This window comes from Rhodococcus sp. NPDC004095 (assembly GCF_053604015.1).
Genome location: NZ_JBSGGS010000002.1, coordinates 1 through 56936, shown reverse-complemented (window position 1 = coordinate 56936; position 56936 = coordinate 1). Strand labels below are relative to the sequence as shown.

At 69.4% G+C, this 56936-nt stretch carries 54 protein-coding genes and 5 pseudogenes (1 of these 59 running past the window's edge); 21 read left to right on the top strand and 38 right to left on the bottom strand.

Annotated features, from left to right (window positions below):
* Nucleotides 1-659, top strand: the end of a protein-coding gene (locus ACWEPG_RS03490; protein ID WP_450115012.1) for a putative nucleotidyltransferase substrate binding domain-containing protein. The gene continues 748 nt to the left of window position 1, outside the view; 659 of the gene's 1407 nt are visible here — the last part of the coding sequence; its start codon lies off the left edge, out of view; its stop codon occupies nt 657-659.
* Nucleotides 656-1513, top strand: coding sequence for a Fic family protein (locus tag ACWEPG_RS03485; protein WP_452593910.1), 858 nt, complete (start codon nt 656-658; stop codon nt 1511-1513). The genes ACWEPG_RS03490 and ACWEPG_RS03485 overlap by 4 nt, the downstream gene beginning before the upstream one ends.
* Here the strand turns inward: ACWEPG_RS03485 and ACWEPG_RS03480 are convergent.
* Complete coding sequence (locus ACWEPG_RS03480) at nt 1491-2255, bottom strand: DUF6920 family protein (RefSeq protein WP_452593909.1); 765 nt, start codon at nt 2253-2255, stop codon at nt 1491-1493. The two genes, ACWEPG_RS03485 and ACWEPG_RS03480, sit on opposite strands and share 23 nt — an antisense overlap.
* A 55-nt stretch (nt 2256-2310) precedes the next feature.
* Between ACWEPG_RS03480 and ACWEPG_RS03475 the strand changes: the two genes are divergently transcribed.
* The 6 genes and pseudogenes from ACWEPG_RS03475 (at nt 2311) to ACWEPG_RS03450 (ending at nt 7425) form a co-directional block, all read left to right on the top strand.
* Nucleotides 2311-3012 (top strand): TetR/AcrR family transcriptional regulator, encoded by a 702-nt coding sequence (locus tag ACWEPG_RS03475; protein ID WP_450115015.1) that lies wholly within the window; start codon nt 2311-2313, stop codon nt 3010-3012.
* Nucleotides 3013-3015: 3 nt separating this feature from the next.
* On the top strand, nt 3016-3432 hold the full coding sequence (locus tag ACWEPG_RS03470) for an HIT family protein (protein WP_450115016.1): 417 nt from the start codon (nt 3016-3018) through the stop codon (nt 3430-3432).
* 185 nt (nt 3433-3617) lie between these two features.
* A pseudogene (locus ACWEPG_RS03465) lies at nt 3618-3765 on the top strand (transposase); the annotation flags it as partial.
* Between the two features lie 300 nt (nt 3766-4065).
* Nucleotides 4066-4605 carry an arsenate reductase/protein-tyrosine-phosphatase family protein gene (locus ACWEPG_RS03460; RefSeq protein ID WP_450115017.1) on the top strand — a complete coding sequence of 180 codons (540 nt, stop codon included), beginning with the start codon at nt 4066-4068 and terminating at the stop codon, nt 4603-4605.
* A 243-nt stretch (nt 4606-4848) separates the two neighbouring features.
* Complete coding sequence (locus tag ACWEPG_RS03455; protein ID WP_450115069.1) at nt 4849-5601, top strand: alpha/beta fold hydrolase; 753 nt, start codon at nt 4849-4851, stop codon at nt 5599-5601.
* Nucleotides 5602-6894: 1293 nt separating this feature from the next.
* Nucleotides 6895-7425: a DinB family protein gene (locus ACWEPG_RS03450; RefSeq protein ID WP_450115018.1), complete on the top strand. Its 531-nt coding sequence runs from the start codon at nt 6895-6897 to the stop codon at nt 7423-7425.
* A 56-nt stretch (nt 7426-7481) separates the two neighbouring features.
* On the opposite strand, the gene ACWEPG_RS03445 is transcribed toward ACWEPG_RS03450, so the two are convergent.
* Nucleotides 7482-7625 (bottom strand): hypothetical protein, encoded by a 144-nt coding sequence (locus ACWEPG_RS03445; RefSeq protein WP_450115019.1) that lies wholly within the window; start codon nt 7623-7625, stop codon nt 7482-7484.
* A gap of 88 nt (nt 7626-7713) precedes the next feature.
* Nucleotides 7714-8877: a serine/threonine-protein kinase gene (locus ACWEPG_RS03440; RefSeq protein ID WP_450115020.1), complete on the bottom strand. Its 1164-nt coding sequence runs from the start codon at nt 8875-8877 to the stop codon at nt 7714-7716.
* A gap of 502 nt (nt 8878-9379) precedes the next feature.
* On the opposite strand from ACWEPG_RS03440, the pseudogene ACWEPG_RS03435 reads away from it, so the two are divergent.
* The 3 genes and pseudogenes from ACWEPG_RS03435 to ACWEPG_RS03425 form a co-directional block, all read left to right on the top strand.
* Nucleotides 9380-9748 (top strand): annotated as a pseudogene (locus ACWEPG_RS03435) (phosphate transport system regulatory protein PhoU); the annotation flags it as partial.
* Between the two features lie 231 nt (nt 9749-9979).
* Nucleotides 9980-10597: pseudogene (locus ACWEPG_RS03430) on the top strand (response regulator transcription factor); the annotation flags it as partial.
* Between the two features lie 169 nt (nt 10598-10766).
* Nucleotides 10767-11369 carry a GNAT family N-acetyltransferase gene (locus tag ACWEPG_RS03425; RefSeq protein WP_452593908.1) on the top strand — a complete coding sequence of 201 codons (603 nt, stop codon included), beginning with the start codon at nt 10767-10769 and terminating at the stop codon, nt 11367-11369.
* 192 nt (nt 11370-11561) lie between these two features.
* Here ACWEPG_RS03425 and ACWEPG_RS03420 read toward each other — a convergent pair.
* The 3 genes and pseudogenes from ACWEPG_RS03420 to ACWEPG_RS03410 all read right to left on the bottom strand — a co-directional run.
* Nucleotides 11562-12628: pseudogene (locus ACWEPG_RS03420) on the bottom strand (carboxylate-amine ligase); the annotation flags it as partial.
* A gap of 362 nt (nt 12629-12990) precedes the next feature.
* Nucleotides 12991-13845, bottom strand: coding sequence for a mycofactocin-coupled SDR family oxidoreductase (locus tag ACWEPG_RS03415; protein WP_452593907.1), 855 nt, complete (start codon nt 13843-13845; stop codon nt 12991-12993).
* An 82-nt stretch (nt 13846-13927) separates the two neighbouring features.
* Nucleotides 13928-14755, bottom strand: a complete 828-nt coding sequence (locus ACWEPG_RS03410; RefSeq protein ID WP_450115023.1) for a mycofactocin-coupled SDR family oxidoreductase — start codon at nt 14753-14755, stop codon at nt 13928-13930.
* A 150-nt stretch (nt 14756-14905) separates the two neighbouring features.
* Between ACWEPG_RS03410 and ACWEPG_RS03405 the strand changes: the two genes are divergently transcribed.
* On the top strand, nt 14906-15511 hold the full coding sequence (locus ACWEPG_RS03405; protein ID WP_450115024.1) for an acyl-CoA-like ligand-binding transcription factor: 606 nt from the start codon (nt 14906-14908) through the stop codon (nt 15509-15511).
* Nucleotides 15512-15708: 197 nt separating this feature from the next.
* Here ACWEPG_RS03405 and ACWEPG_RS03400 read toward each other — a convergent pair whose 3' ends face one another.
* The 4 genes from ACWEPG_RS03400 to ACWEPG_RS03385 form a co-directional block, all read right to left on the bottom strand.
* Nucleotides 15709-16791 (bottom strand): lipid II:glycine glycyltransferase FemX, encoded by a 1083-nt coding sequence (locus tag ACWEPG_RS03400; protein ID WP_452593906.1) that lies wholly within the window; start codon nt 16789-16791, stop codon nt 15709-15711.
* Nucleotides 16792-17023: 232 nt separating this feature from the next.
* Nucleotides 17024-17161, bottom strand: a complete 138-nt coding sequence (locus tag ACWEPG_RS03395; protein WP_452593905.1) for a hypothetical protein — start codon at nt 17159-17161, stop codon at nt 17024-17026.
* Nucleotides 17158-17367 carry a hypothetical protein gene (locus tag ACWEPG_RS03390; RefSeq protein ID WP_452593904.1) on the bottom strand — a complete coding sequence of 70 codons (210 nt, stop codon included), beginning with the start codon at nt 17365-17367 and terminating at the stop codon, nt 17158-17160. Before ACWEPG_RS03390 ends, ACWEPG_RS03395 begins: the two co-directional genes overlap by 4 nt.
* A gap of 437 nt (nt 17368-17804) precedes the next feature.
* Nucleotides 17805-19214, bottom strand: coding sequence for a WS/DGAT/MGAT family O-acyltransferase (locus ACWEPG_RS03385; RefSeq protein ID WP_452593903.1), 1410 nt, complete (start codon nt 19212-19214; stop codon nt 17805-17807).
* Between the two features lie 1280 nt (nt 19215-20494).
* On the opposite strand from ACWEPG_RS03385, the gene ACWEPG_RS03380 reads away from it, so the two are divergent.
* Entirely contained in the window at nt 20495-20800 is a 306-nt protein-coding gene (locus tag ACWEPG_RS03380) for an antibiotic biosynthesis monooxygenase (protein ID WP_452593902.1), read from the top strand.
* 381 nt (nt 20801-21181) lie between these two features.
* Here ACWEPG_RS03380 and ACWEPG_RS03375 read toward each other — a convergent pair whose 3' ends face one another.
* The 3 genes from ACWEPG_RS03375 to ACWEPG_RS03365 all read right to left on the bottom strand — a co-directional run bounded on the left by ACWEPG_RS03375 (nt 21182) and on the right by ACWEPG_RS03365 (nt 23832).
* Nucleotides 21182-21331 (bottom strand): hypothetical protein, encoded by a 150-nt coding sequence (locus ACWEPG_RS03375; protein WP_452593901.1) that lies wholly within the window; start codon nt 21329-21331, stop codon nt 21182-21184.
* Between the two features lie 49 nt (nt 21332-21380).
* Complete coding sequence (locus ACWEPG_RS03370; RefSeq protein ID WP_452593900.1) at nt 21381-22187, bottom strand: hypothetical protein; 807 nt, start codon at nt 22185-22187, stop codon at nt 21381-21383.
* 259 nt (nt 22188-22446) lie between these two features.
* Complete coding sequence (locus tag ACWEPG_RS03365) at nt 22447-23832, bottom strand: MFS transporter (RefSeq protein WP_450115034.1); 1386 nt, start codon at nt 23830-23832, stop codon at nt 22447-22449.
* A 257-nt stretch (nt 23833-24089) separates the two neighbouring features.
* Here ACWEPG_RS03365 and ACWEPG_RS03360 point away from each other — a divergent pair, with 257 nt between their 5' ends.
* From ACWEPG_RS03360 to ACWEPG_RS03345, 4 genes are all read left to right on the top strand, one after another.
* On the top strand, nt 24090-24791 hold the full coding sequence (locus tag ACWEPG_RS03360) for an IclR family transcriptional regulator (RefSeq protein ID WP_452593899.1): 702 nt from the start codon (nt 24090-24092) through the stop codon (nt 24789-24791).
* A gap of 240 nt (nt 24792-25031) precedes the next feature.
* A complete protein-coding gene (gene mhpA, locus ACWEPG_RS03355; RefSeq protein WP_452593898.1) occupies nt 25032-26765 on the top strand; it encodes a bifunctional 3-(3-hydroxy-phenyl)propionate/3-hydroxycinnamic acid hydroxylase MhpA in 1734 nt (577 codons plus the stop codon).
* Nucleotides 26766-26786: 21 nt separating this feature from the next.
* The gene (locus ACWEPG_RS03350; protein ID WP_452593897.1) at nt 26787-27656 is read left to right on the top strand and encodes an alpha/beta fold hydrolase; all 870 of its coding nucleotides are present in this window, start codon (nt 26787-26789) and stop codon (nt 27654-27656) included.
* An 8-nt stretch (nt 27657-27664) separates the two neighbouring features.
* Nucleotides 27665-28606 carry a 3-carboxyethylcatechol 2,3-dioxygenase gene (locus tag ACWEPG_RS03345; RefSeq protein ID WP_452593896.1) on the top strand — a complete coding sequence of 314 codons (942 nt, stop codon included), beginning with the start codon at nt 27665-27667 and terminating at the stop codon, nt 28604-28606.
* Here ACWEPG_RS03345 and ACWEPG_RS03340 read toward each other — a convergent pair.
* A complete protein-coding gene (locus ACWEPG_RS03340; RefSeq protein ID WP_450115039.1) occupies nt 28584-29846 on the bottom strand; it encodes a lipase family protein in 1263 nt (420 codons plus the stop codon). The two genes, ACWEPG_RS03345 and ACWEPG_RS03340, sit on opposite strands and share 23 nt — an antisense overlap.
* Before the next feature lie 401 nt (nt 29847-30247).
* Here ACWEPG_RS03340 and ACWEPG_RS03335 point away from each other — a divergent pair, with 401 nt between their 5' ends.
* Nucleotides 30248-30493, top strand: coding sequence for a WhiB family transcriptional regulator (locus tag ACWEPG_RS03335; RefSeq protein ID WP_450134692.1), 246 nt, complete (start codon nt 30248-30250; stop codon nt 30491-30493).
* 34 nt (nt 30494-30527) lie between these two features.
* Here the strand turns inward: ACWEPG_RS03335 and ACWEPG_RS03330 are convergent, their stop codons facing one another.
* Genes ACWEPG_RS03330 through ACWEPG_RS03320 form a run of 3 tightly spaced genes read right to left on the bottom strand, consistent with a single transcriptional unit; the run spans nt 30528 to nt 33123 of the window.
* Nucleotides 30528-31160 carry a hypothetical protein gene (locus tag ACWEPG_RS03330; protein ID WP_450115070.1) on the bottom strand — a complete coding sequence of 211 codons (633 nt, stop codon included), beginning with the start codon at nt 31158-31160 and terminating at the stop codon, nt 30528-30530.
* Entirely contained in the window at nt 31147-32427 is a 1281-nt protein-coding gene (gene hisS / locus ACWEPG_RS03325) for a histidine--tRNA ligase (protein WP_450115041.1), read from the bottom strand. Before hisS ends, ACWEPG_RS03330 begins: the two co-directional genes overlap by 14 nt.
* Before the next feature lie 21 nt (nt 32428-32448).
* Nucleotides 32449-33123 (bottom strand): MBL fold metallo-hydrolase, encoded by a 675-nt coding sequence (locus tag ACWEPG_RS03320; protein WP_450115042.1) that lies wholly within the window; start codon nt 33121-33123, stop codon nt 32449-32451.
* A gap of 163 nt (nt 33124-33286) precedes the next feature.
* On the opposite strand from ACWEPG_RS03320, the gene ACWEPG_RS03315 reads away from it, so the two are divergent.
* A complete protein-coding gene (locus ACWEPG_RS03315; RefSeq protein WP_452593895.1) occupies nt 33287-34168 on the top strand; it encodes a peptidylprolyl isomerase in 882 nt (293 codons plus the stop codon).
* 11 nt (nt 34169-34179) lie between these two features.
* Nucleotides 34180-34965, top strand: coding sequence for a peptidylprolyl isomerase (locus ACWEPG_RS03310; RefSeq protein WP_452594065.1), 786 nt, complete (start codon nt 34180-34182; stop codon nt 34963-34965).
* Between the two features lie 61 nt (nt 34966-35026).
* Here the strand turns inward: ACWEPG_RS03310 and ACWEPG_RS03305 are convergent, their stop codons facing one another.
* The 6 genes from ACWEPG_RS03305 to ACWEPG_RS03280 all read right to left on the bottom strand — a co-directional run bounded on the left by ACWEPG_RS03305 (nt 35027) and on the right by ACWEPG_RS03280 (nt 41886).
* A complete protein-coding gene (locus tag ACWEPG_RS03305) occupies nt 35027-35830 on the bottom strand; it encodes an enoyl-CoA hydratase/isomerase family protein (RefSeq protein ID WP_452593894.1) in 804 nt (267 codons plus the stop codon).
* Entirely contained in the window at nt 35827-37365 is a 1539-nt protein-coding gene (locus tag ACWEPG_RS03300; protein WP_452593893.1) for an AMP-binding protein, read from the bottom strand. Before ACWEPG_RS03300 ends, ACWEPG_RS03305 begins: the two co-directional genes overlap by 4 nt.
* Nucleotides 37366-37391: 26 nt before the next feature.
* The gene (locus ACWEPG_RS03295; protein WP_452593892.1) at nt 37392-38744 is read right to left on the bottom strand and encodes an MFS transporter; all 1353 of its coding nucleotides are present in this window, start codon (nt 38742-38744) and stop codon (nt 37392-37394) included.
* Between the two features lie 44 nt (nt 38745-38788).
* Complete coding sequence (locus tag ACWEPG_RS03290; protein ID WP_452593891.1) at nt 38789-40018, bottom strand: acyl-CoA dehydrogenase family protein; 1230 nt, start codon at nt 40016-40018, stop codon at nt 38789-38791.
* A gap of 27 nt (nt 40019-40045) precedes the next feature.
* Nucleotides 40046-41107 (bottom strand): phosphotransferase family protein, encoded by a 1062-nt coding sequence (locus ACWEPG_RS03285; RefSeq protein WP_452593890.1) that lies wholly within the window; start codon nt 41105-41107, stop codon nt 40046-40048.
* A gap of 188 nt (nt 41108-41295) precedes the next feature.
* On the bottom strand, nt 41296-41886 hold the full coding sequence (locus tag ACWEPG_RS03280; protein WP_452593889.1) for a TetR/AcrR family transcriptional regulator: 591 nt from the start codon (nt 41884-41886) through the stop codon (nt 41296-41298).
* 121 nt (nt 41887-42007) lie between these two features.
* Here ACWEPG_RS03280 and ACWEPG_RS03275 point away from each other — a divergent pair, with 121 nt between their 5' ends.
* Complete coding sequence (locus tag ACWEPG_RS03275; protein WP_452593888.1) at nt 42008-42865, top strand: crotonase/enoyl-CoA hydratase family protein; 858 nt, start codon at nt 42008-42010, stop codon at nt 42863-42865.
* Nucleotides 42866-42869: 4 nt separating this feature from the next.
* On the opposite strand, the gene ACWEPG_RS03270 is transcribed toward ACWEPG_RS03275, so the two are convergent.
* From ACWEPG_RS03270 to ACWEPG_RS03200, 15 genes and pseudogenes are all read right to left on the bottom strand, one after another.
* Entirely contained in the window at nt 42870-45191 is a 2322-nt protein-coding gene (locus ACWEPG_RS03270) for a RelA/SpoT family protein (RefSeq protein WP_452593887.1), read from the bottom strand.
* Between the two features lie 50 nt (nt 45192-45241).
* Nucleotides 45242-45811, bottom strand: a complete 570-nt coding sequence (locus ACWEPG_RS03265; RefSeq protein WP_450115052.1) for an adenine phosphoribosyltransferase — start codon at nt 45809-45811, stop codon at nt 45242-45244.
* A complete protein-coding gene (locus ACWEPG_RS03260; RefSeq protein ID WP_452593886.1) occupies nt 45808-47532 on the bottom strand; it encodes an ABC transporter substrate-binding protein in 1725 nt (574 codons plus the stop codon). The genes ACWEPG_RS03265 and ACWEPG_RS03260 overlap by 4 nt, the downstream gene beginning before the upstream one ends.
* Nucleotides 47533-47536: 4 nt before the next feature.
* Entirely contained in the window at nt 47537-48724 is a 1188-nt protein-coding gene (gene secF, locus ACWEPG_RS03255; protein ID WP_452593885.1) for a protein translocase subunit SecF, read from the bottom strand.
* 2 nt (nt 48725-48726) lie between these two features.
* Nucleotides 48727-50421, bottom strand: a complete 1695-nt coding sequence (secD, locus tag ACWEPG_RS03250) for a protein translocase subunit SecD (protein WP_450134680.1) — start codon at nt 50419-50421, stop codon at nt 48727-48729.
* Nucleotides 50422-50536: 115 nt separating this feature from the next.
* Entirely contained in the window at nt 50537-50890 is a 354-nt protein-coding gene (gene yajC, locus ACWEPG_RS03245; RefSeq protein WP_452593884.1) for a preprotein translocase subunit YajC, read from the bottom strand.
* 73 nt (nt 50891-50963) lie between these two features.
* Nucleotides 50964-52064: a Holliday junction branch migration DNA helicase RuvB gene (gene ruvB, locus ACWEPG_RS03240; RefSeq protein WP_452593883.1), complete on the bottom strand. Its 1101-nt coding sequence runs from the start codon at nt 52062-52064 to the stop codon at nt 50964-50966.
* Complete coding sequence (gene ruvA, locus ACWEPG_RS03235) at nt 52061-52660, bottom strand: Holliday junction branch migration protein RuvA (protein ID WP_452593882.1); 600 nt, start codon at nt 52658-52660, stop codon at nt 52061-52063. The genes ruvB and ruvA overlap by 4 nt, the downstream gene beginning before the upstream one ends.
* Entirely contained in the window at nt 52657-53241 is a 585-nt protein-coding gene (gene ruvC, locus ACWEPG_RS03230) for a crossover junction endodeoxyribonuclease RuvC (protein WP_450115059.1), read from the bottom strand. Before ruvC ends, ruvA begins: the two co-directional genes overlap by 4 nt.
* A 95-nt stretch (nt 53242-53336) precedes the next feature.
* Entirely contained in the window at nt 53337-53711 is a 375-nt protein-coding gene (locus ACWEPG_RS03225) for a hypothetical protein (protein ID WP_452593881.1), read from the bottom strand.
* 49 nt (nt 53712-53760) lie between these two features.
* On the bottom strand, nt 53761-54513 hold the full coding sequence (locus ACWEPG_RS03220) for a YebC/PmpR family DNA-binding transcriptional regulator (RefSeq protein WP_450115061.1): 753 nt from the start codon (nt 54511-54513) through the stop codon (nt 53761-53763).
* A gap of 83 nt (nt 54514-54596) precedes the next feature.
* On the bottom strand, nt 54597-55250 hold the full coding sequence (gene pdxT / locus ACWEPG_RS03215) for a pyridoxal 5'-phosphate synthase glutaminase subunit PdxT (protein WP_452593880.1): 654 nt from the start codon (nt 55248-55250) through the stop codon (nt 54597-54599).
* Between the two features lie 80 nt (nt 55251-55330).
* Entirely contained in the window at nt 55331-55684 is a 354-nt protein-coding gene (locus ACWEPG_RS03210; protein WP_452593879.1) for a YbaY family lipoprotein, read from the bottom strand.
* Nucleotides 55685-55928: 244 nt separating this feature from the next.
* The gene (locus ACWEPG_RS03205) at nt 55929-56744 is read right to left on the bottom strand and encodes an acyl-CoA thioesterase (RefSeq protein WP_450115064.1); all 816 of its coding nucleotides are present in this window, start codon (nt 56742-56744) and stop codon (nt 55929-55931) included.
* Nucleotides 56745-56831: 87 nt separating this feature from the next.
* A pseudogene (locus ACWEPG_RS03200) lies at nt 56832-56936 on the bottom strand (pyridoxal 5'-phosphate synthase lyase subunit PdxS); the annotation flags it as partial.

The following is a 56936-nucleotide window of genomic DNA, read 5'->3' as shown; positions in this document are numbered from 1 at the left end:
TCGACCGGTGCTCACTGCGTGCCGACGACAAGGGTGCGCTGGCGTCGCGTCCGCGGTTCGCCCGTTCGCGCGACCAGTGGCACGCCGCGATCGACGGCTGGCTGGCCGACCCGTGGTCCGATCAGGCGCTGGTGATGCTGGCGATGCTCGTCGACAGTCGCGTGGTCCACGGCGACCCGGATCTCGATCTGGCGCGGCACACTGCCGCGGCCCTGCGGTCGCGTCCGGACGCGCTGGCCCTGCTGCTGCGCGAGGCCGTCGAGGAGAAGGCCGCACTCACATCGCGGCGGTGGAGCCTCACTCGGCGCGTGGAGTCGGTTGACGTCAAGGCACAGGGTCTGGCCCCGATCGTGAACATTGCCAGGTGGGCGGGCACCGCCGCGGGGCTGGATGCCGAGGCCACCCCGGTGCGTCTTCGGGCCGGGGTGGCGGCCGGACTGCTGCCGGAGGACGACGGCCGCGTTCTAGGGGAGGCGTTCGACGCGCTCACCCAGATCCGGCTGCGGCACCAGTGCGAACGGATCGAGCGGGGTGAGCCGCCCACGGACGTCGTCGATCCCGACGCCCTGAGTCCGTTGCAGCGCAGCCTGCTCGCCGGCGCGGTCCGCGAGATCGCCGGGGTGCAGCGCAAACTGGCGTACGCGGGACCGCCGGCATGATCGCCGCCTCCACCGCGTGGCCGGACCTGTTCGCCGCGCTCCCTCCCGAGCACGCCCATGGCGTCGACCAGACCGTCGCCGCCGAACTCCTGGAGGGCTGGCGCCCGGACCGGAGGGACGTCGCCGATCTGGTCGCCCTGGCCGCCGGGGACCTGGATCACGCGCGGTTCCTCGAACTTCGCCGCTTACAGGCGTCTGCCCTGCCGGTGACCACCCGCAGGCGCCGGTTCGCGCTGCCCCAGCCCTACCTGCTGACCGGGACACCGGTGCTGCGCAACAACTTCGGGTTGCGCGACGCCACCCAGCTGCGGGATGTCGAGTTCGCGGCAACCGCGGCCCGGCTGCTGGAGGCGCATCTGCAGGGTGCTCCCCCGGTCCGCCGGATCGACGCCGACCACGTCCACGCCCTGCATCGCCACGTCTTCGGTGACGTGTTCGCGTGGGCCGGCCAGACCCGCATCGTGGACCTGGTGAAGAACGGGGACGGTTTCGCTCCGGTCGGCGCCATCACCCGGTACCTGCGGGAAGTGGAGATCGCGGTCGCGACGGTGGACTGGCCGCGCGTGGACCACGGCCGTCTCTCCTATGCGCTCGCCGCGGTGTACGTCACCTACAACCACGCACACCCGTTCCGGGAGGGCAATGGGCGTACCGGCACTCTGCTGCTGCACCAACTGTGCGCGGCGACCGGGTTCCGGCTCGACCTCTCCGGCGTCGCCCCCGCGGAATGGGTGGCCGCGTCCCGTGATTCGGCCCCGTTCCGCCGCACCGGCGCGCCCAGCCCCCGGCCGATGATCCCGCTGCTGCGCCGCGCCCTGACGGCTCGACAGGTCAGCGGAACCTCACGTCGGTGACTCGGGCGCGGAAGAACTCGCCTTCGTCCTGACGGTCGGTCCCCCACCACCATCCGACCCGGAACCGCGAGGCGACGGTGACGCCGGCATATTCGGTCTCCACCTCGACGGCCACCCCGAACGGGTACCGCCCGTACCCCACCCCGCTCGGGGTGCCCCAGCGCTGCATCGTGGCGCCGCGCAGCCGACCGTCGGTGTCGATGTCGACATCGACCATGTCCTCGTGGCCGTCGGTCATCCAGGTCATGTGCGCGCCCCGCTCGTCTTCCGTCCAGCTCGCGCCGATACAGGCCGTCGGCACCAGGACCGACTCGATCGCGAGCCGCCCCGCGGCGCTGCGGGTGATCCGGTCGTCGCTCTCCGACATCACCGGGATCACTCCACCCAGCCGCCAGTGCATCTCCCCCACCCCGTCGGCGTACCGGTCGTAGCCGGGCACCGGGAGGCCCATCATCCGGGCGGTCGCCGCCCACACGAAGCCCACGCCGGGCCGCAGGATCTGGGTCGCGGTGAAGGGCCGCCAGGATCCAAGCTTGATCTCGCCCCGCATCGTGAAGCAGGCCACCTTCGCGAGCGGGACCGCGTCGGCGATCGACCGTCCGAGCCACCGCCGCACGGGATCGGGCAGCCCCTCGAGCCGCGCCGGGTCGAACGTCCCGTCCGCCGACGGTCCCTGCGCCAGCGCCTGCCACTGACGGGTGACGGCACGCGCGGAACGTGGCATGGACGGAAACTCGGTCATCGCACCTCCAAAGTCGGTTCACGGTATCCCGGCGTGGCACTGGCAGGATGGAGGCGTGACCAATGCCGGACCCGGACGCCCCCGCCTGAGCAAACAACGCCGACCGGGCCGTACCGCGGCGGCCGAGATCCTCGACGCGGCGGCGGAACTGTTCACCACCAAGGGTTTCGCGTCCACATCGACCCGGCAGATCGCGGATGCCGTCGGCATGCGACAGGCGTCCCTCTACCACCACTTCGCCACCAAGGACGACATTCTCGTCGCGCTGCTCGAGGGCACCGTCTCGGACGCCCTGGATGTGGCGAACCGGCTGGCCGACCGCCCCGAACCAGCCGCTGTCCGGCTGTACGCGCTGCTGCTGTTCGACGCCGGGCAACTGCTGTCGGGCCGGTGGAATCTCGGCGCGCTGTATCTGCTCCCGGAATTGCGCACCGAACGCTTCACCCGCTTCCGGGAGGAGCGGCGAAAGCTACGGACCCGGTACGCCCACCTGTCCCGCCTCGTCCTCACCGATCTCGCTCCACACGAATCCGGAATTCCTGCGCCCGGCGACGACGACGCGCGGTGCGGCCTGCCGTTCCGCATCGTCGAGACGGTGATCAACGAACGCAGCGACGCCGAAACCGCCGCCACAGCGGGTGAGCTCGTCACCGCGACCACCGTCGCGGCGGCCGGCCTGCGGGTACTCGGCTGGGCCGCGGTCGACGACCTTCACCCGCAGGCCGAGGCGTTGCTCGAGCGGTGCCGGGAGGAGTGAACGATGCCGGCCGACTGTGTGTTCTGCGACATCGTCGCCGGGCGGGTCGACGCGCACATCGTGCACGAGGACTCGGACACGGTCGGGTTCCTCGACCGCCGGCCCCTGATCAAGGGGCATGTGCTGCTGGTTCCACGGAATCACGTCCACGTCCTCGCCGACCTGCCTGCAGATCTCGTGCCACCGGTCTTCACCGTCGCGCAGCGCCTCTCCGCGGCGATGGTCACCGGCCTGGGTGCGCAGGGATCCTTCGTCGCGATGAACAACGTGGTGTCCCAGTCGGTCCCGCACCTGCACGTGCACGTCGTCCCCCGCACCAAGGGCGACGGCCTGCGTGGCTTCTTCTGGCCGAGAACCAAGTACGCCGACGACTCCGAGGCGGCCGGCTACGCCGCGCGCATCCGCTCCGCCCTCGGTTGACGCGGGCCGCTACGAACCGCAGACCTCCAGCATCCTGACGCTCAGCTCGACGAGGCGGCAGGTGTGATGCCGCCACAGCACCGTGTCGAACACCGCTGCGCCGTTCGGGCGTTGCGCACCTGCGCGCGGCAGGCGCTGTTTCTCGAGGCCCAGGCAGCCGATCCGGAGACCGAGCTCGGGGAGCCGTCCCGGCCAGCAGCGGGCAGGCCGTCCGCCACCGCCTCAATCGCAGCGGCGACCGGCAACGCAACCGGGCACTGCACACCATCGTGCTCTCCCCTCAGTCACGACCCACGGACCAAGGCCTACGCCGACCACCGCACCAACGGAGGTGTGCGGCGGCGTCCCATGCTGCCCTCGATCGCTTCAGAGCAGGCACCCAGCTCGAACCGCTTGACAGAGATAGAAGCATCCTGGTGATCGGCCTCGGGATCAAGGCCACGCAGCACGGGCATCGGGTCGCGTTCGCCACCGCGTCGACTGGCCGCCGCACTGACGCGCGGGCCGGAGGTTGCCGGCCGGGGAGCGGGTGACGAACACTTCGGGTCGTCTCGGTGAATGTCCGGTGATTCACCTGATACTGACCACTTCGCGGCGTGCGACGCCCCGAATGCCGTGGCTACAGTGCCCGCCATGCACGTCTTGTTCCTCTGCAACGGCAACGTGTGCCGCTCGGCGATCGCCGAGCGGCTGACGGTGGCCATCGCCGAGCAGCGCGGACTGGCCGGCCTTACCGCAGAGAGCGCGGGCACCCGGGCGTTGGTCGGCTTCCCGATGGAACCGGTCGCCGCTGAGGTGCTCCGCGGACTCGGCGGCGATCCCACTGGCTTTGTCGCCCGCCGGCTGCGGCCCGAATTGATCGACCGTGCCGATCTCGTGCTCGCAATGACCGAGCACCTACGGGACGAGTCGGTGCGGCTTGTGCCGGAGGCAGGGCCCCGCACCTTCACCCTGCTCGAGGCGCACCGCGTCGTGTGGTTGACAGGGGCGCACACCGTGGGTGAACTCCACGCGCACCGGGACCGCTCCAGGCCCCGCCGCGAGTCGATCAGTGATCCGGTCGGGCTCGGCGGTGAGGTGCTCGAACGGATCGCCGAGCAGATCGCGGCAGCATTGCTGGATCTGCTCCCCGCCCTCGGTGAAGCCACCCGTCCCGGTGCGGTGGTTGCGTGAGCCGTCCGGGGCCCCGAAGAGTTCCGCGAACCGAACTACGCCGACACAACCATCGCGGGGCGCGAGGACATGCCATGCCTGGTACACGGTGCGCCCGGGCCTGAGGGCCGCCCCTGCCCCGCCGACCAATTCGCCCGAGCCCTGTCGGCCCCCGCACCGGCCGAGCAGAACAGCCCACCCGCCCGCGCGCTGTACACGAAGCTGGACATCGACGTCGACGAGGTACTGCGAGAGGGATTGACGATGATCACCGTCCTGACCTGCCGAGGCATCGCGGAGCCTCTCGAGGCCAACATGCTCACCAACACCACCACCCTGCTCGATCCCACCCGATTCACGACCAGGGAGGTGCCGTGGGAGGCGAGCTACGGGCCCTATCCCGAGCCGGGAGGCTCCTCGTTCGACAAGGCCCTGGCCGACGGCCGGGCGCTGCTGCTCGACATGATCGCCGACGATCCCAACCCCGTTGTACTGCTGGGATACTCCGGCGGCGCTGCACTCGCCGGAAACGTCGCCGCCGAGATTGCCCGGGGCCTGCATCCCGACCTGGTGGTGCGCGGCGTCGGCCTGATCGCCGACCCGCTGCGGCCCGAGTCCGCCGGACTGCCCGGCTGGGGGATCGCCGGCCGACGCTCGATCGGTGGCGCGATGCCGGTCTGGCAGATCGCCGATCCCCGCGATGTCATCTGCTGCTGCCCCGCCAACTCGCCCCTGCGCACCCTCGCCGACCAGTCCGCGGCGTTTTCGCTGGCGGATCCGCGGGCCTGGGTGGTGGACCTGCTCGACCGGCTGCGCACCCGACGATGGCAGGCGGTGCTGATCGAGTGGTGGCACCCCTGGACGGTCTGGCGCCAGTATTCCAACGCCATCGACGACGTCGAGGGCTACCTGTACCGCGGCGACCACACCGGCTACGCGACGCGCCCAATGCCCGGCACCGACCGCACCTACTGCACGGTCCTCGCCGATCGCGTCAACGACAACGCCGCCTGGTAATCGATGCCCCCGACGGGACGCATGTTCCGGCCGAAAAGTGGGCGACGACCGCATGGCGGGGTGGCCACGATCAGCGACTACCGGTAACGGCGGTTACGTCGTCTCCCCGGGTCGATGGCGCGGTGGGCGACGCCGTGGGCTCGCGTCGGAGACAGGTCGTACGCCGCGGCGAGCACGCCCCTCGTCCGGCCGCCGCGGGCGCGACCGCACGAGACGGACGCCTGTCGACACCGACACACGACAGCATGGAGTCCGCATGCGACCCATGCGAAGCAGACGAAATAGCGCTCACACGAGCGTCATCCGAGTCTCGTGAGCCAGACCAGGCCGGCGAACGCGCGAAGCCGGAGAGGAGAACCGGCGTGGCCTTGCCGGCGCCCTCGGTCTGTTCAATCGGAACCCTCGCAACCGCGATGAGGAATCCGCCCGTACCAACAGAACCGCGTACACATTCATGAAGCGCACGGAATCAGCGGACGATGCGCCAACACAACTGGGTACCCATAGAGCCGACAGTGAATATTGCGAAATCTCTACTGGCAGAAGCGGTTTCCGGAGCCATAGAATCGCGAGCTGCCGACCCTCGGACCGCTTGAGCGGGGCCACCATCTCCAGCGCCGCATTGGTGCGCGGCGAGCCTGGCCGCGGCGAAATCATGTGCCCACCAACTACGGAACCCGGTCAGGTCGACGCCTTCGAGGGCCCACGATTTGCCGTACACGACATGGAGATCCTCGACCACGACGGCCGGGGCGCTCATCGGACACCCCCGAGGTGGTCTCCGGCGTAATCGGTGGACGGGTGGGTGGTCATCGGAGGGTCCTCGGAAGAAGGTGCTCCCTCCCGGTGGTGGGTGGGAGTCCGCTACCTCAGACGAACCAACCGCGAGTTGGACGCACCTGCCGCCGAATCAGGTCGGTCGAACGCGGGCGAGCCGGCCCACCAGGTGCCGGGGGTCGCGGCCCACCCCGCGCAGCGACGCGGACGACAGCGACCGTTGCCCACTCTGAGCCCAAGTAGCCGAGCCCCGCAGTGGGTGGTGTGGACAGTCCTCTGCAGGGCGGTGAACACGGCCGTACACGGGGTTTGCCCGCAGTCACGGCCGCTTGGTAGCGGCCGGTGTCGAACACCGGTGCCGTCGGCGCGGTCTCGAGCAGGCGCCCGATTGGTGTGGACCGATCCCGCGCCCCGACCTGAACACAGCCCCTCGCGTCGGGTGCCGCCGACTCCATCCCACGGCGGACAATGAGTCGAACGGCAGTGGACCGCAGCGTCGCAGGGTGAGGATGCGTCATGCCCGAGGGTCAACCGGTGGATCGGGGCGCGATCATCGCGGACTTCGAACGGGCCCGGCGTTCGCTGCATGCACTCCTGGGCCGTGCGTCCGCGGAGGATTTCGATCGCCGCTCGAACGGCACCCGCTGGACCAACGAGCAGCTGCTGTTCCACATGGTCTTCGGCTACATGGTCGTGCGCCGGCTACTCCCGCTGATCCGGGTCTTCTCTCGGTTGCCCGACGGTGCGAGCCGCCGGTTCGCGCGCGCACTCGACGCCGCCACCCCGGTGTTCGACGAGGTCAACTACCGAGGCTCCGCCCTCGCGGCCCGCGTCTACGACCGCCGCCGGATGGGCAGTCACTTCGACCGCATCATCGCCTCCCTCCATCGCCACCTCGCGCAGGAGACCGACGCCGACCTGCACAGCGGCATGCACTTTCCGGTCCGCTGGGATCCGTTCTTCACCGACTACATGACCGTCGAGCAGCTCTACCGCTACCCCGGCCGGCACTTCGACTTCCACCGCGGCCAGCTCACCCTCGACTGAACCCCGGGCGACCCGCTGCTCCGTTCATCCACTGTTCGTTTCGCAGCGCGAGGAGATCACGTCGCCGGGATCAGATGGGCGTCGCCGAACTCGTTGGGCGTCCCGCGCGGGGTCAGGGCCGCGATGTAGTGCTGCGGGCCGTGGTCGTTCAGCGAGAACCGGAACGGAAGACCCCGCAGCAGCCGGAACTTGCTCGCCACGAAGCCCAGCGAGCTATGCGGGCTGGAGTTCGAGCGCCGGGCGCGCATCCGCCTCCGTGGTGGTGTCGAACGGGCGGGGGTGTGTCGCTCAGTTACCGCTCTTGTTGCCCTTCTCGTTGCTCTTTCCGGTGCCCCCGTTGCCGTTGTGGTTTCCGTGGTTTCCGTTGCCCGGAGCCGACTCGGTCTGCGGGGGAACGTTCGTCACCGGGGGCCCGACCGGCGCGACGACGGTGCTGGTGACCGGTGGAGGAGTCGGGCTGACCGAGGCGGGGCCGACGGTGCTCCCGTCGTCACGAATGGAGACGACGAGTGCCACGAGCGCGACGGCCACCAGCAGAGCCGCGACGGCGGCGATCACGCCCATTCGCCGCGATCGTCGAACCGGAGCGGGCAATGCCGCCGGCGCGGGTGCTGCGGGGGTGAACGCCCGCGTCGGCGGTGGAGCCGTCGGGTGCGGGGCCTGCAGTGCGGTGGCCATGGCGTGTGCGTCGGGAAAGCGGCGGTGCGGGTCGCGGGTCATCGCGCGGTCGATCACCGCGAGGAGGCCGGGGTCGACGTCCGGCCGCAGAGTGGCCAGCGGCGGGTACTGCCCGCTCATGATGGCGTGGACCAGCGACGCGATCGTCTCACCCGTGAACGGGCGTCGCCCCGACAGCGCTTCGTAGCCGACGACGCCGACGGCGTAGAGATCGTCCGCGACGGTCGCGGGATTGCCGGCGATGCGGTCGGGACCGAGGTAGGCGACGGTGCCGAGGACCAGGCCCGTCGTGGTGTGGTCCGTGTCGGCGCTCTTGGCGATGCCGAAGTCGGTGACCTTCACGGTGCCCGCGGCGTCGAACAGGACGTTCCCGGGTTTGATGTCGCGGTGCACGATGCCCAACGCGTGGGCCGCACCGAGCGCGGCCAGGATCTGGGCGAGGATCGCGCGCACCCGCGGTCCGGGCAGGGGACCGGCGGAAATGTCGTCGGCGAGCGACCGACCGGGCAGGCGTTCCATCACGATGTAGGGGACACCGGCATCCTCGCCGCTGTCGTGGACGGCGACGACGTTCGGGTGATTGAGGGTCGCGGCCAACCGGGCCTCCGACTCGAAACGCCGACGGGTGCCCGGAACCGATGCCAACTCCGCACGGAGCACCTTCACCGCCACCGGACGGCCGAGTCGCCGGTCCCACCCCTCGTGGACGTCCGCCATCCCGCCGCGACCGAGCACTCCCCGCAACTCGTACCGACCCGCGAGAACCACCGACATACGTCTCACGCTAGACGGCACGAAGGACCGCCCGACCTCCCCCCGGGGGGGTGACCTCCGAGACTCTCCCACCCGCGTTTCGGGCTCCGACCGTGTCGAAGAGATTGTCCACTCGCACTGCGGTTTTCGGGTGCAGGTGTGGCGGCGGATGGCTGGCGCCCGCTGAACCTGCCCGTGAGGAGGCCACCGGCGGCCGGGCCACACGGGGATCCACCGCAACGCCGACTCGGGCGTCCCGGTCCTGCGGTGGTGCCACACCCGCCCGACTCGCCACCCGCTGGTCGACGACCACTGCCGGGTCGAGCCCAGCGTTCCCTCGGCCACCGGGGCGGCATGACCGAAACCGACCGCAGACGACACGCTCACCGACCGCGGCACGGCGAGTACCGACCCCTCACGCCGCGCCGCGCTCGACCGGGCTCCATCGGCACCGGGGACGCGGCCTCCCGGTGACCACTCGCGGCGAGCACGAAGCCGGCCGGGGAGGGCGATCGCGGTGGCGGTGTCGGATCTGAGCCGGATGGGCGGGCTGGCGCAACACGTGGCCGAGAGCGTGCGCCGCCGACACCCCGACCACGTCACCTCCGGGGAGGCGGAGGAACTGCTCGCCCGGATGGGGCGGGCGGCCGGTGAGATGGCCACAGTCGGCGAACAGGTCCTGCGCACGCGTGATCCCGTGCTGGCCTCCGAGCTCGGCAGGCGTGACGACGAGCGGAGCGACCTGCGAGGGACCCCCGAGATGTTCCGACCCGCGGCCGCCGCACCCTCGTCGGCAGCACCCGCCGCGAGCCGGATTGCGCGGCATTGCCTTGGGCCGCTTGGCGCGCGTACATTGAGATTCGCGGATCGAACGAGTAATCGGGAACGGTGAAAAACTCGAGAAGCAGAGATCCGGCCGAGAATGTGAAAGCATTTTCGGCCGAACCCCTGTCCGGGCATGTCCCGCCACTTCATCGGCAAGCAGAGCGATGGTCAACAGCCGGGCCGCCGACGCCTGGACTCATTCCCCCGAGTCGGTGCCGCGCCCGCTCGACCCACCCCATCAGCCGGCGGGGTCCGCAGACTCGCTCGACGAGCTGAAGGCCCGCGAGGACCCGCTGCCATGGGGGTGGCGGTCAGGCAGCAGGGCGATCACGGTCGAGCAGCCCGGTTACTCGAACAGTGCCTGCGGCTGACCCGGCTGGCGGACGAACCCCTCACCGCGGCCGTCGCCCTGGAGGCACTGGCATGGATCGCCGCCGAACAGGACAAGGCGCAAGGCGCCGCGGTCCTGCTGGGCGCCGCCGAGGCGCTGGGCCGGTCCGCCGGCAGCTCCCCCGTGCTGTTCCACAACCTGCTCGCCCACCACGAGAACTGCGAGCGGCAGGCCCGCCGGGCACTCGGTGAGCGAGCGTTCGAGGCCGCCCGACGCGAGGGTGCGGCCCTGGGATTCGAGCAAGCCGTCGCCCACTCCCTCGGCGAGCACCCCGCGGCCGCGGCACCACCCGCCGGTCACACGAGCCTGACCAACCGGGAACGGCAGGTCGCCGACCTCGTCGCCGAGGGCCTGACCGACAAGGCGATCGCCACCCGGCTCGTGATATCCCAACGAACCGCGCAGGGCCACGTGCAACGCATCCTCACCAAACTCGGGTTCACCTCACGAGCCCAGATCGCGGCCTGGGTCGTCGAGCACGCGCAGGACGAGCGTGCCCGAGGATCGCCCGCACACTCCAGCTGAACCGCACTCGGTCCGATTGGGACTGAACACGCCGGGGCGTCGGCGACGGAGGAATCGTTCGGGCGGTTCTCATCGAGATCGGCCACCAGAGCGGCGAGCCGGTCGGCGGTGCCGCTGTGTCGTTCGGTCGGTGGGTCGCCGACGACCGTCGGCACTGATCTTCGCGGCAGTGGACAACATCGTGCCGACCTCCCGGGGAACGCAACCATGTTCGTTCTGGTGCGTCACGCGGCCCAACCCGACAGATCCGCCCTGGTCCAGCCGAGGCGGGGCGAGGAAAATAGGGACGATGGTCGACATCTATGAGGTACCCGCAGGAGAGCCACGCCTGACGTCATTCCTCCAGGCGCAGCACACCACCCAGATTGCCCGGCGCGGCGAGTTGGTCGACGCACGCGACCGCCCGGCCCTGATCGCATCGACCGACGACGAGACGGTCGGGGTGCTGATCTACGACATCGACGGCACGAACTGCGAAATCGTCAACATGCGCGCATCCGGCCAATGGGGCGGCGTCGGCACGGCACTCATCGAACGCATCGTCGAAGTCGCCCGTGCACAAGGCTGTTCCCGACTGTGGTTGGTCACGACGAACGACAACCTCGACTCGATGCAGTTCTACCAGCGGCGCGGCTTCCACCTGTCGGCCGTTCGATGCGGCGCAGCGGACGAGGCGAGACGGACCCTGGAGCCGGACATCCCCGACGTGGGTTACTACAAGATCCCGATTCGGGATGAAATCGAGTTCGAGCGCGACCTCGAGCCCGCGTAGGCGAGCCCGCCCCACTCCCCGGGCTCGATCGAGCCCGAGCGGGCCGCCGTGCGCAAGTCATTCCTAGTGGGGTGATCCGTCCGGAGCGGCCGCCTCGCCGGAGCAATCCGCCGTCCCGGGGTCGTGTATCGGCCGGTAGCAGTACAGCAACGTCCCATCGGGGTCATCGGCCGCCGCCGACGATGTCATCAGGCCCGTTGTCTCGGCCCGCAGCAGGTCGACCACGTCGGTCAGTCGGCCACGCCTGCGCAGGAATCGACGCTGTCGTGATGCCGAGCTCCCGCCGCGGATGGCCGCCGCTGCCAACTCGGATACGGTGTCCCAGTCCCCGGCTTCGTCGAGTTCGGGGCGCAGCATGTGAGCGAACTGCTCGACCAGCTCCCGGGCCGGTCGCGGCACCGCTGCTGCCACGTCCACCAGGTCCCCCTCGAGTCCGGACCGTGCAGCGCGCCACAGCGCGGCCCGCGCCAGCGTGGGCGATATTTCGAGAGGAGGGACGCCCGCCCGGAGGCCGTGCACTTCATGTTCGACGAGGGCCCGGAACAGGCCGGCGATCAGGACGATGGTGTCGACGTCCGGACAGCTGTCGCACACCCGCAGTTCCAGCGTGGGCACCCGCGCCGAGGGGCGGACGTCGAAATACACCATTCCGTGGGCGATCAAGGCATCGTATTCGGCGGCGGATTTCACGGCGGACGGAAACGGCCCGGCACTGGGCCAGCGAAGCCACACCAACGTCCGAACGCTGGCGTAACCGGTGTCCGAGCCATCGGACCAGAACGGTGAACTCGCGCTCAGCGCCAGGAAGAGCGGAAGAAATGGTGCGACGCGGTTGGCCACTCGAACAGCTTCGTCGCGCACCGGCGCATCGACGTGAACCTGGGTGCCGCAGATGAGTTGCTCTCGGGCCAGCAACTGGTAGTCCGCCAGCATCCGCCGGTAACGGGGAGTTTCGGTGACCAGCATCTCAGCAGGAACCGAAAGCGGTACCGCGCCCGCGGCGACGACGCCGATATCGAGGCGGTCGGCGGCCCCGACGAGGAGTTGTCGATGGTGCACCAGGTCCTCCCGCAGGTCCTGAAGGCCTGCGAAGACACCGCTGTTCACCTCGACCACGCACCGCTGGAGCTCCTCGACGTAGTCGTTCTCAGGCAGGGTGGCGAGCAGTTCCGGGGCGCGCGGGTCAGGCGCCGGGTAGTGGCGTCGATAAGATGGAACTCTTCTTCAACACCCACCTTGCGCAGACCGCTGCCGGGCACTTGTGTCAGCGTAGTAGCAGGTAGAGGCCACAACAACCCCTGCCTCGGATCGAACGGGCGGAACGTCTTGTCCACCGCAGGCTTCGGGATCCGAATTCGGGATCGACCCGCCCTGGATCCGGTGGAGACTTCGTTCAGGCCACCTCGAGGGCGGGGGTGGCGGTGGGGCGCTCCGTCCCGACGCGGCAAATGGGGCCTGGGCCGGGCACCGACAACCGCTCCCCCATCGGAATCAACACTGCCTCAACGGGTTACCGAAACATCCGGGACGAGGTGTCGTTCTCACGCCACAGTCGGCCCCGGTACCCCTGGGCTTCCGTCGTGCCGGGCGGGCGGCCACCGCTCGCCCGGCACCCCCCGATCTACTTGACCGGTGCGGGGTTCACGCCGGTGAGCAGCAGGTGGCCCGCGTCGACCGGGATGGTCACCCCGGTGACGGAGGCAGCCAGATCCGAGTTGAGGTACAGCGCGGTGTCCGCGATGACCTGCGGCGGCATGAATGTCGTGCCCTTGAGGGCGTGGAAGTGGTAACCGCCCTCGAGCATGTCAGCCTCGGTGCCTCCCTCGTGGCCGGCGAACATGTCCCACGCGCCCTGGTGGTCGGTCATCGGGGTCTTGATCGCGCCCGGATTGATCGAGTTGCAGCGAACGCCATACGGCGCGAGCTCAAGCGCGATGTTCTTCATCAGCCCGATAACGCCGTGCTTGGCCGCGACGTAGTGGGCGTAGTTCATCCCCGGTTCGAGTCCGTTGACCGACGACGTGATGATGATCGACCCGCTCTGCCGTTCGATCATGTGCGGGGCAACGGCCTTCGCGGACTTCCAGACGCCGGTGAGGTTGACACCGATCATCTCGTCCCACGCGTCCTCGGTCAGTTCCCAGAACGGCCCCTGCGTCCAGATTCCGGCGTTGGCAATCAGGATGTCGATCTTGCCGAGCTCGGCGATCGTCCGCGCGACGGCGTCGTCGAGCTCGGACTGTTCACGGACGTCGACCTCGAAGGACAAAGCCCGCCGGCCGAGTGCCTCCACCTCGGCGACGGTCTCGGCCATGTCGGTGGTGTCGGCCATCTTGTAGGGCACCGACCCCATCTGCCGCGCGATGTCGACGATGACGACGTCCGCGCCCTCGCGGGCCGAGGTCACCGCGTGCGCACGCCCCTGTCCGCGCGCGCCGCCGGTGACGAATGCGACTTTTCCGTCCAGCATTCCCATTGATTCGTCCTCCAGTTCTCGTGGAACATGTGGTGGTGAAACAACTTCGGTGGAACCGATGTCGACAGTGCGACCGCGGTCGTCAGAGCTGCCCGCCTGCGTCCACGGTGTGCGTGGTGCCGGTGACGTACCGTCCGCTCTCCCCGACCAGGTAGAGCACGGCGTTGGAGATGTCGATCGCTTCGAGCGCGGGCACCGGCAGCGCGTTGAGGGTCAGCGCGGCCTCCTCGAAGTCGCCGCGGGTCGGCTTCGCGAGATCGGGCCGGAACAACTCGTAGGTGGCGTCGTTGAGGATCATGTCGGTGGCGACGGTGGTGGGGTGGATGGTGTTCACCCTGATCTTCTGCGGCGCGAGTTCCTGCGCCAGGACCCGCATGAAGCCGACCAGGCCGGCCTTCGCCGCCGAGTAGTGCGCGGTGTTCGCGTTGGCCTTCAACGCCGCCAGCGAGCTGGTGATCACCACAGACCCGCCGCGGCCGCCGGCGATGATGTGCGGCACCGCGGCCGCGCACGTCTTCCACACGCCGGTGAGGTTGATGTCGATCATCGTCGACCACGTCTGCTCGGGCATCTCGAGGGTGGGGGCGGGCACCGAGATACCGGCGTTGGCAAGCACGATGTCGAGTCGGCCCAGCTCGGCCACCCCGGCGTCGACGGCCTCCTTCAACGCCGCCAGATCGCGGACGTCGGCCTCACGGGTGACGATCCGACGCCCGAGCGCCTTGACCTGGCGTTCGGTCTCGGCGAGGTCGTCGGGTGTCGCAGTCGGATAGGGCACGGTCTCCACCTGCCGGCAGATGTCGACCGCGATGACGTCGGCACCCTCCTGCGCCAGGTGCACCGCGTGACTGCGCCCCTGACCGCGCGCGGCGCCGGTGACGAAGACGACCTGGCCATCGAGTTGTCCCATGACAGTTGACCTTTCGGCACATGCAGCGCCGACCTTCCGCAGCACTGCGTCGTGCCCCGAGGTTATGACAGTCAATGACAAAAGGGAATGGTTCCGACATCACCGAGTGGAACGACACCGACTCGTTACCCGACCTGGAAGCATGGGCACGTGACCAGCACAGGGGGCCGCGTGGACCGCGGAGGCAGACCGGCCGCGACGAGTGCACACGAACTCGCCGCCGTCGCACAGCGACTGTTCGTCGAGCGGGGATTCGAGCAGACCAGCGTCGAGGACATCGCGCGGGCGGCAGGGATCAGCAGCCGAACCTTCTTCCGGTACTTCCCGACCAAGGGGGACGTCCTGTGGGTCGAGTCGGAGGGCGAGATCGGCCTGCTCCGCGAGCTGCTCGCCGCCGGGTCGCCGACCGAGCGGTACGAGACCGTGATCGTGCGGGCGGTGGTCGACGCGCTCGCGACCTTTCCGGAGGATCAGATCGAGTGGGCCCGGCACCGAGCTCAGCTCGTGCTGACGGAACCCGCGGTGCAGGCACAGGCGTCACAGCATCATGCCCGCTGGCGCGCCGCGGCCGTCGAATACGCCGGCGCTCGGACCGGACAACCCGCCGACGCACTGTTTCCCATGGCGGTCGGGCACGCGGCCCTCGCCGCGACGCTCACCGCCCACGAGTACTGGATCGCCCACCCGGACACCGACCTGGCCGACAACCTCGAACGCGCCCTTCGCCTGCTCCTCCCGGCCGAGCCGTCCACCTGAGCGTCCAGGGTCGGAACGACTCCGGACACCGCACCGAGCGCGCGGGCGGCCGTCGCCGAGCGCGGGAAGCACCGTCCCCTGACCCTACTGATCCCCGCCGGAGCGCGGCAGCAGCACCCGGAACACCGCTCCCCCGCTGTCGGGTGACTCGACCGTCACGGTGCCGCTGTGCGCGGCGACGAGGGCCGTACCTCCCATCAGTAGAAGAGGGTGCGGCGCAGCACCATCGACAAGCGCTCGCACTCACGTTCGTACCCCGCCGCCCAGATCCGGCTCCGCCACCCGCTCAGGGGAAGGTCCCAGGCGCCGACGTGGTCGGTGACGTCCCTTTTGAAGCTGCGTTTGAACTTGCCATTGCCGTAGAAGTAGCGCTCCGGGTTGTCGACCTCCGCCGACGGCGGCGTCCCGCACAGGTCGTACTCGAGTGCGCCGCTCTGTTTGGCCCAGCGGATGACCGCCCACTGCAGTGCGTGACCGATGCCCTGTGAGCCCAGCCCCTTGGCGGCGGAGTCTCCCGGCGACGTGCGGACCGACCCCTTGTGCAGGCCGATCGCCCTGGTGCCCAACCTCATCTCGAAGGACGCCGTGGCGACGCGCCCGTCGATCCGGGCGAAGAACATCTGCCCGTTCCCGCTCGCGGCATACCGCTGGTAGGTGAACCGGCAGTACTCGCGACTGCGCACCCCGAGCCGGCCGCCCCCGGTCTCGGCGAGCAGGTCGTAAAGGATGTCGCAGTTCTCGTCGGTGGCCGGCACCCGCTCGACCACCACGCCGTCGCGGGTCGCGCGTTTGATCGCGCGGCGCGCGCCGTTGCTGAAGCCGGCGAGAATCTGGTCCTCGGTGCCGTGCAGGTCCACGATCACGGTGTGCCGGCTGGGCGTGTATCTCCCGGCGAACCGGTAGCCCGCGGCACGCAGCTGCCGGGTCGTCTCCTCGTCGGCCTCGACCCGGGGGTCGATTCGCAGCACGAAGGCGCCCTGCGCTGCCGCATAGGCCGCCAGCGCCCGCGCCTTGGGCAGCACCTCGCCGACGGTGACCCCGGACGGCCCGCACGGCACGATCCACAACCGACCGAGCAGCGGAACCTTCTTGACGTGCACGGTCACCGCGTCGTCGCCGACGAACAGGTACCGGATCGTGTAGCCGATGGATTGCTTGGCCCTCGCATTGCCGAGGCCGCGCCAGACGTTCCCGCCGTCCGCGGCGCGTGTGACAAACTCGTCCCACGCCGCCACCTCGACGGCGTCCGCCTCGCGCACCACACCAACCCAAACCGGCACTGCCGCTCCCTTCGTGCGGCCCGCCGACCCCGATGAGGGCCGGACCCGGCGGGCCTTCGCCGTTCCGCGAGAGGGCGACAACGACACAAAGCAATGCTGAACCGCTACCGGGCACTCGAGAGCGCTGGACCAGCGGGTTTGCCGAGCGGGCGTCCATCCGGAGTCGGGGATCGCGGTGGTGACCACCGAGTGGTCGACTACGCGATCTCGGTCAGCCCTGGCGGTGGGGGGCCTACTGGTTCTGGCCCCACGGGTCAGGCGGGGCCGCCTGCGGCGAGGTGGCGCGCACGCGGGCGACGTCGGACTCGAGGGGCATCTCGTCGGTGACCTTGGTGATCGGCACCCCGACGGCGTGGGCGGGTATGGTCACCCACCCGTCGTCCTCGCCGCCGATTCCGCCGGCGGCGAGGACGCGTGGTCTTCCTGTTCGTGTGAGCGCATGATGTGTTCGCCGAGGCGGAGCGGCCTGCGGCGGGGGCCGCGGCGGTCGCGGCGGCGGAGGGTCGCCTGGGCCGCCGCCGTACCTCCGATCCCGGCGGTCAGGACCAGCAGCAACTGCGCGACGTTGGTGTTCACGCCAACTTCCTCTCGGGCGATTCGTGCGGGGCGGGTGCCGGATCGTCCGCGTACATGGCTTCGATGCGGGCCTTGATCTCCTCGGTGCTCATCGAGCCGCCGCGCGCGGTGGTGTGGCGGGCGAGTGCCGGTGCCGTCGATACGGTTATGGATGGGGGATCCTGTCGTTTGTGTCCGGTGACTCCGGTTGCGCCGGAGCCGCTTTCGCTTGTCTCTGTCGGGTCATGTGTGGGCTTCGGGGGTGAGGCAGGCGACGGTGAGCACCGCCGCCGCAACGCCGAGGGAAACGGATCCGCTCGACACGACGGCCGTGCCGCCGGTGGCCGCGGTCGCGGCCACCGCCCCCGTGAGGGAGGCTGCCGACGCGGCCCGGGATCGCGCGCGGCCGGTGCCGGTGCCGGCCCCGTCGGGTCTGTGGCTGTGCGTCGCGGCGTCCACTACAGGCCGACGGCGCGTTCGAGGGCGCCGAGTTCGTCGTCGAGGTGATCGAGCATCGGCGCCAGGTGGGGCAGGCTGCGGCGGCAACCGGTGAGCCCGAACGCGATCTCGTCGTCGGTGCTGGTGCAGGTGATGTTCAATGCCTGCCCGTTGACCGGGATCGACAGCGGGTACAGTGCGGTCATCCGCGCGCCGTTCCAGTACAGCGGCGCGCCCGGTCCCGGCACGTTGGAGATCATCACGTTCGCGGGCCGCAGGGGCCCGCCGAGCCCGAACATGCTGAGCGCCAACGGGATGGTGCCGAGCGCACTCGCGGCCAGCACCTGGGTGCGGCTCATCGCGGCCATCGCATCCTTGCCCTCGGTCATGGCCGCGCGTACCGCCTCGAGCCGCCGTGCCGGATCGTCGAGATGGGTGCCGAGGTTGCACGAGAGCATCCCGATCCGGTTGCCCGCCAACACTTCCCGATTCTCGCCACGGAGCGACACCGGCACCATGGCGATCAGCGGGTGCTCGGGCAGCGCACCGAGCGCGCCCATGAACGTGCGCAACGCACCCGAACACATCGCCAGGACCACATCGTTGACAGTCGCGTCGGCATGCTTGGCGACCAGCCGCAGCCGTTCGAGCGGCCAGGACCGGGCCGCGAACCGCCGCGCCCCGCCGATCGGGACGTTGAGCATCGACCGCGGCGCGGCCAACGTCAGCGCACCGCCGCGGCCGTGCAGCGCCCGGTCCACGGTGCCCGCGAGTGAAGGAAGCAGGCCGGCCACCTCCCGGGCGGCGCCGCTCACCGCGCCGACGGCGGCCCCCGACAGGTCGAGCGGATTCCAGCCGCCCGAGTCCTGACCGGTGCCCGGCGCCGGGGCGAGCGTCAGGTGCCGGCGCCGCTCCAGCAGCTCCCACGGCGCGGGCATCTCCCGCGCATCCGGGTCCTCGCTGAGCGCGCTGCGCAGCAGCCTCATCGCCGACACCCCGTCGGCGAGGGCGTGGTGGATCTTCATGTACACCGCGACGCGGCCGTCCGCGAGGCCCTCGATCAGGTGCACCTCCCACAGCGGCCGGCTGCGGTCGAGCAGACCGGCGTGCAGCCGGGCGACCAGGTCCATCAGCTCGGTCACACCGCCGGGCGCAGGCAGCGCGCTGTGGCGGACATGATGACCGAGGTCGACCTCGGTGTCGGTCACCCAGCCCCACTGCCCCAACGAGGTCACCGACCGCGCGGCCCGCTTGCGCAGCAACGCCGACACCTCGCCCCGCGCGAGCGCCGCATCGAGCATCGCACGCACATCCCGCGCGTCGGCACCCTCCGGCGGCTCGAACACCGCCAAGCCCCCCACGTGCATCGGATGGTCACGGGACTCGCCGAGCAGGAACATCGAATCGGTCGGCGACATCGGTAACAGCAAAACTTCGGCCCTTCCAGTAAGTCCGCGCAGGACCGCGAGCGGTCCGGCTCCCCGACGGAGCTCTGTGTGCAGGCGTCTTCAAATGTGTCCGGCGGTCACACCAACATGTGAGGCAAATCACGATCGGGTGCCGCTCGGGTCTTTTCTACATCACAAATATGACCGACACCACCCGGACAATCGTTCAATTACTTAAGGCGGCAAGAGATTTCGGCACCCGATGTCATATCACCGGACCGCGTGCCCGAACCCGGGTCGACCGACGTCTCCCCTGGTGACCGAGCGTTTCCCCGCCCCCACCCCGCGTCTGCACCGGCGACCACCGTTCGGTCTCCGGTGTGGGCGAGCGGTACCGACACGGTCTCCACCGGAACCTGGTGCGGCGGTTCGGCGTGCGGACTGTTGAGCGTCGCCCGGAATGACGACCACGGGGCGCCCACTGTCACCGCCGATGCAGACGGGCGCCGGGACGACGGTCGGCAGGTTCGCCGAACAGCCGGGACCTGGTGGGGCAATCGGAGCGAAGCGCAGATTCGAGCTCCGATGGCCCCTCTCCGCGTCGAACCACTCGACGCGTCCCGTCGGCATCGCAGATCTCCTCCCACATCGAACCGGGGCCGGCATTCCGGATCCGGGGACCACCCGTCCGCCCACGTTCGATCCTCCGGTGTGCCAGCGGATCCCGGACCCGCTTGGTCATCCGACCAATGACATCCCGCCCGGCACCCGGATGATCGGGCCACCGCCGTCGGGGCCGGGGCGAGGGAAACCGATTAGCGAGACAGTGACTGCCCGGGTGCGCCGGATCACGAGCGGAGGCAACTGCTCCGGGCCTGGGAGCCGCGGACCGACCGCCCAGGGGGTCGGAGCCCGACGAGATGGAATGCCATGAGGGTGACTCGAGAGAACGTGTTGCCCGGCAAGGTATCTGCGGCCGGGCGGCACGGGACGGCATCAGTCGCCCGGATCCCGCAGCCGCACGAGATCGACCGGTGGGGCGGTCGACGAACTCGAACTCGGCCAGACCGACGACCCCCGAGAACTCGTGCGCGGGGATCGACGCACTGATTCCCCCTGGCCGCCGAGACCGGCGTGGCCACCATCCGCGTCGACCCGCTGATCCTCGAGGACGACGCCGCCCGACATCGCCTCGCGCTGGGCACGAGCGGATCCGGCCCCTCCGTGAGCGGGCCGCGGACATCTTCGGCGGCACCACCGAGGTCGAGGAGTGGGACATCGCCGTCCTGCACCGGGACCACCGCTCCCACGAAGGCGCGTGCGTGCGAGCCATCCGGGTGAAGGTCGAGCCGGATCAGGCCGACCGGGCCATCGACATCTACAAGGTCGCCGCGCTTCCGATGATGGAGGATCTCGAGGGGTTCTGCAGCGCCAGCCTGCTGGTCGACCGCGCGACCGGCCGTGCGGTGTCCTCGGAGACGTTCGACAGCCACGAGGCCATGGACCGGAACCGGGAGAAGGCGGCCGCGAACCGGGTCGTCGGCATCCAGGAGGCCGGCGCAGAGGTGCTCGAGGTGTACGAGTTCGAGCTCGCGCTCGCGCATCTGCGCGTACCCGAGCTGGCATGACCGGGAGGTGCTCGAGGTGTGCGAGCCCACCCCGCGAGGTCGACGCCCGCGGTGACGATCGCCGGGCTCCCGAACATATCCCAGCCGGACCCGGACCCGGACACGGACACGGACACGGACACGGACACGGACCCGAGGGTCGTACGAACCGTAGCGCCGGGGCCCTCCCGCCGTCCTCGGTGAGGGTGGGGCGTGCGATCCGCTCACAGGCGGGATTCGCTCGCTTCCGTCGACGCGTACGCGCTGTGCTGAGAATCAGGGAGAGAAGCCATGCCTGCAGCAGTCGCTCACTCTCCTCCGGCGTCAACGAAGCGCCTGCACGCGTTCGGTCATCTCCCCAGACTGGCACGCTTCAAACCTGGTGAACCTTCCGGTTACCGTCTAGATGAGGCGCCAGACGTACGCATAGGGCTGCGGGAACCTGGTGATCCGGAACGCCCGGATGATGATGTCGGCCTTTCCGGGCGGCACGGTCGTCCAGACGACCTGCTCGACGTTGTTCAGGCGGTCAAATCTCGTGGACGCGCCCATGTTTCCGTGACGCTCGGCGCCGTTCGCCGCTCGTACGATCAGGTCGAGATCATTCCGGAGCGCGGCCCCTGGGGGGGTCACTCCACACCGGGTTCGGCCGCCCCAGCGGGTAGAGCCTGGCCACCCGCCCGGTGAAAGCCGGGTGGACGTTGGCGGTGGAGCCGCGGTCGAAACCGGTGTCCGCCACGGCGATGACCTCGCCGGCGCCCTGATAGGTCGTGCTGTTCACGACGGTGTTCGCGTGGATGATCTGGCGTGACCGATCGTTGAACAGCTGTCGCTGAGGGATCTCCTCGATGTGGTGCACCTGGTCCAGTGCGGCGATCCTGTCGAGTTGACCTTCCTCGACCGTGAGCCTCACCTTGCGCCGTCCCGCGTGCAGTGCCGTCGGGTCGAGCCTGGTGGCCGCCGAGAGCTGTTCCAGGACAGCGGTGGACGTGCTGTCCGCGTCGTCGTGCAGCACGACGTCGACCGTGCGGGGCTTTCGCGAGGGTCCATGTGCCATGCCGGTCGGCACGATCGAGGCGGACGGGTCGGCCGGAGCCGTCCGCAACGAGGGATTGATCTTGAATCCGCGCAGGTATACCCCCGCCCAGGTGACAAACGGCAACGCGCGAATCGGTGCCAGATCCGTTGGCTGGAAGCCGCACAGGTAGGTGTCGTCCGGTACGTACTCGTGGATGACGACTCCCAGGTCCGCCAACTGGTCCTTCTCGTCGTCCGACAACGGCGCGCGCGTCTGGACCAGGACGTAGTTGGACCGAGTGGCGTCCGCGACTTCCGGCGCCGCCGCCATCAACGCGACCGACTGCATCACCGGGTCCAGGGATACGCCGTTGATCGTTATCCGTGTCATCGCACACTCACCCTTCCTCGGCCGGATCAGTCGTGTTGTGAAATCCGAAACAGCGGTGTGGGAGCGCCACGCCGGTGATGTGTGACGGACACAATCGCGTGCACTCGTCACCAAAGACATCGTGCTCGCCGAAGGGCGAGATGGGCACGAGTGGTGGACTACTCGTCTTTTTGGGTCAAGACTGCCTTCGACAAACCCGCGTGATTGTCGTGGCGGGCACCGAGGCCAGGTGCTCGGTCGGGATCGGTGTGTTCCAGGTCTACGCGTACGAGGCCGTCCGGGTCGGGCCCCGATCTCCGGGATCCTGATCGTCGCTCATCGCGTCCGGGGTTTCCGGGTTCTCGCTGCGTCCGCGGTAGGTGCGGTCGAGGGCGAACATGAACACGCCGGCGACGACGAGGACGCCACCGAAGAGGTAGTAGAGCTTCTCCGGCGTCCATCCACCGCGGAGCAGGTAGCCGGTGAGGATCGGGGCGACGATGGAGACGAGCCGGCCGACTCCGATCATCAGCCCGACACCGGTGCCGCGGACGGCTGCCGGGTACACCGACGGGCTGATCGCGTAGTAGCCGGCGACACCGCCGTTGGCGGCCATTCCGACGAGGACACACAGCGCCATACCGAGCGCCACGATCTCGAATCCGGTTGCGTAGGCGGCGAACACGACCGCCCCACCGAACATCAGCATCGTGTTGACGATCCGGGGCCGCACCACCATGGTCAGCGCGGCGAACACGAGCGCACCGATCACACCACCGATGTTGATCAGCACACCGGCCACGGTGCCGGTGCCCGCGTCACCGGTGACATCGGTGAGCAGCTTCGGAGTCCAGGTGTTCGCGAAGTAGAACGCCGCCATCAGGCAGGAGTAGCCGAGCCACAGCATCGCGGTGCGCCGGCCCATGATGCCGGTGAAAAGTCCGCCGCGGACACTGCGCACCTGCTCGGCGGCCACCGGTTCCGGAAGGCGGGCGGACGTCTCGTACCCGAGCTTCGTGGCGATCGCGTTGTACTTCTCGAGTGCGTTCTTCGGTCGCTTCTCGATCAGGAACTCGGTGGACTCGGGCAGCGACCGGATCACCACGAGCAGCAGGATCGCGGTGACGACCGTGCCGAACACGAACGCGGACCGCCAACCCCACTGCGTGATCAGCACACCCGAGATCGCGCCGCCGAGCGCAACACCCGCGGGCAGGCCGGCACCGTAGATGCCGAGCGCGAGACCGCGCCGCTTGTCGCTGCTGTTCTCCGAGACGAGGATGTTCAGACCGGCGACGATGCCACCGATACCGAGTCCGGCGAATGCCCGGAAGGCGATCAGCTGTTCGGGGCCGGACGCGACCGCCGACAATCCCATGCCGAGGGTGACGAGGCCGAGGCACGCGATCGTCATCGTCCGCCGGCCGAGCCGGTCGCCGAGCGGCGAGAGGGCGAACGCCCCGACTGCCATACCGATCAGTCCGGCGCTGAGCAGGTACCCGACCTGGACGGAGTCGAGGCCCCAGTCCTTGCTCAGGTGCGGCGCGACGAACGCCATGATGAGGATCTCGAATCCGTCGACCATGCACAGCAGGAAGCAGATCACGATCGTCCGGATCTGAAAGGGGCGCATCGGTTGGGTACGAATCGCCTCGCGAATGTCCATCTTGTCGGGCCTTTCGGGCGGGGTCGATCCCCGGCATCGTGGGCGCGCGACGGCAATCGTCACGTCGGCACGGCTGGTGCGGAGATCGAGGGCGACGCAGTCGGACCACCGTCCGTGGCTGCGCTGAGAGGGGTGATCGCGAGGGACGGCGGGGCTCCGGAACACTCGCGGCGGAGCCCAGAGTGACAGCGCTCACGACCGATGTCAATTGTCGGCTCGTGTGAGCGACGGTCACCCGCTGCGACTTAAGGTGAGTTGTGGCCACTCCGGAGACGAACACCCTGTCGACCCGCGCCGCGGGCACCCAAACCCTCGCCCGCGGCCTGAGCGCACTGGAATTGGTCGCGTATTCCCCTGGGGGACTGACGATTCAGGACGTTGCGGATCGACTCGGCGTGCACCGCAGCATCGCGACCCGGCTGCTCTCGACCATCGCCGACCACCGGCTGATCAACCGCGGCCCCGACGGGCGGTACCGCGCCGCCGGTGGTCTCGCCGCGCTCGCCCGCGAGGTGTACTCGGGACTGCGGGAGCAGGCGACACCGTTGATGCAGGACCTGGCGAACCGACTCGGCGCGAGCGTCGCGCTGTTCGTCGCCGAGGCGGACGACGCCGTCGCGGTCACCGTCACCGAACCCGCGAACTCGACGGTTCGGGTGTCGTTCCGGCAGGGCGGCCGGCACCCCGTCGGCCGCGGAGCGGCGGGATACGCCCTGCTCGCAGCGCTGCCGCCACGTCCCGACGAGGACACCCGGGTGACCGAGGGCCGGCGCACCGGCTACGTGGTGAGTTTCGGCGAGGTCGAGGCGGGCTACTGGGGTCTCGGCGTCCCGTTGAGGCGCCCGGCGAACGAACCCGCGGCCTGCCTGACCTTGATCAGCGCCTCGAAGGACCTCATCGACAGTTCCGTGGACGCCACACTCGCGGCAGCGGCGGAACTCAGCCGATACGCCATGTGACCTGGAGTTTCATCCGGACTCACACCTCCCGACACGAGACCCGCCCCGGCACCGCGCCGAGGCGGGTCTCGTCGTTTCACCGACCCCAGCCTTGACACCCGCGATGCGACCGTGCTCACATAGTGACCACAGGCGTGCAACTAACGATCATAAGTGTGCACATAACGAACATCTAGCGACGTGCGTCGCGGGTCACGGGGCGACCTCGGCGCATTCCGCGCAGTACCAGAGCAGGGAGCGATGAACACCACCGAAGACAGTGACGTCGTCATCGTCGGCGCCGGACCCGTCGGGCTCATGCTCGCGAACATCCTGGGCATGTACGGCCGGTCGGTGACCGTGCTCGAAGCCCTCGACCAGCTGATCGACTACCCGCGCGGCGTCGGCCTCGACGACGAGTCGTTCCGCACGATCCAGACCGTCGGCCTCGTCGACGCAGTCCGCCCGCACACCAACCCGCAGCACATCATGCGGCTGGTCAACGGGGCGGGGAAGGTCATCTTGGTCAACAATCCGCAGACCGAAGAGTTCGGCTGGGAGCGTAAGCACGGCTTCATCCAGCCCGAGGTCGACCGCGCCCTGTACGAGGGCCTGAGCCGTTACGACAACGTGCGCGTCCTCTTCGGCCACCGGGTCGAGGAGGTCGAAGAGGACGCCACGTCGGTCACCGCCGTGGCCCGGACGGTCGGCGCCGACGGCGAGGTGCACGAACGACGTTTCCGCGCGGAGTACCTCGTCGGCTGCGAAGGCGGCAAGTCCCCCACCCGCAAACGCCTCGGCGTGACATTCGAGGGCGAATCACCCTCCACCCGTTGGCTTGTCGTCGACGTGAACAACGACCCGCTGGGCACACCCAACGTCTTCCTCGGAGCCGACCCGAAGCGCCCGTACGTCTCGATCGGGCTCCCGCACGGGGTGCGCCGCTGGGAGTTCATGCTCCACGACGACGAGTCCGAGGACCAGGTCACCGATCCGGGGTACGTCAATTCCCTTCTTGCGGAGCATGTTCCGGATCCGACGAGCCTGGACTTCATCCGCAGGCGGGTGTTCACCCACCACGGCCGGGTCGCATCCCACTTCCGCAAGGGCCGCCAGATCATCGCCGGTGACGCCGCGCACCTGATGCCGGTGTGGATGGGTCAGGGCTGGAACTCCGGCATGCGCGACGCGACCAACCTCGGCTGGAAGCTCGCCACGGTGCTCTCCGGTCAGGCCGGGGACGCCCTGCTCGACACCTTCACGGACGAGCGCAAGGACCACGCCAAGGCGATGGTCGACCTGTCCCTGACGTTCGGCAGGTTCATCAAGATCACCAACCCGTTCGCGGCGGCCGCACGTGACGCGGCGTCCACCGCGTTGAATCTCTTCCCGCAGGTCAAGAGCTACTTCGCGGACATGCGATTCAAGCCGATGCCGCGCTACACCCGCGGCGTCCTCGCCGACCCGACCACGCAGGCAGGCGGACGGGCCGCCGGCAAACTCACCAGCAAGCTGATTCCGGTGCGTACCGCGAACACCAAGGTCTCGCCCGTAGGCGTCCAGTTCCCGCAGCCGCGGGTCCACGCGAACGGGCAGGAGAACGTTCTGCTCGACGACGCGATCGGGAACTGGTGGTCGGTGATCGTCTGGGGCAACGACCCGACCGACATGCTCCCGCGGGCCTCGCTGGACAAGCTCGAGGCGCTCGGCGCCCGCCTGGTCGCCGTGGTCCCCGAGACCCAGCGAGTCTGGGCGCAGAACCGGATGGACCCGCGCGTGCTGGTGCTCGGCGACCACACCGGTCGGCTGAAGAAGTGGTTCGACGACCGTCCCACACCGATCGTGTTCCTCCGCCCCGACCGCTTCGTCGCCGGCGCCTGCCTGGCCCAGCACGCCCCCGCCACACTCGACGCCATCCTCGACGCCATGCACTTCCGCGGCCGTCCCTCGGAACTGGTTGCGGCGCAGGATGATCGCGAAACCGCCACCGTCTAGATCGACCCGCAGGAGAACACCATGACGAGCACCGTCTCGATTCCCGCCTACACCACCGACGCGTTCTTCGCCCTCGAGGACAAGTGGCTGCCGACCGCCGACGGCGAACTGACCCACTACCACGAGGTCGGCGAGGGCACCCCGATCCTGTTCCTGCACGGCTCCGGCACCGGCGTCACCGCCGCCGCGAACTGGTGGCTGAACCTGCCCCAGCTGAGTGAGCAGGGCCGCTGCATCGCGATCGACTCGATCGGCTACGGCCAGACCGTCGTCGCCGACGGCACCGAGTACGGCATCCGGGAATGGGTCCGGCATGCGGTGCGCGTCCTCGACGCCCTCGGCATCGACAAGACGTGGATCGTCGGGAACTCCCTCGGTGGCTGGCTGGCCTTCCAGTTCGCGATCGACTTCCCCGAACGACTGCTCGGCGTCGTGTCGATGGGCACCGGCGGAGCGAAGCTGACCGGGGCGCTGGCCGGCCACGCGAACCCGACGCTGACCGAAGAGGGCATCCGCAAGACCCTCGAACTGTTCGTCGTCGACAAGTCCCTCGTCACCGACGAGCTCGTGTCGTTGCGCTACCAATCGGCCCTCAACGACACCGCCTCGGACCGGCTCGCGCAGGTCGTCGCCGCCCGCGACCGCGACCGCCACGCACTGCCGCTGGACTTCGATGTCCTCGCGAAGCTGGACATTCCGGTGCTGCTCATCCACGGCGTCCAGGACGTCGTCATCCCCGTCTCCCGCACCTGGGACCTGCTGAACGTCATCCCCAACGCCGACGCGCACATCTTCAGCCAGTGCGGCCACTGGTCCCAGGTCGAACGCGCCGAGGAATTCAACGCCGTCATCGGCGACTACCTGGCACGCCACGGCGTCACCGGAAAGTAGGCACCGCGATGCCCCAGGCACTGCTGTGCATGTCCCACAGCCCGCTGCTCGACCACGCCAACCCTCCGGCCGACGTCAAGGCCGCAGTCGACGCCGCCTTCGACCACGCCCGCTCGTTCGTCCACACCTTCGACCCCGACCTCGTCGTCAACTTCGGACCGGACCACTTCAACGGGTTCTTCTACGACATGCTGCCGCCGTTCTGCCTGGGCCTCGCCGCCCACGGCGTCGGCGACTACGACTCCTACGCCGGTGACCTCGACGTGCCCACCGCGATCGCCGAGGACCTCGCGCAGTTCGTCGCGGACCGGGAGATCGATCTGACGATCTCGCGCCGCATGGAGGTCGACCACGGCGCCGTCCAGCCGATGGAGATCCTCTACGACGGCAACGCCGCCGCCAAACCGGTGCTGCCGATGTTCGTGAACTCGGTCGCCCGGCCGTTCGTGCCCGTCTCGCGTGTCCGCAAACTCGGCCAGGTGATCGGCGAGTACTTCGCCGCACTCGACAAGCGGGTCCTGTTCATCGGATCCGGCGGACTCTCCCACGACCCACCCGTCCCGCAGTGGGCGACCGCCACCGAGCCGCAGCGTGAATTCCTCACCGCGGGACGCAATCCCACGCCCGAGTTCCGCGCCAACCGGCAGGCCGGCACCATCGAGACCGCACGCAGGTTCGCGGCGGGCGAGGCCGACATCATGGACCTCAACCCCGACTGGGACCGGGAGTTCCTCGCAATCTGCCGCTCCGGGCGGGTCGAGGACTTCGACCGCTACACCGCCGACGGCATGGACGCCGTCGCCGGGCACTCCTCCCACGAGGTACGCACCTGGGTCGCCGCCTACTCGGCGCTGCGCGCGTGCGGCGAGTACGACGTCACCTACGAGTTCTACCGCCCCATCAAGGAATACATCGCCGGTTTCGCCGTCACCACCGCGACGCTGCACTGAACCCGATCAGGGCTGGGAGGGGGGGCACGTCGGCCGCGCAGGTGTTCGGTGCGGGCACCCCGGCGAACCGGTCCGCGATCCACGCCACCGCGCCGGGGTTCGCCCGCGCGTCCGCATGCCCCTCCCCCGGACGATCCTGCAACTCGATCAGGTCGCCCATGCCGCATGCCTTCGCCACCGCCGCCCGCGTCCAGTCGGCCGGAATCAGGTCGTCGGTGTCACCGACCACCACCAGGAGCGGGGCGGCGGTGGGGCGCTGTGGCAGCGCGATCTGTCGCAGCCACTCCCGCATCCGGTCGGTGTCGGCGGCGGTGGACGGCATGCTGTCGGCTCGGGTGATCCGCAGCGCGGCATCCCATTTCTCGCCGGTCCTCGTCCCGGCGCAGGCCGTGAAGATGTCCTCGTTCTCGGCCAGCGTGCCGTGGACGTAGCGCCCCGGATCGAGGTCCGGGTGCTGCACCTCGATGCCGGCGAGCAGCAACGGCAGGAAGATCTGTTGCGACAGGGTCAACTCGATGCCGCTCAGGTCGTCGGCGATGTACGACAGGTCCGCCGCCGGGGACAGGCTTGCCGCCCCCACGAATTCGAGCCCGTCACCGTAGTCCGCCGCATGCTCCGCCGCCGACCACGACGCCTGGCCGCCCTGCGAGATGCCGAACGCCGCCCACCTGTTCGATGCACCGGACACGATCGCCCGCGCCGCGCGGACCGCATCGATCAGGTTGTATGCGGCCGACTTCGGCTCCAGGTACGGGTGCGGGCCGTCGGTGCCCAGGCCTTGGTAGTCGGAGGCGACCACGACGAATCCGCGGGCGAGCAGCGCATCCACGATGGCCACGCCACCCAGCAGGTCCGGGTGTCCGGACGGGGCGCACGCGTCGTCGACACCGGTGGTGGGGTGTCCGACGGACACAATCGGCCAGCCGCCCTCCGGCGGAGCGCCCGGTGGGATGAACACGACCCCCGTCACCTCGGTACCCCCGCCGTCGAGACCCGAGGTGGACCGGTACGTGATCCGGCGCGCGGTCACTCCCTCGGTGGTGACCGTCGTGTCGATGAGCTGCTGATCGCCTACCGGTTCGCCGCGCTCGGCACCCTGCGGAGCCGGGGCGGAGGCGGTCGACGCCTCCACCTTCGGGGGAAGCGCCCCCTGCGGCGACTCACCCTCCGCGGAACAGCCGGTCGCCCACAGGGCCGCCAACGCGGCGGCCGTTGCTGCGATCCTTCGGTTTCCGTTCACCCCAGCATTGTGGCTGCGGGCGCCGCGATCTGTGACCACCGACTCGATGCGATGTCGGCAACAATTCCGCTCTCACCGCAGCGAGCCATGGCAGACTGGGTCGCCGAACACCGCCAGCCCCACGACCGGAAGGAGCGCCCGATGGACACCAGCTCGTACCCGCAGCACATGTCTCCACCGGCCGCCCGGAACGGGGCAGGCGAGAATCCCGACACCGGGATCCGCGTCGGCTGACGCTCCCCTCTCGGGGCGCGCAAGCCCCGGGACCGCGGTCGCCGTTCGGCGATTCGCCACCCACGGGCCCATCGCGTCCGAGAACCACCACCCCGCCAAAGCCAACGAGGCTTGCCGCCACCCGCCCCGCCGCTGTGCGCGTGGGCACAGCGAAGGACGTACGAACGATGACACTGACCCTGGCCGATCTGCTTCCGCTCACCGACAACCCCGCCGACTGGGAAACCGCCGCCTGCCGCGGCGATGCCCATCCCGACCGCTGGTTCCCGGACCCGTCCGAAACCTTCGAGTACGCCGCCGCCGTCTGCGCACGTTGCCCGATCATGGCCGAGTGCGCAGTGTTCGCCGGCGAGTCCGCGCAGAGTGGCGTGTGGGGCGGCCACGAGTACCGGCGCGGCAAGCTGATCCGCTGAACGGGTAGCGGCCCGACCGCCTCACAGGCGACGGTCAGTCGGTGAGTCGCACGACCTCGTCGTCGGTGAGGACGGTCTGCGGCACCCGGTTCGCCTCGCGGGCGAGCTGGACGGCGCGGTAGAGCGGGCGTTCCTCCAGGCCGGCACCGCGGGCCTCGGCCCGCAACTGGGCGATCAGTGCCGCGGACATCGCGACCGCGGGAGCCAGCTCACCGGAGACCAGTCCGTCGGCGAGGGCGCGCAGCGGCAGCACCTCGAGTTCCCGGCCGCCGTCGGTGGTGTACAGCGCCAGCGGCACGGTGATCTGGCGGTTGCCGTCCCCGACCTTCAACGCCACCTGCGACACCCGTCCGCTGCGCACCAGCAGTTCCGCGCTGACCGCCTGCGCCACATCCACGGACACCGTCCGCACCCCGGAATGTGCATGGATCACGGTGCCGCTCATCCACATTCGACGCCGCGTCACCAGCAATGCCGACAGCGCGGTCGGCAGCCCGATGAGAACGCCAACCACGAGCCCGGTGGTCGGTGTCGCGAACAACCCGACGATCACACCGACGACCACACCCAGCGCGACCGCGAGCAGCGCCAGGCGCCGCAGGCGGGGAACGATCAGGTGCGTGGGGACCAGGTCCAGTTCGACGGACCCGGCGTCACCGGTCGGCAAGGACCGCACCGACCTCCGCGACAACAGAGTCCAGCGGCACCTGCCGCTGATCGCCGGTCGCGAGGTCCTTGACCCCGATGACACCGTCGGTGATGTCCCGCTCGCCCAGCACGAGCGCGATCTGCGCACCGGACCGGTCCGCGGCCTTCATCGCGCCCTTGACGCCGCGGCCACCGTACGCGATGTCGACCCGGATCCCCGCGGCACGCAACTGCGCGGCGATGACCACCAGCTTGCCCTTGGCCTCGTCGCCGAGCGGCACCCCGAACACCTCGCAGCGAGCCGGCGTCGACGCGGCCTTGCCCTCCGCCTCCAGCGCCAGGATGGTCCGGTCCACGCCGAGCCCGAACCCGATGCCGGACAGCGGCTGACCGCCGAGCTGCGCCATCAGGCCGTCGTAGCGTCCGCCGCCGCCGATCCCGGACTGGGCGCCGAGACCGTCGTGCACGAACTCGAACGTCGTCTTCGTGTAGTAGTCCAGGCCGCGCACCATCCGCGGGTTGATCGTGTACGGCACCCCGAGCGCGTCCAGGTGGGCCAGCACCTCTTCGAAGTGCGCCTTCGCCTCCTGCGAGAGGTGATCGAGCATCAGCGGCGCGCCGGCGGTCATCTCCTTGATGTGCGGGCGCTTGTCATCGAGCACGCGCAGCGGGTTGATCTCCGCCCGGCGACGAGTGTCCTCGTCGAGGTCGAGACCGAACAGGAACTCCTGCAACAACTCCCGGTACTGCGGCCGGCAGGTGTCGTCACCGAGCGAGGTGATCTCCAGCCGGAAGCCGTCGAGGCCGAGCCCACGGAACCCGGCGTCCGCGATCGCGATCACCTCGGCGTCGAGAGCGGGGTCGTCGACGCCGATCGCCTCGACACCCACCTGCTGCAGCTGGCGGTACCGGCCGGCCTGCGGGCGCTCGTACCGGAAGAACGGACCCGCGTAGCTCAGCTTCACCGGCAGCTGCCCGCGGTCGAGACCGTGCTCGATCACCGCGCGCATCACACCGGCGGTGCCCTCCGGCCGCAGGGTCACCGAGCGGTCACCGCGGTCGGCGAAGGTGTACATCTCCTTGCTGACCACGTCGGTGGACTCGCCGACGCCCCGCGCGAACAGGCCCGTGTCCTCGAAGATCGGCAACTCGATGTGGCCGTATCCGGCCAGCCGGGCGGCGCGGGTCAGTTCGTCGCGCACGGCGACGAACTCCGCCGACACGGGCGGCACGTAGTCGGGTACGCCCTTGGGCGCGGAGAAGGCGGTGTTGCTGGACTTGCTCACGATCTCTACTTTTCCTTACCGCTACCCGGACAGTCCAACCAGGAACGGGTTCGACGCCCGCTCCTGCCCGATCGACGTCGCGCCGCCGTGCCCGGGGAGCACCGCCGTCCCGTCGTCGAGGACCAGCAGCTTGGCCGCGATCGACGCGAGCAGCTGCTCGTGGTTGCCGCCCGGCAGGTCGCTGCGCCCGATCGAGCCGGCGAACAGCGTGTCGCCGGTCAGGGCGATCGGCACCGGCCCCTGATCGGTGTCCGCGGTGGTCCGCAGCACCACCGAGCCCTGCGTGTGGCCGGGCGTGTGGTCGACGGTGATCGTGATTCCCGCGAGGTCCAGCACGTCGCCGTCGGCCAGCTCGATCACCTCGGACGGCTCCCGGAACTCGGTGTCGCCGATCATCGCGGACAGCGCCGCGCCGGTGCCGCGCAGCGGATCGGACAGCATGTAGCGGTCCTCGGGGTGGATGTAGGCGGGGATGCCGAACTTCTCGCAGACCGGCGCCGTCGACCACGTGTGGTCGAGGTGACCGTGGGTCAGCAACACGGCGGCCGGGGTCAGTGACTGCTTGCCGAGGAACTCGACGAGCGGCTCCGCCGCGTTCTGGCCAGGGTCCACGACGAGGCACTCGCTCGCGCCGTCCTGCGCGAGGATGTAGCAGTTCGTCTGGAAGGCGCCGGCCGGGAATCCGGTGACGAGCACGGCAATCGCTCCTACGGGGGTGAGGGGAAGGGGCCACCGCACAGCCTATGTCCCCGACTGTGAAGTTGTTTCACAGGTTCGGGTGGCACACTCGTTCACCGAGAATTCCGACGTCGAACCCCGGCGTCGCCGTGTCAGGGCACAGATCCGGAGGTAAGCAGCAGTGCCAAGCAATGAGCAGCGTCGCCAGACCGCGAAACGGAAGCTGGAGCGACAGCTCGAACGCCGTGCCGAAAGGGACCGCAAACGGAAGCGGATGACGATCGGTGCGTCGGTCCTCGGCGCTGTCCTCGTCGTCGCCGCCGGCGCGATCGTCTTCGGCCTGACCCGCTCCGACGACTCCTCCGACGCGTCGACCACGGCCTCGGAGTCGCAGGACTCGATGCCCGACTCGACGCCCGGGGCGATGCCGGCCGCGCGCGCGGAGGCACTGCCCGCCACCGTCGACTGCACCTACATGCCCGACGGCCAGACCCCGGCCAAGCCGGCGACCATGCCGAACGCGACTGCGGTCTCCACCGAGGGCACCGTCACCGTCGACATGGCCACCAACCAGGGTCCGATCGGCCTGAGCCTCGACCGCGCGAAGGCGCCCTGCACGGTCAACAGCATGGTCGCCCTCGCACAGCAGGGCTACTTCAACGACACCCCATGCCACCGTCTGAGCACCACCGGCCTGAAGATCCTGCAGTGCGGCGACCCGACCGGTCAGGGCACCGGCGGTCCCGGCGACGGCTTCGTCAACGAGTTCCCCACCGATCAGTACAGCCCCGACGACCCCAACATCGAGCAGCCGGTGACGTACCCGCGCGGCACGATCGCGATGGCGAACACCGGCCAGCCCGGTAGCAACGGCAGCCAGTTCTTCCTGGTGTACGACGACTCGCCGCTGCCGCCGATGTACACCGTGTTCGGCACGATCTCCGACGAGGGCCTGGCCACGATCGAGAAGATCGCCGCAGCCGGTGACGACGGCTCGATGTCCGCAGGTGGCGGCACGCCGAACACCCCGGTGCAGATCCAGACCGCTACCGTGGCGGCATGATGCGTACCCCGATGATTCGTACGATCGTCGCCGCGGCAGGCGTCGGCCTGGCCCTGACCGCGACCGCGTGCTCGTCCGACAACGGCGGCGAGTCCTCGTCGACCACCACAGCCACGGCCCAGACCACCCAGCAGGCGCCGGACCTGTCCCGATTCGCGGCGCTCCCCGCCGTCCCCGCTCCGGCCGCGTCGACGGTGTCCTGCGAGTACCCCTCGTCCTCCCGCCAGGCCGCCAAGCCGGTGCAGGCGCCGACCACGACCGACGTCTCCACCGTCGGCACCGCGCAGGTCACCATGGCCACCTCACAGGGGCCGATCGGCCTGACGCTGGACCGCGCCGAAGCGCCGTGCACGGTGAACTCGTTCGTCTCCCTCGCCACGCAGGGCTACTTCGACGACACCCCGTGCCACCGGCTGGTGACCAGCGCGGGCCTGCAGGTGCTGCAGTGCGGCGACCCGACCGGGCAGGGCACCGGCGGCCCCGGCTACGGTTTCGACAACGAGTACCCGACCACCGCATACGCCGCCAACGACCCGGCCGCGCAGCAGCCGGTGAAGTACCCGCGTGGCACGGTGGCCATGGCGAATTCGGGTGCCCCGGGCAGCAACGGCAGTCAGTTCTTCCTGGTGTACGAGGATTCGGTGCTGCCCCCGCAGTACACGGTCTTCGGCACGATCTCCGACGACGGCCTGGCCACGATCGAGAAGGTCGCCGCGGCCGGTGACGACGGCTCGATGTCCGCCGGTGGTGGCAAGCCGAACACCCCGGTGCAGATCGAGACCGTCACGGTCGGCTAGGCCGCTCCGCGACCGATGCGTGGTGTGCGGGTCAGGTACCCGCACACCACGCACGAACACGTCAGCGCCTGCGGTAGGTCGGGCGCCTCTTCCCGAGGAAGGCCGCGGTCGCCTCGGCGCGGTCCTCGGTCAGCGCGGTGAACACCTGCTGCCGGTTCTCGAACTCCACCGACGCGTCGAACGACGCGGTTTCCAGGGCGATCCACATACCCTGCTTGGTCAGCTCCACCGACAGCGGCGGGTTGAGCAGTATCTCCCCCGCCTTCGCCAGCGCGACGTCGAGCAGCTCATCCGGTGGGACCACGTCGGTGACCAGACCGAGCCGCAGCGCCTCACCGGCGTCGAATCGGCGACCGGTGAGCATCAGCTCGTGTGCCCTCCCCGCCCCGATGATCCGGGGCAGGAGCCACGACACCCCGATGTCGCAGGCGGAGAAACCGGCTCGGATGAACGACACCGCGAACACCGCGGGCGTCGCGGCGATCCGGATGTCGCTCGCGCACACCAGTGCCAGCCCGCCCCCTGCGGCCGGACCGTTGACGGCCGCGATCACTGGCTGCGGCAGCTCGTGGAGCTGCTGGGCGAGCCCGGCGATCTCCCGCTGACGGGAGAGCGTCCGCCCGAGCACACCCTCCGCCGCGACCTCGTCCTCGTCGCCGTAGCCGTTCAGGTCCAGGCCCGCGCTGAACGCGCGGCCGGCCCCGGTGAGCACGACGACCCGGCACGAGCGGTCCGCCCCGATGTCGGTGAGCACCTCCCTCAGTTCCCCGACCATCTCCGCGGTGAGTGAGTTGAGCGCGTCCGGCCGGTTCAACGTCACCTGCGTGATGCCGTCGACCGGCCGGACGACCTCGACGGTGCTCACCGCGACACGGTCCGGGTGTACCGGTCGCGCAGGAGTCGCTTGTACAGCTTGCCGGTCGCATGGCGCGGCAACTCGGCCTCGAAGTCGATGCGGCGCGGACACTTGTAGGTCGCGAGCCGCTCCCGACAGAAGGCGAGCAACTCCTCCTCCAGGTCCGGGCCCGCCGTCACACCCGGTACGGGCTGCACGACGGCGTGCACGATCTCACCGAGTTCGTCGTGCGGTACCCCGAACACCGCGGCGTCCGCGACCTTCGGGTGCACGACCAGCACGTCCTCGGCCTCGCGGGGATAGATGTTCACTCCGCCGGAGAGGATGAGGTCCGCGCGCCGGTCCGACAGGTACAGGAAGCCGTCCTCGTCGAGGTAGCCGAGGTCGCCAACCGTGGTCCAGCCCCGGTCGTTGCGCGAGGCAGCGGTCTTCTCCGGATCATTGAGGTACTCGAACTGCAGGCCGCCCTCGGACCAGATGGTGCCCGGTTCACCCGCGGGCAACTCCTGCCCGGTCTCGTCGACGATGTGCGCGGCTCCGAGCAGCGGACGCCCGACCGATCCCGGATGCGCCAGCCACTCGCGGGAGTCCAGCGCGGTGAACAGGCAGTTCTCGGTCGACGAATAGTATTCGTGGACAATCGGTCCGAGCCAGTCGATCATTGCGCGCTTGGTGTCCGGTGGGCACGGCGCGGCGGCGTGGATCACAACCCGGAGCGACGACACGTCGTGTCCGGTCCGCTGCACGTCCGGCAGCTTGAGCATCCGGATGAACATGGTGGGCACCATCTGGGTGTGTGTGACCCGGTATCGCTCGATGAGCTCGAGCGCCCGCTCCGCGTCGAAGCGTTCCATCACGATCGAGGTTCCGCCGTGCCGGTGCACGGTCATGTTGAACCGCAACGGCGCCGCGTGATAGAGCGGTGCAGGCGACAGGTACACGGCGTCGCGGTCGATTCCCCACCGACTGTGCAGCAGTTGGGCGACGCCGGGCGGGGTCCCGAGAGGATGCAGGGGCAATTCCGCGATGACGCCCTTGGGCCGACCGGTGGTCCCGGACGAGTACAGCAGGTCGACGCCCTCACACTCCGCCACCGCCACCGACCCGTGGACCGATGCGACTGCGGCCGAGAGGTTTTCGAACCCGAGTCCCGGATCGTCGATCGTGAACAGGTGACCGGTCGCCGGCAGGTCCGCGGTGGCCCCGGCCGCGGACTCGAGGTACCGGGCGCTCGTGAACAGCACCTTCGTACCGGAATCCCTGAGGATGTAGGCGATTTCGTCGGCGAGCAGCCGCGTCGACAGCGTCACGTAGCGCAACCCGATGCGCTGCGCCGCCCATGCGAGTTTGAGGAACCACGCATTGTTCTCCATCAGGATTGCGACACAGTCGCCGTGCCGCATCCCGCGCGACCACAACAGCGCCGCGATCGCGCGGGAGTCGTCGACCAGCTCGCGATAGGTCACGACGACGCCGGTGTCCGCCATGATGTACGCGGGCCGGTCGGGGTCTGTCACGGCGTGGGTGTCCGGGAAGTCCACCATCGGTTTCGTCCTCCTTCGTCGCGATTTCAGGATGCGAGCGCGGGCTCGTTCGGCTGGGAGTACCTGCGGACGATGGCCAGCAGACAGAGGAGTCCGATCGCTCCGCCGACCGCGATCATCGCGCCAACCTTCCACGCGTTGGCCGGGTCGCCGCCCACGAGCAGCACCATGACCATCGGTGCGAACCCGCCGACGATGGCGGAGATCTGGTAGCCCAGCGATGCTCCGGAGAACCGGACCTCCGGCGGGAACAGCTCGGAGAACAGGGTTCCCTGTGTTCCGGTCTGGAACGACATGGCCACGACGCCGACGATCACTGCGATCGCGAACGGCCACACCTTGCCGGGACCGGATGCGGCGATCAGCAGCCACATCGGCAGGCCCCACAGCGTCATGGCGGCGGTACCGAGACCGAATATCAGCTTGCGACCGAACCGGTCGGACAGGTGGCCGAACAGCGGCACCAGCGGAATCTGCAGCGCGCAGGCGATGAGAATGTAGGTGAGCACGGTCGAACGTTCGACGTCCAGGTAAGTGGTGACGAACTGGACCGAACCGGTGATCATCGTGTAGAAGAAGATGATTCCGATGGCGTTCGAACCGGCAGCGAGGAGCACCGTGCCCGGGTTCTTGCGCAGCACCTCGAGGATCGGCGAGCGTTCCACCGTGGGCGCCTCGTCCAGCTTCTTCGCCACCTTCTTGAACTCGGGAGTCTCCTCGAGGTAGCGGTGGATCGCGAACGCAACGGGCAGCATCACCAGACTGATCCAGAACGGAATGCGCCACCCCCAGCTCAGGAACGAGTCCTGGGCGACGGTCGAGGTGATCACCAGGAACACCACGTTGCCGAGTACGACGCCGATCGGCACACCCAGCTGGGCGAAGCTGCCGAAGAATCCTCTCCGGTTCGCGGGTGCGTTCTCGGTCGCCAACAGCACCGCGCCACCCCACTGCGCGCCGACCGCGAGTCCCTGGCAGATCCGCAGTGTCACGAGAATCATCGGTGCGAGCCAGACGATCTCGGTGTTCGGCACGAATCCGATCAGTGACGTCGCCACGGCCATCATGACGACGGCGGCGACCAGGACCGGCTTGCGCCCGACCTTGTCCCCGAAGTGGCCGGCGAGAACTCCACCGATCGGCCGGGCAATGAAGCCGACCGCGACCGTCGCGAAGGAGTTGACCGCCGCGACGACCTCGTTGCCGGTGGCGAAGAAGGTCGAGTTGAACACCAGCGCGGCAGCGGTGGAGTAGATGAAGAAGTCGTACCACTCCAGTGAGGTGGAGATCGCCGCGGCAATGGCGGCGCGGCCGGCTTTCGGTGGCGCCTCGGTGGTGGTGCCGGGCTGCGGTGTCACGCCCACGGTGTCGGAGCTCATGTCGTGTCTCGATTCGTTCGGGGGGAGGTCGGTCGGGGTGGCGGTCATCCTCGAACCTCGGTGAGGACGGGAGTCGCTGCGAACTCGGCGCGGGCGAGGGAACGCCTGTGCACCTGGTCCGGGCCGTCGGCGATCTGCAGGAATCGGGCCTGCGAGTACAGCATCGCCAGGGGCGTGTCCTGGGACAGGCCGGCGCCGCCGAAGATCTGAATGGCGTCGTCGACGATCTTCTTCACCGTCAGGGGCACGAGGACCTTCGCGGCGGCGATGTCGTGGCGGGCGGCCTTCGCGCCGTCCGTGTCCATCCGCCAGGCGGCGCGCAGAACGGTCAGTCGCGCCGCGTCGACGGCGATGCGCGCGTCCGCGACCGTGGCCTGCACAACCCCCTCGTCGGCCAGCGGCCTGCCGAATGCGACCCGGGTGCGGGCGCGTTCGGCCATCAGCGCGATCGCCCGTTCGGCCATGCCGATCAACCGCATGCAGTGGTGGATGCGCCCCGGACCGAGGCGGGCCTGCGCGACTGCGAACCCCCTGCCCCGCGGGCCGAGCAGGTTGGCCTTCGGTACTCGCACCGCGTGGAACACGATCTCGCCGTGTCCGCCCTCGTGCCGGTCGTCGAATCCGAGGACCGAGGTGGAGCGGACCACCTCGACACCGGCGGTGTCCATGGGCACCAGGACGATCGAGTGGCGTGACCCGACGGGGCCGTCGGGGTCGGTGACACCCATGACCATCGCGACCCGGTTGTCGTCGCGCAGTGCGGCGGTGGACCACCACTTGCGACCCGTCAGAACCCACTCCTCACCCTCGTCTGCGATCTCGAGGCGGATGTTGTTCGCATCGGAACTCGCGACGTCGGGCTCGGTCATCGAGAAGCAGGACCGGATCTCGCCGTCCAGTAGCGGAATCAGCCACTGCTGCTTCTGTTCCGGAGTTCCGTATCGGGCGAGCAGTTCCATGTTCCCGGTGTCCGGCGGGTTGCAGTTGAGTGCCTCCGGCGCGATGGTCGGGCTCCACCCGGTCAACTCGGCGAGGGGCGCGTACTCGAGGTTCGACAGCCCCGCCTCACCACTGTCCGGCAGGAAGAGGTTCCACAGTCCCTGCCGCTTCGCGGCCGCCTTGAGGTCCGCCATGATCGGTGGCGCACCCCACCAGTCGGGCTTGCTCGCCAACTGCTCGGCCGCGATCGCTTCGGCGGGTAACACCCGCTCCTGCATGAACACCGCCAGCCGGGACCGGAGATCCTGCACCTTCGGGCTGTACTCGAAATCCATTGTCTTGAACTCCTGTTCGGGAGATGGTCAGTGTCTGAGCGCAGGGACCGACGAACGCGCGGCCTGGTCTAGGGCGCGCTGCAGCAGCGTTGCGGTCATGTCGGCGACGCCGTCGAAGCCGTCCCCGACGGTCTCCCCCTTGGCGTGTCGGGCGGCTATGCCCTCCACGATCACCGCGATCTTGAAATCGGCGAACACGACGTACCAGTCGATGTCCGGAAGGTCGATTCCCCGCGTGGCGGCGTACCGTTCGAGCATCTCGTCGCGCGTCGGAAACCCGTCCAGCGCTGCAAGTCCCCGGGTGATGGGGTTGGGCACCTCGCCGGGTATGTCCCAGAAGCCGAGCATGATGCCGACGTCGGCGAGCGTGTCACCGAGGGTGGCCATCTCCCAGTCCAGGACTGTCGCGATGCGACCACGATCCTCGCGGGTGACGAGCACGTTGTCGAGCTTCACGTCACCGTGCACGATTCCGGGGAAGTCACTCTGCGGCAGTGCATTCCGGAGCCTCCGCAGGAGTACGTCGACCTCCGGGCGATGGGTGGTCCGCGACGCCTCCCATTGACGTTCCCATCGACCCAGTTGCCGTTCGAGGTAGCCGTCCGGGCGACCGAACTCGGCCAGTCCGACCGCCGCGGGGTCGACGCCGTGCAGCGCGGCGAGGGTGTCGGCGAACGCGAACCCGAGCCGGCGACGCTCGCCGGCGGTGAGGTCGGCGGCCTGTTCCGGGGTGCCGACGGCCACACCGTCGACGAGGTCCATCAGGTAGAACGGGGCACCGAGCACGGACTCGTCCAGGCAGAGGTGAACGGCCCGCGGCACGGGAACCGCGGTGCCACCGAGCGCCTCGATCACCGTGAACTCACGCTTCATGTCGTGTGCGGTCGGCAGGACATGCCCATAGGGGGGACGGCGCAGCACCCACGACCGCGCGCCGTCGGTCAGGCGATACGTGGGATTCGACCGCCCACCGCCGATCAGCGTCGCCGTCAGCTCACCCTCGAGGCCACCCCCGAGCGCACCCCGGAGGTGATCGGCGAGCGACGGGAGGTCGAGGACGGACTGCGTTTCACGCAGGGATGCGGTCACGGGAGATACCCTTCGTCACACTCTCAGCCAAACGATCGTTCGGCTTGAGCAATAGTGACTTAGCGCACGTTAAGTGTCAACAGGCTTCTGCTCCAACGCCCTGACGTGCGGGTGGAGAAATGAGAATGGCGGCGCAGGATGCGCCGCCAATCGATCGTTCGCCACCGACCCGGTCTCCCGGGCTCGGGTCATTCCCGTGCCTGCACCATCGCCAATGCGAGATCCGCGTACCGCTGTGCGAGCTCCTCCGGGGCCAGGGGGCCATCCGGGCGCCACCACGCGCACACCGACTGCCCCATGTTGATGATCGCCCGCGCCGCGTCACGCGGCAGCGGCGTTGCGAACACGGATTCCTCGACACCGCGATCGATGACATCGCGGAATATGCTCTCCTGCTCATCGCGCAACGCGACCACCAGACGCCTGCCATCGTGGTCCAGACTGCGGATCTCACTGGCGCCCACGCGCGCATCCGACTGCCGCGTGGTGTGGAACATGACCCACGCGCGCACCACCGACCGCAGCTGATCCGCCGGAGTGCCTGCCGACCGCACCAGCGCCCCACGCGTCATCGCGATGGCGTCGTGGAGCGCGCGGACCATGATGTCCTGCAGGATCTCCTGCTTGCTCGCGAAATGGTGATAGATCGACGCCACCGTGATGTCGGCGTCACGGGCGATATCCCGCATCGACGTCCCGTGATAGCCCCGCTCGGTCATGTTCCGGACGGCGGAGTCCAGGATCACCTGCCGGCCGACGGTTCCCTTGGCAGCACACATGATCGCCAGCGTACCGAACGACTGTTCGGAGATTGCGCTCGTCGCCCTCCCCTGGCAACCGCACGAATCGACTCCCGAGGAGTAACTATCGCTCGTTCAGTCTGCATGCGACACTGTGCCGATGGAGCACATTCAACTCGACGTCGCCGACGGTCTCGCCACCATCACACTCAACCGTCCGGGGCAGCTCAACGCCTTCACCACGACGATGGAGAACGAACTGATCGACGCCTACGACCGCTGCGACGCCGACGACGACGTGCGGGCGGTGGTCCTGACCGGCGCCGGGCGGGCGTTCTGCGCCGGCGCCGACCTGTCCGGCGGCCCGGACACCTTCGTCGCGTGGAGCGAGGAGCACCGGGACGGCGCGATGCGGCGCGACGGCGGTGGCCGGGTGGTGCTGCGGATGTTCGAGTCCCGCAAACCGATCATCGCCGCGGTCAACGGCCCGGCGGTCGGGGTCGGCATCACGATGACCCTGGCAGCGGATTTCCGCATCGCTGCCGACGACGCCCGCATCGGATTCGTCTTCAACCGGCGCGGCCTGGTCCCCGAGTCGTGTTCGACGTGGTTCCTGCCGAAGTTGGTGCCCCTGCAGACCGCCCTGGACTGGATCTACTCAGGGCGGATCGTCGACGCCGCGGAGGCGCACACCGCCGGACTGTTCCATTCGCTGCACCCGAAGGAGAGCGTCGTGGACGAGGCGTACGCGCTGGCCCGCCGGATCACCGAACACTCCGCACCGGTGTCCGTGGCACTGTCCCGGCAGATGGTGTGGCGCATGCTCGCCGCCGACCATCCGATGCTCGCGCACCGCGTCGAATCCCGCGGCATCAACCTCCGCGGTGTCGCCGCCGACACTCGCGAAGGCATCGCCGCCTTCCTGGAGAAGCGGCCGGCGACGTTCCCCGATCGGGTGTCCACGGACCTGCCCGACGTGTTCGGCGCCGACCTGCCCGACCCGCCGTTCGGAAGCTGAGCCGCTATGCGGCACTGGTCATCCGGTAGACGTCGTACACGCCCTCGACGTTGCGGACCACGTTGAGGACGTGCCCGAGGTGCTTCGGGTCGCCCATCTCGAAGGTGAACCGGCTGATCGCGACGCGATCGCCGGACGTGGTGACCGACGCCGAGAGGATGTTCACCTTCTCGTCCGCGAGCGCCTTCGTCACGTCCGACAGCAGCCGGTGCCGATCGAGGGCCTCGATCTGGATCGCTACCAGGAACACCGACGACGCCGACGGCGCCCACTGCACCTCGATGATCCGCTCCGACTGCCCACGCAGCGACGTCGCATTGGTGCAGTCGGTGCGGTGCACGCTCACCGCGCCGCCGCGCGTGACGAAGCCCATGATCTCGTCGCCGGGCACCGGGGTGCAGCACTTGGCGAGCTTCGCGACCGTGCCCTCGGCGCCGGGCACAAGCACCCCGGAGTCCGTGCCGCGGCGCGGGCGCATCGGCATCGTGGACGGCGTCGACCGTTCGGCGAGCTCCTCCTCCACCGCGCCGACCCCACCGAGCTGCGCCACCAGGCGCTGCACGACGTGCTGGGCCGAGACGTTGTGCTCACCGACCGCTGTGTACAGCGCGGAGACGTCGGCGTACCGCAACTCGTGCGCAATCGCGGTCATCGATTCGGCGCTGAGCAGCCGCTGCAGCGGCAGACCGCCGCGCCGGACCTCCTTCGCGATCGCTTCCTTGCCTGCTTCGAGCGCCTCCTCGCGGCGCTCCTTCGCGAACCACTGACGAATCTTCGCCTTGGCGCGCGGTGACACCACGAACGACTGCCAGTCCCGGCTCGGTCCGGCGTTCACGGCCTTGGAGGTGAACACCTCGACGACCTCGCCGTTCTCGAGGGTGCGTTCGAGCGCGACGAGACGGCCGTTGACGCGGGCGCCGATGCAGCGGTGCCCGACCTCGGTGTGCACCGCGTACGCGAAGTCGACCGGTGTCGACCCGGCGGGCAGCGTGATCACGTCGCCCTTCGGGGTGAAGACGAAGATCTCCTTGACCGCGAGGTCGTAGCGCAACGACTCCAGGAACTCGCCCGGATCGGCGGCCTCCCGCTGCCAGTCGAGCAGCTGTCGCATCCACGCCATGTCGTCGACCTCGGCGGCGTCACCGGAATGCCTGCCCTTGGTCTCCTTGTAGCGCCAGTGCGCGGCGATGCCGAACTCGGCGGTCCGGTGCATCTCCCGGGTGCGGATCTGTACCTCCAGAGGCTTGCCCTCGGGGCCGATCACGGTCGTGTGCAGCGACTGGTACACCCCGTACCGGGGCTGCGCGATGTAATCCTTGAACCGGCCCGCCATCGGCTGCCACAGCGAGTGCACGACACCGACGGCGGCGTAACAGTCGCGGATCTCGTCGCACAGGATCCGGACACCGACGAGGTCGTGGATGTCGTCGAAGTCGCGGCCCTTGACGATCATCTTCTGGTAGATCGACCAGTAGTGCTTGGGGCGGCCCTCGACGGTCGCGTTGATCCGTGACGCCACCAGGGTCGCGTTGATCTCGGCCCGAACCTTCGCCAGGTAGGTGTCGCGGGACGGCGCGCGGTCCGCGACCAGGCGCACGATCTCCTCGTACTTCTTCGGGTGCAGGATCGCGAACGAGAGGTCCTCGAGCTCCCACTTCACGGTCGCCATACCCAGCCGATGCGCAAGCGGCGCAATGACTTCCAGGGTCTCGCGGGCCTTGCGCGCCTGCTTCTCCGGCGGCAGGAATCGCATCGTGCGCATGTTGTGCAGGCGGTCCGCGACCTTGATCACCAGCACGCGCGGGTCGCGCGCCATGGCGATGATCATCTTGCGGATCGTCTCGGCCTCCGCGGCGTTGCCAAGCACCACCTTGTCCAGCTTGGTGACGCCGTCGACCAGGTGGGCGACCTCGTCGCCGAAGTCGTCGGTCAGCTGGTCCAGCGAATAGCCGGTGTCCTCGACGGTGTCGTGCAGGAGTGCCGCGACCAGGGTGGTGGTGTCCATACCCAGTTCCGCGAGGATCGTCGCGACAGCCAGGGGGTGCGTGATGTACGGGTCGCCGGACTTGCGGCTCTGGTGGGCGTGACGCTCCTCGGCGACGTCGTAGGCACGCTGCAACGTCGCCAGGTTCGCCTTCGGGTACAGCTCGCGGTGGATCGCGACGAGCGGTTCGAGAACCGGCCGGATCGCCGCGTTTCGCTGAGCGGTGATCCGTCGGGCCAGCCGAGCCCGCACCCGACGCGACGCCGAGGTCGGAACCGGCTGCGCGGCCGCGTCATTGGGCGTCACTCTCCCGGACCCGGACCTGTCGAGGTTCTGCGTCATATCCGTCACCTCCCACCGATCGAACTTCTCACCCGAGCCAACTGTAGTCCTCAGACCTTCAGCAACGAGGTCAGCGGGCGGTCCGGGAGTCGGTCACGCCCGCGGAGCGACTCGATCTCGAGCACCACCGCGATCGCGACCACCTCGGCGCCCGCAGCCTCGAGCAGTTCCGCGGCCGCGCCCAGGGTGCCGCCGGTGGCCAGGACGTCGTCGATCACCAGCACCCGGCGCCCGTGCAGATCGATGCTGTCGGCCGGAATCTCCAGCGTCGCGGACCCGTACTCGAGCTGGTAGGACCGGGCCAGCACCGGCGGCGGCAACTTGCCGGCCTTCCGGACCGCGAGCACCCCGGCGTCCAGTGCCCGGGCCACACCGGCTCCCAGCAGGAATCCGCGGGCGTCGATGCCCGCGACGAGATCGACATCGTCACCGAGTGCGGCCATCGCATCGACGACGTCACGGTAGGCGGCAGCATCGGCGAACACCGGAGTCAGGTCCGCGAACCGCACACCCGGCTCCGGGAAGTCGTCCGCCCAGCGGATCAGACGTGCGACGTCGGCGGAGGCGGAGGCGAGTGCGCTCTCGGCCGAGCCCGAGGAGAAGGTGCTGTCGGTGTTCACCGGAGAAGTATCCACCGGTCCATGTTCCACCCCGCCCCGGCGACGGTCGTATTCGGGACCGCCGCGTGCATGCCGTTCGCGATCGACGTGGTCCGGGGCGCCGCGAACAGCGGGATCGACGGCATGTCCGACCACAAGATGTTCTCGGCCTCGGTGGTCAGGTTCAGGCGGCTGCCGTCGGAGGTGTCGACCGCCAGCTGGTCGGCGATCTCGGTGACGCGACCGTTGCGGTAGTTACCGATGTTGGTGCCGTTCCCGGTGGCCAGCGCGTATGCGGGCGGGACCAGCGAATCCAGCCCTGCAGCGCCCTGCGCGGAGGAGGTGCCACCGAGCGCCGCGTCCACCTGGCCCGCTCCGAGCGCACCCTGACCGAAGTCGGGCGAACTCGCGTCCTGCACGGTGATCCCGGCCGGCGCGCAGGCCGCGGCGACGTCGGCGACGATCTGCGCACGCCGAGCGTCCGGGGCGAGGTAGCCGACCCGCACGGTGATCGGGCCCTGACCCGAGGCCGCGAGAGCCGACTTCGCGGCGTCGACATCCGGCTGCAGGTACCGCTCCCCCACCACCCCGGCTGCCGTCGGGTAGATCAGCATGTCCTGCTGCGCCAATCGTGAATTGAGCACGCCCGACCCGAGTCCCGACGAGTGGTCGAAACCGGGGTGTCCGTACTCGTCGAACAGGTCCTGCCGCGGTACGCACGAGGCAAACGCGCGTCGTGCGTCGGCGGACCCGAACACGCCGCCGGTGGCGAGCACGAACTGTTCACTGCTACGGGACGGCTGCGTGAGGGTGGTGAACCCGTCTCCGGGGGCAACGCCCTCGATGGCACCGGCCCCGACGTCGATCACGTCGAGATCGCCGGCCTCCAGGCGGGCGGGCAGGTCGGAGTTCTTCGGCCACACCACGATTCGATCGGTGCCCGGTTTGTTGCCCCACCAGCGCTCGTTCGCGACGAGCGTCACCCCGCCGTCCTCGTCCACCGAGTCCAGCCGGTACGGCCCGGAGGACGGGAACAACGCCGGATCCGCCTGCCCCGGAACGAGATTCCATCCCGTGTTCCAGAACCCGGCGAGCCGGCCGATCGCCTCGGTGTCCCCGGACTGCACGGCGGCCACGACGTCGGGAACTCCTCCGATCCGGCCGGCGACGTGCGAGGGCATCAGCTCGGTCGCACCGAACAACCCGCGCCAGTCCGCGTACGCGCGCCCCGGCTTGAACACGACGGTCGCATCCTTGGCGCCCGGCTGGCAGTCCACCCGGTCGATGTCGGCGTAACCCGCCCGGCTGGCGGCGTGGAACTCCGGGAACCGGCCATTGCCCGCCGCCCAGGTGAGCACCATGTCGTCGCAGGTGATAGGAACCCCGTCGGAGTAGACGGCGGCGGGGTTGATCCGGTAATTCACGGTCAGTGTCTCGCCCGGCGCCGTCATCGCGCTCCCGACGTCACCGTCGGACAGGGCGGTGCCCTCCGGGCCGATGTAGCTCAGCCCGGCCAGCACCCGGACGAACGCCTGCCGCGCTCCGCTCGCTGCGCCGTCCACCGTGTTGGCGTTGTACGTGCTGACCACGTTGTCGATGCCGTAACCGATCGACGGGACCTGGTCCTCCTGGGCGCCGCAGGCCGCGCCGGTCGCGATCAGCGCGAGTGCGGCGACGACTGCCGGGGCCCGCTTCCTTCCGTTCCGTCGACGCCCGTCGCCACCACTCGCACTGCTCCGCATGTTCCTAATGCCTCTTCTTGTCGCGCTTTCCGGTCGGCCTGGCGCCCGGCTTGGGCGCCTCACCGGGCCGCCGTGAGGCGGCCGTCGGCCGCGCCCCGGCCGAGCCTGCCAGTGCGGCGGCCGAAACCGAATTCGACCCGCCGGACCGTTCGGCCCGCCGCGCGAGCACCTTCTTGGTGTGCGCGGAGACCGGCCCCCACCTCTCCTTGATCGACACCAGCAGCGGGGTGGCGAAGAAGATGGACGAGAAGGCGCCGACGACGATGCCGACCAACTGCACGACCGCGAGGTCCTTGAGGGTGCCGACGCCGAGCAGGCCGACGGCGACGACGAGCAGGCCGATCACCGGCAGCACACTGATGACGGTGGTGTTGATCGATCGCATCAGGGTCTGGTTGACCGCCAGGTTCGCCTGTTCGGCATAGGTGCGCCGGGTGGTGTGCAGGACGCCGCGGGTGTTCTCCTCGACCTTGTCGAACACCACGACGGTGTCGTACAGCGAGAAACCGAGGATCGTCAGCAGACCGATCACCGTCGCCGGCGTGACCTCGAGTCCGACCAGTGAGTACAGGCCGGCGGTGACCACCATGTCGAAGAACAGGGCCACGATCGCGGCGATCGCCATGTCCCGTTCGAAGCGGATCGCGATGTAGACGCTGACGATCACCAGGAACACCACCAGCGCGATCAACGCCTTCTTGGTGATCTGGCTGCCCCAGGTCTCGCTCACGTCGGCGACACTGATCGCATTCTTGCTCGGTACGCCGTTCTTGTCCTCCGGCTGGAACTCGTCGAACAACGCGTTCTGCAGTTCGACGGTCTGCCGCGCGTCGAGCGCGTCCGAGCGGATCTGGATCGTCGCGCTGTCGCCGGAACCGACGGTCTGCACCGACACCGGATCGTGCCCGAGCGTGTCCGCGTAGACCTTCTCGACCTGTTCGGTCGTCGCCCCGGAGGCCGCCGGGAACTGGATCCGCGAGCCGCCCTCGAAATCGATGCCCAGCGAGAAGCCGCGGAAGATCATGCTCAGGATGGAGATCGCCACGACGGCGGCGACGATCCCGTAATAGAGCTTGCGCTTTCCGACGACCTCGAACGCGCCGGTCCCGGTGTACAGCCGCGACAGCAGACCGTGCTTGGGCAGGGCCGCCTCGTCGACGACGCTGTCGGGGATGTCCGTGCTGTTGCTCATGTTCAGGACTCCTTCGCCTGCGTGGCGGCGGCCGCCGTCTTACGTTCCCGTGCCACCTGGCTCACGGCGCCGAGCCCGTTGACGCTGGGCTTCGACCAGAACGCCGACTTCGACGCCAGGTGCACCAGAGGATGGGTCACCAGGAACACCACGAGGACGTCCAGGATGGTGGTCAGGCCGAGGGTGAACGCGAAGCCCCGGACCTGGCCGACGGCGAGCACGTACAGCACGGCCGCGGCGATGAAGCTCACGGCGTTGCCGGACAGGATGGTCCGGCGGGCGCGGGCCCAGCCGCGAGGCACCGCGGAACGGAAGCTGCGGCCCTCACGCATCTCGTCCTTGATGCGCTCGAAGTACACGACGAACGAGTCGGCGGTCATACCGATACCGATGATCAGACCCGCGATGCCCGCGAGGTCGAGCGTGAAGCCGATGTAGCGGCCGAGCAGGACCATGATCGCGTAGACCAGCACACCCGACAGGATCAGCGACAGCGCGGTCAGGATGCCGAGCATCCGGTAGTAGACCAGGCAGTACAGCAGCACCAGGACCAGGCCGATCGCGCCCGCGATCAGACCCGCCTGCAGCGACGCCAGTCCGAGGGTCGCCGACACGGTCTCGGCCTCCGACGCCTGGAACGACAGGGGCAGCGAGCCGTACTTGAGGGTGTTCGCCAGTTCCTTGGCCGTGGTGGCGGTGAAGTCGCCGGTGATCGACGTGGCGCTGCCCGCGGGGGTCGCCCCCTGGACGACCGGCGCGCTGACCACCTTCGAGTCGAGAGTGAACGCGGCCTGCTTGCCGATGTTGGCGGCCGTGAACTGCGCCCAGGTGTTGCTGCCACCGGACTTGAAGGTCAGGCTGACCTCGTGGCGGGCCTGCTGGGTGTTGAACTGGGAGGTCGCGTCCGAGATCTCCTGGCCGTCGATGATGCTCGGGCCGAGCAGGTAGACGGTGGTGCCGTCGGTGGAGCACGCAACCAGAGGCAGGGCGGGATCGTCGTTGCCCTGCAGCGGGTCGGCGGCGTTGCAGTCGAGCGTGGCCATCGCCTGCTGCTGCACGGCCGGGTCGGTGCTCTGCCGGGTCGCCTTCGCGGCCGCGATCTGCGCGGCCGCCTCGTCACCCTCGTCGGCACCCGCGGCCGGCGCCGGAGTCTCGGTCTGCGGTGCCTCGGTCGGCGGGACGGTGGGCTCCTGCGCCGGGAAGGGCCGGTTCTGCGGTGCCGGGGCCTCGGCGGCCGGGGCGGGAGTCTCCGGGGCGGGTGCCGGGGCAGGCTCAGCGGGCGCCGGGGCCTGACCCGACTGTGCCTGCGCGTTCGCAGACACCTGGGAGCCGAGCACCGGGCGGATGTACAGGCGCGCGGTCTGGCCGAGCGTGCGGGCCTGGGCGCTGTCGTCACCCGGCACGGTGATCACCAGGTTGTCACCGTCGATGACCACCTCGGAGCCGGACACACCGAGTCCGTTCACCCGGGTCTCGATGATCTCCTGGGCCCGCCGCAGGCTGTCCTGGCTCGGTGTGCTTCCGTCCGGGGTTCGCGCGGTCAGGGTGACGCGGGTTCCGCCCTGCAGGTCGATGCCGAGCTTCGGGGTCGGGGACTTGTCCCCGGTGAAGAAGACGAGCGCGTACAGGGCGGCGACGATCAGCCCGAAGATCACGAGCGAACGCGCAGGCCGTACGGCTCCGCTGGGTGATGCCACGATCCGTAGTTCTCCTAGTGCTCAGTGCGGACTGGTCGCAGTAGCCGTGTCCGCGCAACCCGCCCCGCACGCGACCGCTGCCGAGTGTGCTCACTCGGCAGCGGAGGCGATCAGGTCAGTCCTGGTCGAGGCGACGCTGGGTCTGCTCGGGGGTCTCGTCCTGCACGGGCGAGTCCACGACATCGGAATCCACGACATCGGAATCGGTGTCGGTGTCCTCGGTGACGAGCTCGCGAACCACGAGGCGCGACCAGGTCGTCACGACGCCCGGTGCGATCTCCAGCTCGACGGTCGTGTCGCCGAGCGCGGCCACGGTGCCGTGCAGGCCCGCCGTGGTCATGATGCGGTCGCCGACCTTCAGCGAATCCTGCAGATCAGCGGTCTTCGCCATCTCCTTCTTCTGACGCCGGATGCCCAGGAACATCGGCACCAGCAGAACGAGGATCAGGAGCGGAAACAGCAATTCCATCGTTGAAGTCAGTCCTTGAGGGTTGTCGACACGACCGGTCCCGTGCGGACCGGCGCAGTACACCAGTGTGCCATCACTCCCACACACCCTGCTGCGGTTCGTTGACACGTACATCTATTCCGCCCGTCGCGGCGTCCGGCGGCGGCGTCATTCCGAGCTGCTGCCAGGCGGCGGCGGTCGCGACGCGGCCCCGCGGGGTGCGCGCGACCATGCCCGCCCGCACCAGGAACGGCTCGCACACCTCCTCCACGGTGCTGGGCTCCTCCCCGACCGCGACGGCCAGCGTCGACACTCCGACCGGGCCACCACCGAAGCTGCGGACCAGCGCGCTGAGCACCGCCCGGTCGAGGCGGTCGAGGCCGAGCTGGTCGACGTCGTAGACCGCGAGCGCGGCCCGTGCGATGTCGCGGGTGATCACGCCGTCGGCACGAACCTCCGCGAAGTCCCGCACGCGACGCAACAGTCGGTTCGCGATTCGCGGGGTGCCGCGCGACCGGCCCGCGATCTCCGCGCTCGCCTCCTCGCCGAGCCGGACACCGAGAATTCCCGCTGACCGCAACAGGATTCGCTGCAGTTCGGGCGGATCGTAGAAGTCCATGTGGGCGGTGAAACCGAACCGGTCCCGCAGCGGCCCGGTCAGCGCACCGGACCGCGTCGTCGCGCCGACGAGCGTGAACGGCGCGACCTCGAGCGGAATCGACGTCGCTCCCGGTCCCTTGCCGACGACGACGTCGACGCGGAAGTCCTCCATCGCCAGGTACAGCATCTCCTCGGCGGGACGCGCGATGCGGTGGATCTCGTCGATGAACAGCACGTCGCCCTCGACGAGGTTGCTCAGCATCGCAGCCAGGTCACCGGCCCGCTCGAGCGCGGGTCCCGAGGTCAGTCGCAGCGAGGTGCCCAGCTCCGCGGCGATGATCATCGCCATCGACGTCTTGCCGAGTCCGGGCGGACCGGACAGCAGGATGTGGTCGGGCGTGCCGCCGCGCAACTTCGCGCCGGCCAGCACCAGTTGCAGCTGTTCGCGGACCCTCGGCTGGCCGATGAAGTCCTCGAGAGAGGTGGGCCGCAGGCTCGCCTCGATGTCGCCGTCACCACTGACCAGCTCCGCCGAGACCGGCGACTCGGCGGGGTCGACGGTGTCCCCGTCCTCGAACGCCCCGCGCTCGGTCACCGGGTCTTACCCAGCAGGGCCAGTGCGGACCGCAGGGCACGCGAGGTGTCCGCTTCGGGGTCGGCGGCGAGCACCGAATCGGTGGCCGGTTCGGCCTGCTTGAGGGGGAAGCCGAGCCCGACCAGCGCCTCGACGATCTGGTCCCGGATCGGCCCCGCCGCTGCGGCGGCCACGGGCGACCCCGGGCCCGCGGGAACCGCCTCGACCTTGTCACGCAGTTCGACGACCATCCGCTCGGCGCCGCGCTTGCCGATCCCCGGAACCCGGGTCAGCGCGGAGACGTTGCCCTCGGCGAGCGCCTTGCGCAGCGACTCCGGCTCGAGGACCGCGAGGATCGCCATTGCCAACCGCGGCCCGACACCCGACACCGTCTGCAGCAACCCGAACAGGTCGCGGGACTCGGTGTCGTGGAAGCCGTACAGCGTCATCGAGTCCTCGCGGACGATCATCGCCGCCACCAGCCGTGCCTCCGCACCGCGCTCCAGCGTCGCGAGCGTCGCCGGGGTCGCACTCAGGCGGTAACCGACACCCGCCGCCTCGATCACCACGTGATCGAGCGCGATCTCGAGCACCTCACCGCGCACCGACGCGATCATCTCGAACCTGCCTTCTCCATCCGGGACTTTCTCTCCTGCGCCAGCCGGGCCTCGTAGCGCTTGCGCTGCTCGGCCGCCGCGGCCTCCGCCTGCGCCATCCTCGACAGCATCGGCGCCCGCCAACAGTGACAGATCGCCAGCGCGAGGGCGTCGGCGGCATCGGCGGGTTTCGGCGCGGTCGCCAGCCCGAGGATCTTGGTGACCATCGCGGTGACCTGCTTCTTGTCCGCGGCGCCGTTGCCGGTGACGGCGGACTTGACCTGGCTCGGAGTGTGGAAACAGACGTCGATGCCGCGCCGCGCGGCCGCCAGCGCGACCACGCCACCGGCCTGTGCGGTGCCCATCGCGGTGCGCACGTTGTGCTGCGAGAAGACCCGTTCGACCGCGACGACCGTCGGACGGTACTCGTCCAGCCACCGCTCGGCGGCGTCGGCGACCAGCAGCAACCGGTTCGCGAGGTCCATGTCGACGGGAGTGCGGACGACGTCCACCGCGACCGGCACGACCTCGCGCCCGCGGCCCGCGTCGACCACCCCGAACCCGCACCGGGTCAGTCCGGGGTCCACTCCGAAGACACGCACGCGCCCACCTCTCGACATCTTGCGAACAGCTGTTCGAGAGTATAGGCGCGTGCACCGACACCGGCCGGGACCAACACGGCCCCGGCCGGCGCCGGTCATCTGTTCGATCGGATCGCGGCCAGGTCACGACCGTCGCGGAGCTGGGCGGCGATGGCCTCGATCCGGGCCGTCGACGCCCCCCAGCCGCGGACCGCCTCCTCGTGGACGACCTTTCCGTCGCGTCGAACCACGACGATCCACGGCACGCCGAACAGCACGCGTACGACCACCCACACGGGCAGCAGCAGCAACAACAGCAGGAACTCGAGGCCGACCACGAGCGCGAGGACCAGCACCGGCAGCATCAGGACCAGCAGGACGATGCCGATGACGGCGCTGATCGGGTCGTCCCCGAGCGAGATGCCGTCGAAGCCGGGTCCCCAGTCGGGGACCGACGTCCGCCGGCGCCAGGGCAGCCATCGCCGCCTCACACTCCAGCGGACGTCCCGACCGTCACGGAACCGCACGGGGGCGTGCCGCTCAGGCGTCGAGTTCGGCGAGCACCTCGTCCGAGACGTCGACGTTGGTGTAGACGTTCTGCACGTCGTCGGACTCCTCGAGCGCGTCGACGAGCTTGAACACCTTGCGAGCGCCGTCGACGTCGACCGGCACCTCGACCGAGGCACGGAAGTCCGGGTCGGCGGAGTCGTAGTCGATCCCCGCGTCGACCAGGGCCGTGCGCACCGCGATCAGGTCGCCGGCCTCGGCGACGATCTCGAACTGCTCGCCGAGGTCGTTGATCTCCTCCGCGCCGGCCTCCAGCACGACCTCGAGGATCTCGTCCTCGCTGCGGCCGGCCTTGTCGAGCACGACGACACCCTTGCGGGTGAACAGGTACGACACCGATCCCGGATCGGCCATGTTGCCGCCGTTGCGGGTCATCGCGGTGCGCACCTCGCCGGCGGCGCGGTTGCGGTTGTCGGTGAGGCACTCGATCAGCACCGCGACGCCGTTCGGGCCGTAACCCTCGTACATGATGGTCTGCCAGTCGGCGCCGCCGGCCTCTTCACCGGCACCGCGCTTGCGGGCGCGCTCGATGTTGTCGTTGGGGACCGAGGTCTTCTTCGCCTTCTGGATGGCGTCGTACAGCGTCGGGTTTCCGGCCGGGTCACCACCGCCGGTGCGCGCGGCGACCTCGATGTTCTTGATCAGCTTCGCGAAGGCTTTACCGCGCTTGGCGTCGATCACGGCCTTCTTGTGCTTGGTGGTGGCCCATTTGGAATGGCCGCTCATACGTGAATTCCCTCTTCCCGGTGTGTTTGGGTGCGCCCGCAGCAGCGAGGCGGCCACGGCGGGAAGCACACAGTAGCGCCAGTTTACCCGCGCTCGGCCCTGGCCCGGCGAACCATGCCCACGAACAGTTCGTGGATGCGCCGATCGCCGGTGACCTCGGGGTGGAAGGACGTCGCCAGGACCGCCCCCTGCCGCACCGCGACGACCCGCCCCGCGGCGGGCCCCTCCGGCACCGTGGCAAGCACCTCGACACCCTCGCCGACCCGTTCGACCCACGGCGCCCGGATGAACACTGCGCGCATCCGCTCCCCCTCGACACCCGTCACGTCGAGGTCCTCCTCGAACGAATCGACCTGGCGGCCGAAGGCGTTGCGCCGCACGGTGATGTCGAGGCCGGACAGGCAGTGGGCGTCGGGCCGGGTGTCGAGCACCTCGGACGCCAGCAGGATCATGCCCGCGCACGACCCGTACGCGGGCATGCCCGCCCGCAGTCGTTCCCGGATCGGTTCGAGCAGGTCGAAAACCACCAGCAGCCGGCTCATCGTCGTGGACTCGCCGCCGGGGATGACCAGCGCGTCCACCGCGTCCAGTTCCTCGCGGCGGCGGACGGTGATCGCGTCGGCCCCCGACGCACGCAGCGCCGCGAGGTGCTCACGCACGTCACCCTGCAGGGCCAGCACGCCGACCGTCGGTCGGTCGGCGAGTTCCTCGGCGGGCGTGGTCACGGGTGCGTACACGGTGTTGATGACTGTTCCAATCTCATTTGCCGGAAAGGGTTTTCGAGTCGTCGGGCCGGCCGCCTGCGCGCCGGACGTGTTCAGGCGCGGCGTACACCCACCAGAAGCAGATACTGCTCGGGGACCGGACCGGCCGTGGGGACCGGGTGCGCGGTGTCGGTGGTCCAGTGCAGTTCGCCGTCCACGTCGATGCGCGCCCGCACCGCCAACCGGGCCCGTCCGTCGATCGCGGCACGGTCCGTGGTCAGGGTGAAGGGCACCGGGACACCGGCCGCGTCGGTGATCCGCTGGGTTGCCAGCACGGTGGCAGGCACGTCCATCCGCGAGACGTCCTCGAGGGTGACGGTCACGACCGCACCGCGGGGCCACGCGATCCGCTCCCGGTACAGGACGTCACCGGTCACGGTCAGGGGATCCGGGGCGGTGGGCTGCACAGATAGAGGATACGGGGGGTGACGACGCGTCAACACACGGCCACCCCGGCCCTCCGCGGCGCCGAAACCCCACCCGACCGACACAAGCTGTCGGTGGCCACCGGCATGGCCGGACCGTCCCTGGACGCCATGGCGTCGGTGGCATCCGGTCGAGGGCACCACAGTGCTCTCGCAGCTCACCGAGGCGCCGCTCGGTCACGGGATCGGCTACCACGTCGTGCAGTTCGCGCCGGCGTGACCGGGGTCAGTCCCGCAGCAGGCGGGTCAGTCCCTCCTGCACGACGGCAGCGACGATGGTGCCCGAGCGGTCGAAGATGCGGCCCTGGGTCAGCGCCCGCCCGAAACCCGCGGACGGCGAGGACTGGTCGTAGAGCAGCCACTCGTCGGCGCGGAACGGACGCAGGAACCACAGGGCGTGGTCGAGCGAGGCCTGCTGGAGTCGGGCGTCGGCGTGCGGCACCTGTGCCGACCCGAGCAGCGTCATGTCGGACATGTACGCGAGCGTGCAGATGTGGAAGACCGGATCCTCGGGCAGGGTGCCGCGGTACCGGAACCACACCTGCTGCTGCGCGGGCACACCCGGGCGACGGTCGATGTCCTCCTGCGGAACGAACCGCAGATCCCAGTCGGCCCACTCCCGGAACTCCCACGACAGCTCGTCGGCCGACAGCGCGGTGTCGGGCAGGTCCTCGGGATCGGGCACGGGCGGCATCCGGTCCCCGTGCTCGATGCCGACGTCGCCGACGTGGAACGACGCGGACATCGTGAAGATCGCCTGCCCGTCCTGGACACCGGTGACCCGGCGGGTGCAGAACGACCGGCCGTCACGGATCCGGTCCACGAGGAAGACCGCCGGGATGGTCGGGTTGCCCGGCCGCAGGAAGTACCCGTGCAGCGAATGCACCCGGAACTCCGGGTCGACGGTGCGCACCGCGGACACCAGTGCCTGCCCGGCGACCTGACCGCCGAACGTTCGGGTCAGCATGGTCTCGGCGACGATCCCGCGGAAGATGTCCTTCTCGAGCTGTTCGAGTTCGAGAATCTCTTCGATCGACGACATGTCGTTCCCCTTCCGGCGGTGCTCAACGTAACAACGCGACGGCCCCGCATCGTGGATGCGGGGCCGTGCATGGTCAGCGGTGGTGGGTCACCAACCACGCTCGGCGAGCCGGTGCGGCTGCGGGATCTCGTCGACGTTGATGCCGACCATCGCCTCGCCCAGACCACGCGAGACCTTCGCGAGCACATCCGG

What these genes read in the sequence shown, in the direction of transcription:
- ACWEPG_RS03440 (WP_450115020.1), bottom strand. Translation starts at nt 8,877, where the DNA reads ATGTCGGTGGTTCTCGCGGGTCGGTACGAGTTGCGGGGAGTGCTCGGT.
- yajC (WP_452593884.1), bottom strand. Translation starts at nt 50,890, where the DNA reads ATGGAATTGCTGTTTCCGCTCCTGATCCTCGTTCTGCTGGTGCCGATG.
- ACWEPG_RS03310 (WP_452594065.1), top strand. Translation starts at nt 34,180, where the DNA reads ATGATTCGTACGATCGTCGCCGCGGCAGGCGTCGGCCTGGCCCTGACC.
- mhpA (WP_452593898.1), top strand. Translation starts at nt 25,032, where the DNA reads ATGAACACCACCGAAGACAGTGACGTCGTCATCGTCGGCGCCGGACCC.
- secF (WP_452593885.1), bottom strand. Translation starts at nt 48,724, where the DNA reads ATGAGCAACAGCACGGACATCCCCGACAGCGTCGTCGACGAGGCGGCC.
- ACWEPG_RS03205 (WP_450115064.1), bottom strand. Translation starts at nt 56,744, where the DNA reads ATGTCGTCGATCGAAGAGATTCTCGAACTCGAACAGCTCGAGAAGGAC.
- ACWEPG_RS03370 (WP_452593900.1), bottom strand. Translation starts at nt 22,187, where the DNA reads ATGACACGGATAACGATCAACGGCGTATCCCTGGACCCGGTGATGCAG.
- ACWEPG_RS03450 (WP_450115018.1), top strand. Translation starts at nt 6,895, where the DNA reads ATGCCCGAGGGTCAACCGGTGGATCGGGGCGCGATCATCGCGGACTTC.
- ACWEPG_RS03290 (WP_452593891.1), bottom strand. Translation starts at nt 40,018, where the DNA reads ATGGATTTCGAGTACAGCCCGAAGGTGCAGGATCTCCGGTCCCGGCTG.
- ACWEPG_RS03480 (WP_452593909.1), bottom strand. Translation starts at nt 2,255, where the DNA reads ATGACCGAGTTTCCGTCCATGCCACGTTCCGCGCGTGCCGTCACCCGT.
- ACWEPG_RS03485 (WP_452593910.1), top strand. Translation starts at nt 656, where the DNA reads ATGATCGCCGCCTCCACCGCGTGGCCGGACCTGTTCGCCGCGCTCCCT.
- ACWEPG_RS03410 (WP_450115023.1), bottom strand. Translation starts at nt 14,755, where the DNA reads ATGGGACAACTCGATGGCCAGGTCGTCTTCGTCACCGGCGCCGCGCGC.
- ACWEPG_RS03260 (WP_452593886.1), bottom strand. Translation starts at nt 47,532, where the DNA reads ATGCGGAGCAGTGCGAGTGGTGGCGACGGGCGTCGACGGAACGGAAGG.
- ruvA (WP_452593882.1), bottom strand. Translation starts at nt 52,660, where the DNA reads ATGATCGCGTCGGTGCGCGGTGAGGTGCTCGAGATCGCGCTCGATCAC.
- ACWEPG_RS03300 (WP_452593893.1), bottom strand. Translation starts at nt 37,365, where the DNA reads ATGGTGGACTTCCCGGACACCCACGCCGTGACAGACCCCGACCGGCCC.
- ACWEPG_RS03220 (WP_450115061.1), bottom strand. Translation starts at nt 54,513, where the DNA reads ATGAGCGGCCATTCCAAATGGGCCACCACCAAGCACAAGAAGGCCGTG.
- ACWEPG_RS03415 (WP_452593907.1), bottom strand. Translation starts at nt 13,845, where the DNA reads ATGGGAATGCTGGACGGAAAAGTCGCATTCGTCACCGGCGGCGCGCGC.
- ACWEPG_RS03470 (WP_450115016.1), top strand. Translation starts at nt 3,016, where the DNA reads ATGCCGGCCGACTGTGTGTTCTGCGACATCGTCGCCGGGCGGGTCGAC.
- ACWEPG_RS03295 (WP_452593892.1), bottom strand. Translation starts at nt 38,744, where the DNA reads ATGAGCTCCGACACCGTGGGCGTGACACCGCAGCCCGGCACCACCACC.
- ACWEPG_RS03455 (WP_450115069.1), top strand. Translation starts at nt 4,849, where the DNA reads ATGATCACCGTCCTGACCTGCCGAGGCATCGCGGAGCCTCTCGAGGCC.
- ACWEPG_RS03280 (WP_452593889.1), bottom strand. Translation starts at nt 41,886, where the DNA reads ATGTGTGCTGCCAAGGGAACCGTCGGCCGGCAGGTGATCCTGGACTCC.
- ACWEPG_RS03460 (WP_450115017.1), top strand. Translation starts at nt 4,066, where the DNA reads ATGCACGTCTTGTTCCTCTGCAACGGCAACGTGTGCCGCTCGGCGATC.
- ACWEPG_RS03270 (WP_452593887.1), bottom strand. Translation starts at nt 45,191, where the DNA reads ATGACGCAGAACCTCGACAGGTCCGGGTCCGGGAGAGTGACGCCCAAT.
- ACWEPG_RS03365 (WP_450115034.1), bottom strand. Translation starts at nt 23,832, where the DNA reads ATGGACATTCGCGAGGCGATTCGTACCCAACCGATGCGCCCCTTTCAG.
- ACWEPG_RS03350 (WP_452593897.1), top strand. Translation starts at nt 26,787, where the DNA reads ATGACGAGCACCGTCTCGATTCCCGCCTACACCACCGACGCGTTCTTC.
- ACWEPG_RS03275 (WP_452593888.1), top strand. Translation starts at nt 42,008, where the DNA reads ATGGAGCACATTCAACTCGACGTCGCCGACGGTCTCGCCACCATCACA.
- ACWEPG_RS03335 (WP_450134692.1), top strand. Translation starts at nt 30,248, where the DNA reads ATGACACTGACCCTGGCCGATCTGCTTCCGCTCACCGACAACCCCGCC.
- ACWEPG_RS03345 (WP_452593896.1), top strand. Translation starts at nt 27,665, where the DNA reads ATGCCCCAGGCACTGCTGTGCATGTCCCACAGCCCGCTGCTCGACCAC.
- ACWEPG_RS03375 (WP_452593901.1), bottom strand. Translation starts at nt 21,331, where the DNA reads ATGGGCGCGTCCACGAGATTTGACCGCCTGAACAACGTCGAGCAGGTC.